The organism is Novilysobacter erysipheiresistens, from assembly GCF_036663935.1.
In the GTDB taxonomy this organism is placed as follows: Bacteria; Pseudomonadota; Gammaproteobacteria; order Xanthomonadales; family Xanthomonadaceae; genus Novilysobacter; species Novilysobacter erysipheiresistens.
Genome location: NZ_JAXGFP010000005.1, coordinates 1 through 57,258, shown reverse-complemented (window position 1 = coordinate 57,258; position 57,258 = coordinate 1). Strand labels below are relative to the sequence as shown.

General features: G+C 69.4%; 46 protein-coding genes, 1 pseudogene and 1 riboswitch (1 of these 48 only partly in view). Of the genes and pseudogenes, 19 read left to right on the top strand and 28 right to left on the bottom strand.

Translation table 11 applies throughout. The features are described 5' to 3' along the window. A protein-coding gene (locus SNE34_RS10220; RefSeq protein WP_332616906.1) for a glycosyltransferase crosses the window boundary here: on the top strand, positions 1-320 show its final stretch. The gene continues 820 nt to the left of window position 1, outside the view; the window shows 320 of its 1,140 coding nt (coding positions 821-1,140); the start codon falls outside the window, past its left edge; it ends in the stop codon at positions 318-320. After that, positions 301-1,650, top strand: a complete 1,350-nt coding sequence (locus SNE34_RS10215) for an O-antigen ligase family protein (protein WP_332616904.1) — start codon at positions 301-303, stop codon at positions 1,648-1,650. The genes SNE34_RS10220 and SNE34_RS10215 overlap by 20 nt, the downstream gene beginning before the upstream one ends. 6 nt (positions 1,651-1,656) lie before the next feature. On the opposite strand, the gene lpxL is transcribed toward SNE34_RS10215, so the two are convergent. After that, positions 1,657-2,577 carry an LpxL/LpxP family Kdo(2)-lipid IV(A) lauroyl/palmitoleoyl acyltransferase gene (gene lpxL, locus SNE34_RS10210; RefSeq protein ID WP_332616902.1) on the bottom strand — a complete coding sequence of 307 codons (921 nt, stop codon included), beginning with the start codon at positions 2,575-2,577 and terminating at the stop codon, positions 1,657-1,659. 92 nt (positions 2,578-2,669) lie between these two features. Between lpxL and waaA the strand changes: the two genes are divergently transcribed. Beyond that, complete coding sequence (gene waaA, locus SNE34_RS10205) at positions 2,670-4,025, top strand: lipid IV(A) 3-deoxy-D-manno-octulosonic acid transferase (RefSeq protein ID WP_332616901.1); 1,356 nt, start codon at positions 2,670-2,672, stop codon at positions 4,023-4,025. Positions 4,026-4,153: 128 nt separating this feature from the next. On the opposite strand, the gene SNE34_RS10200 is transcribed toward waaA, so the two are convergent. From SNE34_RS10200 to SNE34_RS10190, 3 genes are all read right to left on the bottom strand, one after another. Then, positions 4,154-5,578, bottom strand: coding sequence for a TolC family outer membrane protein (locus SNE34_RS10200; protein WP_332616900.1), 1,425 nt, complete (start codon positions 5,576-5,578; stop codon positions 4,154-4,156). Positions 5,579-5,597: 19 nt separating this feature from the next. After that, positions 5,598-6,254, bottom strand: coding sequence for a protein-L-isoaspartate O-methyltransferase family protein (locus tag SNE34_RS10195; RefSeq protein WP_332616899.1), 657 nt, complete (start codon positions 6,252-6,254; stop codon positions 5,598-5,600). Between the two features lie 137 nt (positions 6,255-6,391). Then, the gene (locus SNE34_RS10190) at positions 6,392-7,108 is read right to left on the bottom strand and encodes a TetR/AcrR family transcriptional regulator (RefSeq protein WP_332616898.1); all 717 of its coding nucleotides are present in this window, start codon (positions 7,106-7,108) and stop codon (positions 6,392-6,394) included. A gap of 74 nt (positions 7,109-7,182) precedes the next feature. Here SNE34_RS10190 and SNE34_RS10185 point away from each other — a divergent pair, with 74 nt between their 5' ends. Beyond that, positions 7,183-8,358 (top strand): efflux RND transporter periplasmic adaptor subunit, encoded by a 1,176-nt coding sequence (locus SNE34_RS10185; RefSeq protein ID WP_332616897.1) that lies wholly within the window; start codon positions 7,183-7,185, stop codon positions 8,356-8,358. Positions 8,359-8,361: 3 nt separating this feature from the next. Further along, positions 8,362-11,520: an efflux RND transporter permease subunit gene (locus SNE34_RS10180; protein WP_332616896.1), complete on the top strand. Its 3,159-nt coding sequence runs from the start codon at positions 8,362-8,364 to the stop codon at positions 11,518-11,520. A 9-nt stretch (positions 11,521-11,529) separates the two neighbouring features. Here SNE34_RS10180 and SNE34_RS10175 read toward each other — a convergent pair whose 3' ends face one another. The 15 genes from SNE34_RS10175 to SNE34_RS10105 form a co-directional block, all read right to left on the bottom strand. Continuing rightward, positions 11,530-12,195, bottom strand: a complete 666-nt coding sequence (locus SNE34_RS10175; RefSeq protein WP_332616895.1) for a hypothetical protein — start codon at positions 12,193-12,195, stop codon at positions 11,530-11,532. Between the two features lie 35 nt (positions 12,196-12,230). After that, a complete protein-coding gene (thrC, locus tag SNE34_RS10170; RefSeq protein WP_332616894.1) occupies positions 12,231-13,529 on the bottom strand; it encodes a threonine synthase in 1,299 nt (432 codons plus the stop codon). After that, the gene (locus SNE34_RS10165) at positions 13,526-14,494 is read right to left on the bottom strand and encodes a homoserine kinase (RefSeq protein ID WP_332617301.1); all 969 of its coding nucleotides are present in this window, start codon (positions 14,492-14,494) and stop codon (positions 13,526-13,528) included. Before SNE34_RS10165 ends, thrC begins: the two co-directional genes overlap by 4 nt. 5 nt (positions 14,495-14,499) lie before the next feature. After that, entirely contained in the window at positions 14,500-17,001 is a 2,502-nt protein-coding gene (gene thrA / locus SNE34_RS10160; RefSeq protein ID WP_332616893.1) for a bifunctional aspartate kinase/homoserine dehydrogenase I, read from the bottom strand. Positions 17,002-17,335: 334 nt separating this feature from the next. Then, the gene (gene leuB, locus SNE34_RS10155; RefSeq protein ID WP_332616892.1) at positions 17,336-18,415 is read right to left on the bottom strand and encodes a 3-isopropylmalate dehydrogenase; all 1,080 of its coding nucleotides are present in this window, start codon (positions 18,413-18,415) and stop codon (positions 17,336-17,338) included. After that, positions 18,405-19,001, bottom strand: coding sequence for a 3-isopropylmalate dehydratase small subunit (gene leuD / locus SNE34_RS10150; protein WP_332616890.1), 597 nt, complete (start codon positions 18,999-19,001; stop codon positions 18,405-18,407). Before leuD ends, leuB begins: the two co-directional genes overlap by 11 nt. Beyond that, complete coding sequence (gene leuC / locus SNE34_RS10145; RefSeq protein WP_332616888.1) at positions 19,001-20,461, bottom strand: 3-isopropylmalate dehydratase large subunit; 1,461 nt, start codon at positions 20,459-20,461, stop codon at positions 19,001-19,003. Before leuC ends, leuD begins: the two co-directional genes overlap by 1 nt. A 30-nt stretch (positions 20,462-20,491) precedes the next feature. Further along, entirely contained in the window at positions 20,492-22,045 is a 1,554-nt protein-coding gene (locus SNE34_RS10140; RefSeq protein ID WP_332616887.1) for a 2-isopropylmalate synthase, read from the bottom strand. After that, on the bottom strand, positions 22,042-23,175 hold the full coding sequence (locus tag SNE34_RS10135; RefSeq protein WP_425604503.1) for a threonine dehydratase: 1,134 nt from the start codon (positions 23,173-23,175) through the stop codon (positions 22,042-22,044). Before SNE34_RS10135 ends, SNE34_RS10140 begins: the two co-directional genes overlap by 4 nt. Beyond that, positions 23,175-24,083, bottom strand: coding sequence for an aminotransferase class IV (locus SNE34_RS10130; RefSeq protein WP_332616886.1), 909 nt, complete (start codon positions 24,081-24,083; stop codon positions 23,175-23,177). Before SNE34_RS10130 ends, SNE34_RS10135 begins: the two co-directional genes overlap by 1 nt. Then, positions 24,074-24,310 carry an ACT domain-containing protein gene (locus SNE34_RS10125; protein WP_332616885.1) on the bottom strand — a complete coding sequence of 79 codons (237 nt, stop codon included), beginning with the start codon at positions 24,308-24,310 and terminating at the stop codon, positions 24,074-24,076. The genes SNE34_RS10130 and SNE34_RS10125 overlap by 10 nt, the downstream gene beginning before the upstream one ends. After that, on the bottom strand, positions 24,294-26,018 hold the full coding sequence (gene ilvG / locus SNE34_RS10120) for an acetolactate synthase 2 catalytic subunit (protein ID WP_332616884.1): 1,725 nt from the start codon (positions 26,016-26,018) through the stop codon (positions 24,294-24,296). The genes SNE34_RS10125 and ilvG overlap by 17 nt, the downstream gene beginning before the upstream one ends. Further along, entirely contained in the window at positions 26,018-27,022 is a 1,005-nt protein-coding gene (ilvC, locus tag SNE34_RS10115) for a ketol-acid reductoisomerase (protein WP_332616883.1), read from the bottom strand. The genes ilvG and ilvC overlap by 1 nt, the downstream gene beginning before the upstream one ends. A gap of 116 nt (positions 27,023-27,138) precedes the next feature. Continuing rightward, positions 27,139-28,893 (bottom strand): dihydroxy-acid dehydratase, encoded by a 1,755-nt coding sequence (gene ilvD / locus SNE34_RS10110; protein WP_332616882.1) that lies wholly within the window; start codon positions 28,891-28,893, stop codon positions 27,139-27,141. 117 nt (positions 28,894-29,010) lie between these two features. Then, on the bottom strand, positions 29,011-29,172 hold the full coding sequence (locus tag SNE34_RS10105) for a hypothetical protein (RefSeq protein ID WP_332616881.1): 162 nt from the start codon (positions 29,170-29,172) through the stop codon (positions 29,011-29,013). A gap of 147 nt (positions 29,173-29,319) precedes the next feature. Then, positions 29,320-29,417, top strand: a riboswitch (TPP riboswitch). A 54-nt stretch (positions 29,418-29,471) separates the two neighbouring features. Here SNE34_RS10105 and thiC point away from each other — a divergent pair. The 5 genes from thiC to SNE34_RS10080 all read left to right on the top strand — a co-directional run bounded on the left by thiC (position 29,472) and on the right by SNE34_RS10080 (position 38,628). After that, positions 29,472-31,349, top strand: coding sequence for a phosphomethylpyrimidine synthase ThiC (thiC, locus tag SNE34_RS10100; RefSeq protein WP_332616880.1), 1,878 nt, complete (start codon positions 29,472-29,474; stop codon positions 31,347-31,349). A 38-nt stretch (positions 31,350-31,387) separates the two neighbouring features. Then, positions 31,388-32,089 carry an ion channel gene (locus SNE34_RS10095; protein WP_332616879.1) on the top strand — a complete coding sequence of 234 codons (702 nt, stop codon included), beginning with the start codon at positions 31,388-31,390 and terminating at the stop codon, positions 32,087-32,089. Positions 32,090-32,221: 132 nt separating this feature from the next. Beyond that, a complete protein-coding gene (locus SNE34_RS10090) occupies positions 32,222-34,543 on the top strand; it encodes a winged helix-turn-helix domain-containing protein (protein ID WP_332616878.1) in 2,322 nt (773 codons plus the stop codon). A gap of 142 nt (positions 34,544-34,685) precedes the next feature. After that, the gene (locus SNE34_RS10085) at positions 34,686-35,660 is read left to right on the top strand and encodes a helix-turn-helix domain-containing protein (protein WP_332616877.1); all 975 of its coding nucleotides are present in this window, start codon (positions 34,686-34,688) and stop codon (positions 35,658-35,660) included. 64 nt (positions 35,661-35,724) lie between these two features. After that, complete coding sequence (locus SNE34_RS10080; protein WP_332616876.1) at positions 35,725-38,628, top strand: TonB-dependent receptor plug domain-containing protein; 2,904 nt, start codon at positions 35,725-35,727, stop codon at positions 38,626-38,628. Positions 38,629-38,770: 142 nt separating this feature from the next. Here SNE34_RS10080 and ppa read toward each other — a convergent pair whose 3' ends face one another. From ppa to SNE34_RS10065, 3 genes are all read right to left on the bottom strand, one after another. Then, a complete protein-coding gene (ppa, locus tag SNE34_RS10075) occupies positions 38,771-39,319 on the bottom strand; it encodes an inorganic diphosphatase (RefSeq protein WP_332616875.1) in 549 nt (182 codons plus the stop codon). A gap of 114 nt (positions 39,320-39,433) precedes the next feature. Further along, positions 39,434-40,981 carry a mechanosensitive ion channel gene (locus tag SNE34_RS10070; RefSeq protein ID WP_332616874.1) on the bottom strand — a complete coding sequence of 516 codons (1,548 nt, stop codon included), beginning with the start codon at positions 40,979-40,981 and terminating at the stop codon, positions 39,434-39,436. 186 nt (positions 40,982-41,167) lie between these two features. Then, positions 41,168-43,222, bottom strand: coding sequence for a sodium-translocating pyrophosphatase (locus tag SNE34_RS10065; RefSeq protein ID WP_332617300.1), 2,055 nt, complete (start codon positions 43,220-43,222; stop codon positions 41,168-41,170). A 187-nt stretch (positions 43,223-43,409) separates the two neighbouring features. Here SNE34_RS10065 and SNE34_RS10060 point away from each other — a divergent pair, with 187 nt between their 5' ends. Continuing rightward, positions 43,410-43,922, top strand: a complete 513-nt coding sequence (locus SNE34_RS10060) for a hypothetical protein (protein ID WP_332616873.1) — start codon at positions 43,410-43,412, stop codon at positions 43,920-43,922. Positions 43,923-43,938: 16 nt separating this feature from the next. Here SNE34_RS10060 and SNE34_RS10055 read toward each other — a convergent pair whose 3' ends face one another. Continuing rightward, positions 43,939-45,195, bottom strand: a complete 1,257-nt coding sequence (locus SNE34_RS10055; RefSeq protein ID WP_332616872.1) for a 6-phosphofructokinase — start codon at positions 45,193-45,195, stop codon at positions 43,939-43,941. 150 nt (positions 45,196-45,345) lie between these two features. Here SNE34_RS10055 and SNE34_RS10050 point away from each other — a divergent pair, with 150 nt between their 5' ends. From SNE34_RS10050 to SNE34_RS10040, 3 genes are all read left to right on the top strand, one after another. After that, positions 45,346-45,924: an adenylate kinase gene (locus SNE34_RS10050; RefSeq protein ID WP_332616871.1), complete on the top strand. Its 579-nt coding sequence runs from the start codon at positions 45,346-45,348 to the stop codon at positions 45,922-45,924. 136 nt (positions 45,925-46,060) lie between these two features. Next, positions 46,061-47,494, top strand: a complete 1,434-nt coding sequence (locus tag SNE34_RS10045) for a Mur ligase family protein (protein WP_332616870.1) — start codon at positions 46,061-46,063, stop codon at positions 47,492-47,494. Positions 47,495-47,550: 56 nt separating this feature from the next. Continuing rightward, positions 47,551-48,153 (top strand): LON peptidase substrate-binding domain-containing protein, encoded by a 603-nt coding sequence (locus tag SNE34_RS10040; protein WP_425604516.1) that lies wholly within the window; start codon positions 47,551-47,553, stop codon positions 48,151-48,153. Positions 48,154-48,199: 46 nt separating this feature from the next. On the opposite strand, the gene SNE34_RS10035 is transcribed toward SNE34_RS10040, so the two are convergent. Beyond that, the gene (locus SNE34_RS10035) at positions 48,200-50,194 is read right to left on the bottom strand and encodes a bifunctional DedA family/phosphatase PAP2 family protein (RefSeq protein ID WP_332616868.1); all 1,995 of its coding nucleotides are present in this window, start codon (positions 50,192-50,194) and stop codon (positions 48,200-48,202) included. Between the two features lie 87 nt (positions 50,195-50,281). On the opposite strand from SNE34_RS10035, the gene SNE34_RS10030 reads away from it, so the two are divergent. The 3 genes from SNE34_RS10030 to SNE34_RS10020 are packed head-to-tail and all read left to right on the top strand — an operon-like array spanning position 50,282 to position 52,247. Beyond that, complete coding sequence (locus SNE34_RS10030) at positions 50,282-50,953, top strand: protein kinase family protein (protein WP_332616867.1); 672 nt, start codon at positions 50,282-50,284, stop codon at positions 50,951-50,953. A gap of 26 nt (positions 50,954-50,979) precedes the next feature. Next, positions 50,980-51,798 carry an SDR family oxidoreductase gene (locus SNE34_RS10025; protein ID WP_332616866.1) on the top strand — a complete coding sequence of 273 codons (819 nt, stop codon included), beginning with the start codon at positions 50,980-50,982 and terminating at the stop codon, positions 51,796-51,798. 29 nt (positions 51,799-51,827) lie between these two features. Continuing rightward, the gene (locus tag SNE34_RS10020) at positions 51,828-52,247 is read left to right on the top strand and encodes a VOC family protein (protein ID WP_332616865.1); all 420 of its coding nucleotides are present in this window, start codon (positions 51,828-51,830) and stop codon (positions 52,245-52,247) included. 6 nt (positions 52,248-52,253) lie between these two features. On the opposite strand, the gene SNE34_RS10015 is transcribed toward SNE34_RS10020, so the two are convergent. Then, on the bottom strand, positions 52,254-53,126 hold the full coding sequence (locus SNE34_RS10015; protein ID WP_332616864.1) for an ion transporter: 873 nt from the start codon (positions 53,124-53,126) through the stop codon (positions 52,254-52,256). Positions 53,127-53,223: 97 nt separating this feature from the next. Between SNE34_RS10015 and SNE34_RS10010 the strand changes: the two genes are divergently transcribed. Further along, positions 53,224-54,444, top strand: a complete 1,221-nt coding sequence (locus SNE34_RS10010; protein ID WP_332616863.1) for an aspartate aminotransferase family protein — start codon at positions 53,224-53,226, stop codon at positions 54,442-54,444. A 19-nt stretch (positions 54,445-54,463) separates the two neighbouring features. Here the strand turns inward: SNE34_RS10010 and hemL are convergent, their stop codons facing one another. Next, positions 54,464-55,750 carry a glutamate-1-semialdehyde 2,1-aminomutase gene (gene hemL / locus SNE34_RS10005; RefSeq protein WP_332616862.1) on the bottom strand — a complete coding sequence of 429 codons (1,287 nt, stop codon included), beginning with the start codon at positions 55,748-55,750 and terminating at the stop codon, positions 54,464-54,466. Positions 55,751-55,761: 11 nt separating this feature from the next. After that, positions 55,762-56,409 (bottom strand): thiamine phosphate synthase, encoded by a 648-nt coding sequence (gene thiE / locus SNE34_RS10000; protein ID WP_332616861.1) that lies wholly within the window; start codon positions 56,407-56,409, stop codon positions 55,762-55,764. Positions 56,410-56,430: 21 nt separating this feature from the next. Between thiE and SNE34_RS09995 the strand changes: the two are divergent. Continuing rightward, positions 56,431-56,671: pseudogene (locus tag SNE34_RS09995) on the top strand (rubredoxin). 5 nt (positions 56,672-56,676) lie between these two features. Here the strand turns inward: SNE34_RS09995 and SNE34_RS09990 are convergent. Beyond that, positions 56,677-57,105 (bottom strand): DUF192 domain-containing protein, encoded by a 429-nt coding sequence (locus SNE34_RS09990; RefSeq protein WP_425604515.1) that lies wholly within the window; start codon positions 57,103-57,105, stop codon positions 56,677-56,679. Positions 57,106-57,258: the final 153 nt, after the last annotated feature.

Below are 57,258 nucleotides of genomic sequence, written 5' to 3'. Positions count from 1 at the left end.
CCGCCTGCGACCTGGTGCTGCAGCTATCGCGCAAGCCCGAGGCGTTCGGCCGCACCGTGGTGGAGGCGCTGTCGTGCGCGCGGCCGGTGCTGGGCTGGGCCCACGGCGGCGTCGGCGAACTGCTGCGCGAGCTGCAACCGGTCGGTGCGGTCGCGCCATTCGATCCCGACGCCCTGCACGCCGGTGCACGCGCGCTGCTCGCGCAGGCGTCGTCGGCAGCCGGTACGATGCCGGCTGTGTCGCCCTCCCTGTTGTCGAACTACACCCTGCGCGCGATGCAGCGTGCCACGCTGGCCGTCTATGCCGAACTCACCGACTGACACCCTCGCGTCCCATCCGACCACGCCGGCCATCGATCCGGTCCGCGGCTGGCGCTGGGCACCGGCGTGGATCCTCGCCTACGTCGGCTTGTGGCCGGCGCCGGGCTATGCCGAGGGCATCCTCGTGCTCGGCGCACTGGTGGCGATCGCCAAGCTGGTGGCCTCGCGCTTCCGCGGTGGCGGCGAGTTGCTGAGCCACCAGGCCTGGGCGCTGACCAGCGTCCTGTTCTTCGCCTATTGGCTGCCCGAAGCGGTGTCGGCGTTTGACGCGATCGACCCCGCGCGCGCCCTGCGCGAGGCCGCGGTCGACCTGCGCTACCTGCCGTTCCTGTGGCTGGCCGCGGCGGCGGTGGCGAACGACCGCGGCCGCCGCATCACCTTCGGCGGGTTGGCGATCATTCTGGGGATCTGGACGATCGACGCGCTGCTGCAGGCGCTCACCGGTACCAGTCCGCTGTTCTTCGGGATCGACTCGATCAAGCACGCCATCAGCGGCCACGGCATGTGCAGCGCCGAGGAGATGGCCGGGCTCGACCGCCTCAGTGGCGTGCTCGGGCCCTGCAACCTCAAGCTCGGCATCGTGATTGCGAGCCTGTCGCCGTTTGCGCTGTATGCCGCCGGCAAGCGCTTCGGCCGGATCGGCTGGCTGGTTGCGGCCGCCGCCGTGGGAGTGGTGGTCGTGCTGGCCGGTTCGCGCGCCTCATGGATCACCTATGCCCTGGTGCTGGTGTTGTCGGGCTGGCGGGTGCTGGGCTGGAAGAAGCTGCTTGGAGTGTTCGCGTTCGGCGCGGTGATGCTGGCGGTGTTGACTGCGGCCTCGCCCAACGTGCGCGATCGCATCACCCGCACCGCCCACGTACTCGCCGCCGACCAGGAGGGAGTCGACATGGCGCTCTCCGGGCGCACCCGGATCTGGGGCGCTGCGCTGTGCATGGGGGGGCACCATCCGGTCAACGGGATCGGTGCGCGTGGCTTCCGCGAAGCGTTCCCGGGTTGCGACCCGGAGCATGGCGAAGTCGCGCAGTGGGGCGACGGCCCGGCGCTGCACGCGCACCAAATTGTGCTGGAGATCTTCAGCGAGACCGGCGGCTTCGGCCTGTTGCTGTGGCTGGCCGGTACCGCGCTGGCCTGGCGCGCATGGCGGTTCGCCGATGCCGCCGCGCGCGAGTCGGCGCGGCCGGCGATGCTGGCGCTGGTGGTGACGGTGTTCCCGCTCAACACCCACCTGGCGTTCTACTCGACGTTCTGGGGCGGGCTGACCTTGCTGCTGGCCGCGTTGTATGCCGGCAGCCTGCTGGCCGGACGCGCAACCGAACCGCCGGCTGCCTGATCCGCGTCAGCGGTACGGCGATTCCATGCCCGGCGGGCGTCGCTTGAAGCGCCGGTGGATCCACAGGTACTGGCTCGGCGCCTCGCGCACCATCGCCTCGATTTCGGCGTTGACCCGGGTGCTGTCGAACGCCGGGTCGGCGGACGGGAAGTCGGCCAGCGGCGCACCGAGCCGCAACACGTAGTCGGCGCCCTCGCGGCGATGGAAGAACGGCACCACCGCGCAGCCCGACAAGCGCGCGAACTGGTGGGTCGCGGTGATCGTCGCCGCCGGCACCTCGAAGAACGGCGCGAACACCGTGTCCTTGCCGCGCATGTCCTGGTCCGGCGCATACCACAGGATGCCGCCGCGCTTGAGGTGGCGCATCGCTCCGCGCAGCTCGTCGTTGCCGAACATCGCGGTCGCGTAGCGCAGCCGTCCGCGCATGACCGCCCACTCCATCACCGGGCTGCGATGGCGGCGGTACATGCCGGCCAGCGGCAGGTGGTCGCACATCAGCCGCCCGCACATCTCCAAGGTCAGGAAGTGGCCGGACACGAGCAGCACGCCGCGGCCCTGGGCGCGGATCGCCTCGACGGCCTCGACGCCCTCGATCCGCACCGTGCGCCGCATCGGCGCCGCGCTGCCCCACCACGCGCGGGCGAATTCGAACAGGCCGATGCCGAAATCACGGAAGCTCGCGTGCAGCAACGCTTGGCGGTCGGCTTCGGCCATCTCCGGGAAGCACAGCGCGAGATTGATCCGCGCGGCGCGCCGGCGTGCGCCGGCCAACCGCAGCGCCAGCGCGCCGAGGCCGGCGCCGAGCCCGCGTTGCAATGCCCACGGCAGCCGGGCTGCCAGCCACATCAGGCCGAGCGCGAACCACGTCGGCCAATGGCGTGGCCCCAGCGGCGGGCGGGGAAGATCGGGGGCGGACGCAGTCGGCATGCCGCTGATTCTATCGTTGCCGCGCCATGCGATCGCCTTGCCGGTCGCGGCGAACGCCCCGTCGCTGCATATCGTTCGCTATCCTTGGCACGATGCGGACAGACCTGATCGAGCGCCTGTTGCGCGGCCTGTACTCGGCCGCGCTGTACCTGCTGGTGCCGATCACGGTCTATCACCTGATCTGGCGCGGCTTCCGCCAGCCGGCATATTTCCAACGCTGGCGCGAGCGCTACGCGCGCTACCACGGCCCGCCGCATGCACGGACGCTGTGGCTGCATGCGGTGTCGGTCGGCGAGGTCAATGCGGCGGTGCCGCTGGTCAATGCGTTGCGACGCGGCCGCCCGGACCTGCGGCTGCTGGTCACCACCATCACCCCGACCGGCTCGGAGCGCGTGCGCGCGCTGTGGGGCCACGATATCGAGCACGTCTACCTGCCCTACGACCTGCCCGGCGCGGTCGGCCGCTTCCTCGACCATTACCGGCCGCACGCGGCGCTGATCATGGAAACCGAGTTGTGGCCGAACCTGCTGTTCGGCTGTCGCGACCGTGGCGTGCCGACGCTGATCCTCAACGCGCGGCTGTCGGAACGCTCGCTGCGCGGCTACCGGGTGCTGGCGCCGCTGGTCGGCCGCGCGCTGCGCACGGTGCGCACGGTCGCGGCGCAGTCGCTGGCCGATGCGGTGCGCTTCGTACGGCTGGGGGCGCGCGCCGAACAGGTGGTCGAGACCGGCAACCTCAAGTTCGACGTCGCCGTGCCGGAGGCGCTGGAGGCCGTCGCCGGAGAGTTCCGCGGCCATAGCGGTGCGCGCCCGGTGTGGATCGCCGCCAGCACCCACGAGGACGAGGAGGCCGCGGTCATCGGCATCCATCGCCACCTGCGGGCGCGCTTCCCCGACCTGCTGCTTTTGTGGGCGCCGCGCCACCCCGAGCGGTTCCGGGTGGTCGTCGGCCACGCGCGCGCGGCCGGCTGGACGGTGTCGACGCGTTCGCGTGGCCGCTGGCCGGGTGCCGGCGACGCAGTGTTCGTGGTCGATACCCTGGGCGAGTTGATGAGTTTCTACGCCTGCGCCGATGTCGCCTTCGTCGGCGGCAGCCTGCAACCGGTCGGCGGCCACAACCTGCTGGAGCCGGCGGCGGGCGGCACCCCGATCGTGACCGGGCCGCACCTGCACAACTTCGAAGAGATCTCGCGGCGGCTGGACGAGGCCGGGGCGCTGAAGGTCGGTGCCGACGCCGCAGCGGTCGAGGCCGAACTGGCGCGACTACTGGCCGACCCGGTCGCGCGTGCGGCAATGGCCGACGCCGGCCGCAAACTGGTCGAAACCGGTCGCGGCGCGCTGGCGCAGACGATGGTGTTGCTGCAGCCGGTGTTGCCGCCGGTGGCTGGTGCCCGGCCGGCACGGCCGTCACCGGATGCGAGTGCTCTCGGGAGCAAGAGCGCGTTGTAGGAGCGGCTTTAGCCGCGATCGGTGGTCGGCGCGGGCGAACGATTCCAGATCGCGGCTGAAACCGCTCCTACAGAACAGCAGGCAGCGGCGAACCGAGGACGCGGAGGCGACGGTCCCCCGCGCCGCGCTTACTGCTGGATGTCCGACTGCACCTGGGCGTCGGCGTTGACAGTCAGCAGGCGGTTGATGTCCTGCACGTCCTCGATCGCCAGGGTGCCGGCCGCCTGTTCCAGCAGCAGTCGGCTCTGCAGGTAGTTGTAGCGGGCCAGGGCGTAGGCCTGCTGCGCGGTGAACAGGTTGTTCTGGTTGTTCAACACGTCGAGCACGGTGCGGGTACCGACTTCCAGGCCGACCTGCGAGGCGTCGTACGCGGCCTGCGCGGAGACCAGCGCCAGCCGGCGGGCTTCGACCTCGCTGATGCCGGCGACCAGGGTCTGGTAGGCATTGCGGGTGTTGCGCTCGAGCGCGCGCCGCTGCTGCTCCAGCTCGTCGGTGGCGATGTCGCGCTGGGCGATCGCCTGGCGCACCTGCGACTGTGTCCGGCCGCCGGAGAAGATCGGCACGCTCAGGGTGATGCCGACTTCCGGGCCGCGGCTTTCGCTCTCGATCGGGAAGGTCTGGCTGAAGCCGCTGGCGCTGAAGGTGGTATCGCCCCACTGTTTGCCGTCGGCATAACCGCCGCTGAGGTACAGCGTGGGCAGATGACCGGCCTGCGCAGTGCGGACGTCGGCCTGGCGTGACTGGACCTGCAACTGCTTGGCCTGCAGCGCCGGGTTGTTGTCGAACGCGGTCTGCACCCAGGCGTCTGCGCCTTCGCTGACCGGCAGCTGCGGCTGGAAGTCCGCCGGCAGGCCCTGCAGGTTGGCGACCGGCCGCCCGGTGATCTCGGCCAGCGCCTGGTAGGCGTCGGCGACTCGGGTACGGGCGAGGATAGTGTTGGCGCGCGCGCTGTCGTACTGGGCGCGGGCCTCGTGGACGTCGGTGATCGGCGCCAGGCCGACTTCCAGCCGCTTGGAGGCGAAGTCGAACTGCTTCTGCAGCGCCGCCTCGGCGGCCTCGGCGGCAGCCAGCGTTTCCAACTGGATCAGCACGTTGAAGTAGGCAGCCGAGGTGCGGGTGATCAGGTTGTCGCCGGCGGCTTCGAGCTGGAAGTCGCTGGCCCGGCTCAACGCGTTCTGGCTGCGCAGGGTGGTGAAGCGCGACATGTCGAACAGCATCTGGGTGGCGTCGACACCGAGCCGGCGCGAGGTCACCTCGGTATTGGAGTTGCCGCTGAACTGGACGAACTCGCCGGTGTTGGGATCGCGGACGTTCTCGGTCGCCGGGCCCTTGCTGCGCGAGCGGCTGATCGAGGCGCTGCCATCGATCTGCGGCAGCATCGCCGCGCGTGCCTGCACCGCGCCCTCCCGGGTGAACAACCGGCCCGATTCGGCGGCGGCGAATTGCGGGTCGCCGGCGCGGGCCAGCTCGTAGGTCTGCAACAGGTCTTCCGCGGCGGCGGTGGCCGGCAGCAGGGCGAAGGCGAGGGCGAGAACGAGGCGGCGGCGAATCATGCTGTGTCCTTGGGTTGGTTCAGAACTCGAAGACGGGCTGGGGAGCCGCGCCGGCGAGATAGGGGAGGTCAGTCTCGAACAGTGATTCGATGCGCGGCTGGCCGGCATCGTTGTGCAGCAGTACCGCTTCCATCGCCGGCGAGCGGCCACGGACGACGAACATGCGCCCGCCCGGTTGCAGCCATTCGACAAACTTCGCCGGAATGGCATCGACCGCGGCGGTCACGCAGATCGCGCTGAAGCGGCGATCGGTGTCGTAGGCGAACGCATCGGCGTGGAGCACGTCGACATTGCCCAGCCGGTGGCCATGCAGGTTGGCGCGGGCGGTGTCGGCGAGGTCGGCGTGTTGTTCCAGGCTGATCACGTCGCGGGCCAGCCGCGCCAGGCAGGCGGTCAAGTAGCCGCTGCCGGTGCCGATCTCGAGCACGTGGTCGCCCGGGTTCAGCGCCAGCGCCTGCAGGGTGCGGCCTTCGACCACCGGCTTCATCATGTGCTCGCCGTGGGCCAGCGGCAGGGCGATGTCGGTGTAGGCCAGGGCGCGGTGCGCGGCGGGAACGAAGTCCTCGCGCGGCAACGTCGCCAGCACGTCGAGCACGCGCGGATCGAGCACGTCCCAGGGCCGGACTTGCTGCTCGACCATCAGTTCACGGGCCTTGGCGTAATCGATCGTGCTCATTTCGGTAAGGTCTCAGTCTCGCGGTTGACCGCCCATTGTACCGGCGCGATTGCGGGGCTGGCGGGGGTGGCGCGACCGGCACAGGATCGCCGTTGTCGGCGCGCGCACCTGAGTGCCAGAAGTAACCGCGACCGCGGTCACGGGCGTTCGATGACCTTTGTGGGCGCGTGTCCGCCGGCACTCGCATAGCCGCGCATGAACAGGTCGACCGCGGCGCCCAGGTGGGCCTCGATCTGCGCCGGCGTCGCCTCGCAGCAACCAAACACCAGCATCGCGTGCGGCTCGCCCTTGAGCAGGGCGAAGAACTGTGCGGCGGCGCGGTGAAGGGCGTCGGCGTCACCGGCGTCGATGGCCAACTCGCCGCTGGCGACCCGACGCTGCAGCAAGGCGACGAACGAGCCGTGCACACGCTGCGGACCGGCTTCCCAGAACAGCTGCGACAGCGCGCTGCCGGCGAGCTGCGGGGTGCACAGCATCCGATGGCCGGCGACCGCCTCGGGGCTGGAGATCATCGCGTAGAACGCCCGCGCGATCGCCAGCAGGCGTTCGCGCAGCGGGGTGGCGGGCGACGGCTCGAACAGCGCCGGCGGCAGCTGGGTCTCGCAATGCGACTTCACCGCCGCGCCGAACAGGGTTTCCTTGTCGCCGAAGTGGCTGTAAACGGTGAGCTTGGAAACCCCGGCCTCGGCCGCGATCTGGTCCATGCTGGCGCCGTCGAAACCGAGCCGGGTAAACATCTGCTTGGCGGCCTCGAGGATCGCCGCGCGCTTGCCCAGGTCCTTCGGGCGCCCGGGTCCGGCGGTCCGGGACGGGGCGGGAGGCTTGGCGGCGGGGCGGTCACGGGAAGGTCGCACAGTCATCATTCAATACTAGACTAATCGGTTTGTTATTTATACAGTACCGCTTGGTCCATTAATTGAGCCGCAACATGCGCAGCCGTGTCCGCAACGCCCGCTCCGCGCCGCCCCGGTTGATGCCGGCATTGATGATTGTCGTCAGCCTGCTGGCGGCCTGCGCGGGCGACGAGGCCGCGGTCGAATCCGCCCGCCCGGTGCTGGTGACCCGGCCGCAGGCCGCGGCCGATGGCTTCACCTCGCTGGCCGGCGAGATCCGCGCCCGCGAGGAAAGCCCGCTGTCGTTCCGGGTCGGCGGCAAGCTGGTCGAGCGCCAGGTCGATGTCGGCGACCACGTCAAGCAGGGCCAGGTGCTGGCGACGCTGGATGCCGGCGACCTGCAGGCCCGCGCCCGTGCAGCCCGTGCGCAGCTGGCGGCGGCCGAAGCCGAACTCGGCCGCGCCCGCGCCGACCGCGCCCGGTTCGCGACCCTGGCCGAACAGCAACTGGTCAGCCGCTCGACGATGGACGCGCAGAACGCCGCCGCGATCGCGGCCGAAGGCCAGGTCAAGGCCGCGCGCGCCGAGCTTGAAGTGGCCGGCAACCAGGCGGCCTACAGCCAGTTGCTGGCGCCGGCCGACGGCGTGATCGCGGCGCGCCAAGCCGAGGCCGGGCAGGTGGTCGGCGTCGGCCAGCCGGTCTTCACTCTCGCCGTCGACGGCCGTCGCGAGGTGGAGTTCGCGGTGCCCGAAGGCGCGATCGACACCATCAAGCCGGGCCAGGCGGTGGTGGTCGAACTGTGGTCCGAGCCCGGCAAGCGCTGGCCCGGCACCGTGCGCGAGATCGCGCCGGTGGCCGATGCGGCGTCGCGCACGTTCGCCGCGCGCGCGACGATCGATGCGCCGGCCGGAACGCTGGATCTCGGCCAGAGTGCGCGCGTCTATTTCACGGGTAGCGACGATGCCGCGCTCAGCGTGCCGCTGTCGGCGCTGCAACGCGTCGGCGAGGATGCCGTCGCGGTGTTCGTGGTCGACCCCGCGAGCTCGACCCTGAAACTGCAGCCGATCCGGATCGGCCCCTACGGCAGCGAGCGCGCCCCGGTGCTCGACGGCCTCGCGCCCGATGCCTGGGTGGTCGCCGCCGGCGGCCACCTGTTGCGCGAGGGCCTAGAAGTCGTCCCGGTCGACCGCGACAACCGCCCCGTCACTGCCGAACCCGACAAGCCCGCCACGCCCGCCGCCGCGCCGGCGACCACTGCCGACGAAGGCTGAACCATGCGCTTCAATCTTTCCGAAGCGGCGCTGCGCCATCGCAGCCTGGTGGTCTACGCGATGCTGGTGCTGGCGATCGCCGGCGCGCTGTCGTACTTCAAGCTCGGCCGCAGCGAGGACCCGGAATTCACCTTCAAGGTGATGGTGATCCACACCCTGTGGCCGGGCGCGACCGCCGAGCAGGTCGGGCGCCAGGTTACCGACCGGATCGAGCAGAAGCTCATGGAAACCGGCGAATACGACTTCATACGTTCGTACTCGCGGCCGGGCGAGTCGCAGGTTATCTTCGCCGCGAACGACGCGATGCGTTCCGACGAGATCCCCGAGCTGTTTTACCAGGTGCGCAAGAAAGTCGGCGACCTGCGCCCGGAGTTGCCGCGCGACATCGTCGGGCCGTTCTTCAACGACGAGTTCGGCGACACTTTCGGCAACATCTATGCGTTGACCGGCGAAGGCTTCGACTACGCGGTAATGAAGGACTACGCCGAGCGCGTGCAATTGGCGCTGCAACAGGTGCCCGACGTCGGCAAGATCGAGCTGTTCGGGGTGCAGGACGAGAAGATCTGGATCGAGCTGTCCAACACCAAGCTGGCGACGCTCGGGGTGCCCGCCTCGGCGGTCAAGGACGCACTGGACCAGCAGAACGCGATGGTGCCGGCGGGCTTCTTCGAGACTCCGAGCAGCCGGGTGCCGCTGCGGATCAGCGGACAGTTCAAGACCGTCGAGCAAATCCGCGATTTCCCGATCCGGGTCGGCGACCGCACGTTCCGGCTCGGTGACGTCGCCGAAGTCCATCGCGGCTTCGCCGATCCACCGGGGCCGGGCATGCGCTTCATGGGCGAGAACGCGATCGGCATCGGCGTGTCGATGCGCGACGGTGGCGACATCCTCGAGCTCGGCGAAACCCTGGAAGCGACCTTCGCCGAACTGCAGCAGACCCTGCCGGCCGGGATGACCCTGGGCAAGGTGTCCGACCAGCCGGCCGCGGTCGAGGAATCGGTCAACGAGTTCGTCAAGGTGCTGACCGAGGCGGTGGTGATCGTGCTGCTGGTCAGCTTTCTGTCGCTGGGCCTGCGCACCGGCCTGGTGGTGGCGCTGTCGATCCCGCTGGTGCTGGCGATGACCTTCACTGTGATGCAACTGTTCGGGGTCGGCCTGCACAAGATTTCCCTCGGCGCGCTGGTGCTGTCGCTGGGGCTGCTGGTCGATGACGCGATCATCGCGGTCGAGATGATGGCGATCAAGATGGAGCAGGGCTTCGACCGCCTGCGCGCGGCGGCGTTCGCGTGGGACTCCACCGCGTTTCCGATGCTGACCGGCACCTTGATCACCGCGGCCGGGTTCCTGCCGATCGCGACCGCGGCGTCGAGCACCGGCGAATACACCCGCTCGCTGTTCCAGGTGGTGACGATCGCGCTGCTGGTGTCGTGGGTCGCGGCGGTGGTGTTCATCCCCTACCTCGGCGACAAGCTGCTGCCCGACCATGGCCATTCGGCGAAGTTGAAGCCCGGTTCGCTGGCCGCGCGCTGGCATGCACAGCGGCAGCACTGGGCCGATCGCTGGCCGGCGTTCGCCGACCTGCTCGCGCCGGCGCCACACGACGGCCACACCCACGACCCGTACGGCACTCGCTTCTACCAGCGCTTCCGCGGCTGGCTGGTGTGGTGCGTGCGCCGGCGCTGGCTGGTGATCGGACTCACTATCGCCGGCTTCGTCGCCTCCCTGATGTTGTTCCGCTTCGTGCCGCAGCAGTTCTTCCCCGACTCGGTGCGGCCGGAGCTGATGGTTGACATGGAGCTGGCCGAAGGCAGCTCGCTGAAGGCGACCAAGGCCCAGGTGATGCGGCTGGAGAAGCTGCTGGCGCAGCGCGACGACCTGGTCAACTACACCGCCTACGTCGGCACCGGCTCGCCGCGTTTCTACCTGCCGCTGGACCAGCAGTTGCCGGCCGCCAACTTCGCCCAGTTCGTGTTGATGCCCGAGGACATAGAGGCGCGCGAGGCGGTGCGCAGTTGGATGATCGAGGAAATCGTGCCGCAGTTCCCCGAACTGCAACTGCGCGTGACCCGGCTCGAGAACGGCCCGCCGGTCGGCTACCCGGTGCAGTTCCGGGTCTCCGGCGAGCACATCGATCAGGTCCGCGAGATCGCCTATGCGGTGCGCGAGAAGATCCGCGAGAACGGCCACGTCGCCAACGTCAACCTCGATTGGGACGAGCCGGGCAAGGTCGTGCGCCTGCAGGTCGACCAGACGCGCGCGCGCGCGCTCGGGATCAGTTCGGCGCAGCTGGCGCAGGTGCTGGGTGGCTCGCTGTCGGGCAACCCGGTCAGCGTCTATCGGGAAGGCGACGAGCTGATCGAGATGATGCTGCGCGGCGCCGACGACGAGCGCGTGCGGCTCGACCAGCTCGGCAGCCTGATGGTGCCGACGGCGAGCGGCCAGAGCGTGCCGCTGAGCCAGATCGCCACGCTTGAGTATGGCTTCGAGGAAGGCATCATCTGGCACCGCGACCGCAAGCCGACGATGACCGTGCGCGCCGACATCTACGACGGCACCCAGCCGGCGACGGTGATGGCGCAGATCTCGCCGACGTTGGACGACATCCGCGCCGGCCTGCCGTTCGGCTACTCGGTCGAGATCGGCGGCAGCGTGGAGGACTCGTCGCGTGGCCAGGCCTCGATCGCCGCCGGCGTGCCGCTGTTCCTGCTGGTGGTGTTCACCCTGCTGATGCTGCAGCTGCGCAGCTTCTCGCGCAGCATCATGGTGCTGCTGACCGCGCCGCTGGGGTTGATCGGGGTGACCTTGTTCCTGCTGGTGTTCCGGGTGCCGTTCGGGTTCGTGGCGATGCTCGGCACGATCGCGCTGGCCGGCATGATCATGCGCAACTCGGTGATCCTGGTCGACCAGATCGAGCAGGACCGTGGCGACGGCCGCGAGACCTGGGAGGCGATCGTCGAGGCCACCGTGCGCCGCTTCCGGCCGATCGTGCTGACCGCGCTGGCGGCGATCCTGGCGATGATCCCCTTGTCCCGGAGTGCGTTCTTCGGGCCGATGGCGGTGGCGATCATGGGCGGCCTGCTGGTCGCCACGGTGCTGACCCTGTTCTTCCTGCCGGCGCTGTACGCGGCGTGGTTCCGGGTCAAGGTGCCGATGGGAACGTAGGCGCCCAATCTACCCGTTGGCGCCCCATGGCGCCGGCGGTGTTGCCACAGGTTTGGTCAGGTCGAACTGCACCCGGAACAGCCGGCCGCCGGGCCGTGCCAGTTCGTAGACGAACACCTCGTCTGGCTCGATCTCCATCGCCCAGGTGTTGCGATTGGATACCGTCATGTCGGCCGCGGTGAACATCGCGACGGACTCCGCATCGACCGGGAATTCCTGTCGTGTCGTGGTGCCGGCGCCGCTGGTGTCGCCGCCGTACATCGTGATCGCGTCGTCGCTGCCGTCCGCGTGGCGATGGTCGTGCTTGAGGCGCAGGCCGCCATCGGTGCGGGTCAGCACCCAGGTGCGCGAGCGGTCGTCGCCGACATGGAACGGGATGCGGATCTCCTCGTTGCGGCATTCGCGCACGTGCATCACCAGCGCTTTGTCGGCGAATGGATCGGCACCGGTCGGCGTCGGGACGTCGGCGACCACCGTGCCGGCAAACGCCTGGCCGCACAGTGCGGCGAGGTTGGTCATGAAGGCATCGGCCGGGGTGTTCCTGGCTGCGGTTTGGGTTGCCTCGATGTCGGCAGGCGTCTCGACCGATGCGGCGGGCGCGCGGGAGCCGCTGTCGCACGCGGCAATCGCGAGGACAACAGCGGCGAGAACTGGCAGACGCAGGTTGTTGTTCATTCGCGCACGGTAGCCGCCCGCGGCAGCCCGGGCAATCAGGCTCCGGCACCTCGCAACAGGTGGTCACGGAGCGCCGCGTAGTCCGCCGCCAACGGCTGAGCATGTGCCGGATGCGCCAGCGCCGCGGTCAATGCCGCCGGCGGTTCAACTGCATGCCCGACCAGCGGCTCGACGACGCTTTCGAACTTGGCCGGGTGCGCGGTGGCGACCACGGCCCAGGCGCCCGTGTCGCCGGCGGCGCGCAATCGCTCCAGCACCCGCAGGCCGACCGCGGTGTGCGGGCACGGCACCACGCCGTGGCGCCGCGGCGCATTCGCGATCGTGTCGCGGATCGCGGCGTCATCGACCCGGAGCGCGCGCAATCCGGAGCGCAGTTCGGCGTCGTCCGGGTGCCACCATCGCAGCCGTTCGAAGTTGCTAGGCGCGCCCACGTCCATCGCATTGGCGAGCGTCGCTTCGGTCGCGCGCGGCGCGTAGTCCTCGCCGTCGAGGTAGCGCGGCAGTGTGTCGTTGGCGTTGCAGGCCAGCACGATCTCGCCGACCGGCAGGCCCATGCTTCGCGCCAGCCAGCATGCAAGCGCGTTGCCGAGGTTTCCGGTCGGCACGATGAAGTTCAGCGGCATGCCGTGGCGCGCGTGGAAGTCGAGCGCCGCGTGTGCGTAATACGCGATCTGTGGCAGCAGGCGCCCCAGGCTGATGCTGTTGGCCGAGGTCAGGGTCACCTTCTCGCGCAAGGACGCATCGACCAGCGCCTGTTTCACCAGCCGCTGGCAATCGTCGAAGCTGCCGTCCACGCGCATTGCCTGCACGTTGTTGCTGAAGCTGCCCAGCACGTGCGCCTGCCGCGGCGACACGCGGCCGTCGGGGTACAGCACCAGGACGCGGAAGCCGGGGCGGCGGTGGAAGGCGGCGGCGACCGCGGCACCGGTGTCGCCGGAGGTGGCGACCAGGACGGTGGTGGTCGGCTGCGAGGGCTCGCGCAAGCGCGACAGCGTTTCGGCGAGGAAGCGCGCGGCGTAGTCCTTGAACGCCGCGGTCGGGCCGTGGAACAGTTCCAACAGGTAGTCGTCGGGCGCGTTCAGTGCGCGCAGTGGTGCCGGGAAGTCGAACGCGGTAGTGCACAACTGCGACAGGTGCTCGCGCAAGCCCGAGCCGGCGAAGTACGGCGACAGTACCTGTTCGGCGGTCTGCGCCAGCGTCGCCTTGGGGTGAGTCATGTCGACGACCGGGATGCGTTCGGGCACATACAGGCCACCGTCGGGGGCGAGGCCGGCGGCGATCGCGACCTCCAGCGACACCGGTGCGATGCCGCCGCGAGTGCTGACGTAGTTCATCCGATCACCTCCGCGCGCGGACCGTTGACCGGCGACACCCAGGCCGTGCTGTGCAGGTCCACTTGCGCGAACGCCGCCTGCATCGCCTGCGCCGCGCCCTCCGCGCGGTCGCGCTCGGCGAACCAGCCGAATACCGTGGGCCCGGCGCCGGAGATGCTTGCGCCGAGGGCACCGTGCGCGAGTGCGGCGTCGCGCACCGCGGCAAATCCGGGAATCAGCGGTGCCCGGCGTGGCTGGACCAGCACGTCGCGCAAACCTTCGGCGATCAGCGCGTGGTCGCCGCGGGCGAGGCCGGTGAGGAACAGCGCCAGGTGCTCGCTCTGCCGCACGAAGTCGGCCAGCGGATACGGCGCCGCCAGCGCCTCGCGCGCGCGCCGGGTTTCAAGCACGAAGTCCGGATGCACCGCCGCGCAGAACAGCGGTGGCGCGGTGAGCGCGATCATCCGCGTCGGCGTCGCCAGCACCACGCCGCCCAACAGCATCGGCGCGACGTTGTCGCCGTGCATACTGCCGCTGGCGACCGCTTCGCCGACCAGCGCCAGCGGGTACAACGCCTCGCGCGACAGCGGCGCATCCAACACCGCGTTGGCCGCGACCAGCGCCGCCACGCACGAGGCCGCCGAACCGCCGAGGCCGGAGCCGAGCGCGATGCCCTTGTGCAGGTGCAACTCGAAACCGTGCTCGATGCCGTGGCGCTCGCGCAGCTCGATCAGCGCACGGCCAGCGGTGTTGCGCTCGGCTTGCAGCGGCAGTTGTGCAGAACCACCGACATCGCCGTCGATCGCGACGATGCGCACCTCCGGCGCGTCGATCCGGCGCACCGTGGCGCGGTCGCCGGGGCCGTCGATGGTATGGCCGAGCAGGTCGAAGCCGACCCCGATGTTGCCGACGCTGGCCGGCGCGAACGCGGTCGCCTGCAGGCGGCGTTCAGCGCCGGGGCGGGCTTGGTCGATGCGGCCGTCGATATCGTTCAAAGTCGGGCTCCCAGTGATTGCGCGATCATCAGCACGTCGCCGAATACGCCTGCGGCGGTGACCTCCGGACCCGCGCCAGGTCCCTGCACCACCAGCGGATTATCCGCGTAGCGGCGGGTGCGGAACTGCACCAGGTTGTCGGTCAGTCGCCCGTGCAGGCTGGCGTGGCCGGGCTCGGGGGCGACCAGTCCGACCCGCGCGCCGGCATCATCGAGACAGGCGAGGTGGCGCAGCATGCGGCCCTCAGCCTGCGCCGCCTGCAGCCGCGCCCGCAGCGGCGCATCCAGTTCGTCGGCGCGGGCGAGGAACGCCTCGCGATCGAGTTCACGCAACGCCGGCGGCACCAGGTTGTCGATCGCCACGTCGTCCAGCGACAACTCGCGGCCGGCCTCGCGGGCAAGTATCACCAGCTTGCGGGCGACGTCGATGCCCGACAGGTCGTCGCGCGGGTCCGGCTCGGTGTAGCCCAGCGCATGGGCCTCGCGCAGCAGGTGCGAGAACGGCTGGCTGCCGTCGAAGCGGTTGAACAGCCATGCCAGCGTGCCCGACAGGATCCCCTCGATGCCGATCAGCGCATCGCCGGTGTCGAGCTGGTTGCGCAGGGTCTGGATCACCGGCAGGCCGGCGCCGACCGTGGCCTCGTAGCGGAACTGGCCGCCGCCGCGGGTCGCCGCGCGGATCGCGCGGTAGCGTGCCAATGGGCCGGAACCGGCGTGCTTGCTCGGCGTGACGACGTGGATGCCGGCGGCGAGCCATTGCGGGTAGTGCGCGGCAATCGCGTCGTTGCCGCTGCAGTCGATGATCAACGCATGCGGCAGGTGCTCGGCCTGCACGTGGCTGACGAAGTGGGAAAGGTCGAGCGGTTCGCCGTCATCGAGTCCGGCGACGGCCGTCTCCGGGGAAATCGTTCGCGCCGCCAGCGTCATCCGCCGGCTGTCGGCCACCGCGCGCAGGCGCAGGTCGAGGCCGCCGTGGCCGGCGTAGCGTGGCAGCATCGCGGCGAACTGCGCGAGCAGCGCGCGGCCGACATTGCCCGGGCCGATCAATCCGACCGATAGCGTTTGTCGCGACAGCCAGAACGCCGAGTGCGCCGCACGCAGGCCGCGCACCGCGTCGTCGGCGGCGACCGCGACCGAGATATTGCGCTCGCTCGCGCCTTGCGCGATCGCCCGGATGTTGACCCGGGCCCGGGCGAGCCCGTCGAACAGTCGCGCCGCCACGCCGACGCCGCCGACCATGCCGTCGCCGACCGCGGCCAGCACGCAGATGTCGGGAGTCACGGCGACGCCGTGTACTTGGCCCGCGGCGATCGCCTTGGCGAATGCGGCCTGCACCGCGACACGCGCGCGTTCGGCCTGGTCGGCGCGCACGACGCAGCAGATCGAATGCTCCGACGAGCCCTGCGAGATCATCGTCACCGACACCCCGGCCTCGCGCAGCGCCGCGAACATCCGTTCGGCGGTGCCGGGTACGCCCATCAGGCCGGCGCCGCTGAGTTCGAGCAGGGCCAGCTGTTCGACCAGGCTCAGGCCCTTGACCGGCGACGCCGCGGCGCCGGATGCGGCGCTGATCAGGGTGCCGGGCGCGCCCGGGTCGCTGGTGTTGCGGATGCGGATCGGCAGGCCCGCCTGGATCGCCGGCGCCATGGTCTGCGGGTGCAGCACCGTGGCGCCGAAGTAGGCCATCTCGCAGGCTTCGGCGTAGGACATCGATTCCAGACACACCGCGTCCGGCACCCGTCGCGGATCGGCGCTGAGCACGCCGTCGACATCGGTCCAGATGGTCAGTTCGATGGCGTTGAACAACACCGCGAAGATCGACCCCGAATAGTCGCTGCCATTGCGACCGAGGGTGGTCGCGCGGCCGTCGCCATCGGCGGCAATGAAGCCGGTGACCACGACGTTGCCGGCCGGACGATCCGCGCGCCACGCGGCGAGGTTGCCGCGGCTGCGCGACCAGTCGACCGCGACGCCGAGTTCGCCGGATTGGACCTGCAGCACATCGCGGGCGTCGAGCCGGGCCCAGCCGCCAGCGTCGCCGCCGAGCGCGACCTGCAACAATCGTGACGACCAGACTTCGCCGAGCCCTTGCACCGCGGCGAGGCGGGCCGCGTCGGCATCGGCGAAGGCGCCCAGTTCGGTATGCAGGTCGGCGAAGGCGTGCTGCAGCCAGTCGGCCACGCCATGCAGATGCTGCGGATCGAGTACGGCGGCCGCGGCCAGGTGCTGCCGGCGCAGGTCGTTCCAATCGTCGTGCCACGGTCGTCCGCTCGCAGCCAGGCCGGCCAGTGACGTCAGAGCATCGGTGACTCCCTGCATCGCCGAGGCGACGACGATCAGCGGCACCGTATCGGTCCCGCTGGCGAGCAGGGCCGCAACCCGGCGAATGCGCACGGCATCGGCGAGGCTGCTGCCGCCGAACTTGTGCGCGCGATAGCGGACCTGCGATGGACTGACGGGTGGCGTCGCGGCGCCGGCGAGTGGGAGGTTGGAAGGCATTGCAGGCTCCTGGAAGAGCCCCGCTGCGGTCAGGATGCCAGCACTGCGCACCCGGGTCGGGTGCGGAGCGTGGTGTGGGTTCAGTTCAGTCCGACACGCGCATCCGCCCCCCACCGAATGGTGGTGGTGCGGATGGTGGTCGTGGTGGTCACCGCAGCCGCCGCCGTCAAGGCGATGCAGTGATTCGGGCGGCTGGCGTGGATGAATGGCATGGGTGATTGGATATCCGTTGTTCTGCGTAGTGTCAACACCTTGTAGGAGCGACGTGAGTCGCGAACGCGCAGCCATCGAGTTGCTTGCAATGTCGCGACTCGCGTCGCTCCTGCAAAAGTCGCTAGTCGCGCATGCGGACCGGGCAACCCTCGGCTTGGAGTTGCGCGAGCACCGCGTCGGTGACGGCCTCGGTGCCCAACGTGCCCCCGAGGTCGGCAGTGAACACGTGCGCATCCAGCGCCCGCGACACCGCCTGTTCCACCGCGGCGGCTTCGTCCTCCAGCCGCAGCGAATGGCGCAGCAGCATGGCGACACTGAGGATCGCCGCGTACGGATTGGCGATGCCGCGGCCGGCGATGTCCGGCGCCGAGCCGTGGATCGGTTCGTACAGGCCGACACCGCCATCGCCGAGCGAGGCCGATGGCAGCAGGCCGAGCGATCCGGCCAGCAGCGCCGCCTCGTCGGTGAGTATGTCGCCGAACATGTTCTCGGTGACGATCACGTCGAACTCGCGTGGTCGCGCCAGCAGGTGCATCGCCATCGAGTCGACCAGCTGGTGTTCCAGTTGCACGTCGGCGAACTCCTCGGCATGGACGCGGGTCGCGACCTCGCGCCACAGTCGCGAGGTCTCCAGCACGTTGGCCTTGTCGACCGAGACCACCTTGCCGCGACGCGCGCGGGCCAGCTTGCAGGCGCGGCGGATCACCCGTTCGACCTCGGCCACGCTGTATTCGCACAGGTCGCTGGCCGCGGTCGCGCTGCGTTGCTTGTCGCCGAAGTAGATGCCGCCGGTCAGCTCGCGCACCACCAGCAGGTCGACCCCGACAAGCAGGTGCGGCTTGATCGGCGAGGCGTCCAGCGCGGCCGGGTGCGGCTTGACCGGGCGCAGGTTGGCGTACAGGCCTAGCTCCTTGCGCAACGCCAGCAATCCTTGTTCGGGGCGTACCGTGGCCTGCAGGTTTGCCCGCTGCGGTCCGCCGACCGCACCGAGAAGTACCGCGTCGGCGCGACGGCAGGCAGCGAGCGTGTCCGCCGGCAGCGGTTCGCCGCAGGCATCGATCGCGGCGCCGCCGATCAGGTGCGGGTGGATCGCGAACGTATGGCCGTGGTGGGCGCCGACTTCGGCCAGCACCCGGGTCGCGGCGCGGGTGACTTCCGGGCCGACGCCGTCACCGGGCAGGACGACGATTTCAGCACGCATGGTGGGTATTCCTTTCGGCAGTGTTTTCGTAGCGGTCGATGGCGGGAGCCTGCTTGAGCAGGTAGCCGAGCTGGTCGACGCCATCGAGCAGGCAGGCCTGGGCGAAGCCGTCGAGCGGAAATTCGACGCGGCGGCCGTCGGGCAGGGTGACCTCGCGCGTGGCGACATCGATCCGCAAGGTGATGCCGGGACGAGCGAGCAGTTCGTCGACAATGGCCTCGTCCAGCACGATCGGCAGCAGCCCGTTCTTCAACGCGTTGCTGCGGAAGATGTCGGCGATCTGCATGCTGATGACCGCGCGCACGCCGAGGTCGAGCAGCGCCCATGGCGCATGCTCGCGCGATGAGCCGCAACCGAAGTTGCGACCGGCGACGAGGATCTGCGCGCCGGTGCTGGCAGGGTCGTTGAACGGGAATTCCGGGTTCGGGCTGCCGTCCGCATGCACGCGCCAGTCGGCGAATGCATGCCGGCCGAGGCCGTCGCGCCCGGTGGTGGTGAGGAAGCGCGCCGGCATGATCTGGTCGGTGTCGATGTTGCGCTCGCGCAGCACCACGGTGGACGAGGCCAGTTTGGTGAAAGCCTGCATCAGATCGTCTCCATGGCGACGGCCGGCTTGTGTCGGTGTCCGTGCGCGGGCGCAACGGCGGGAAGGTCGCGCGGGTCGGCGATCGCGCCGGCAATCGCGCACGCCGCCGCGGTCAGCGGCGAAGCCAGCACCGTGCGTGCGCCCTTGCCCTGGCGGCCCTCGAAATTGCGGTTGCTGGTCGACACCGCTAGCTGGCCGTGGCCGACCAGGTCGCCGTTCATCGCGATGCACATCGAGCACCCCGGTTCGCGCCATTCCGCGCCGGCCGCTCGCACGACCACGTCGATGCCCTCGGCCTCGGCCTCGCGCTTGACCCGGGCCGAGCCGGGCACCACCAGCATCCGCACGCGCGGATGCACGCGGCGGCCGCGCAACACCGTGGCCGCCTGGCGCAGGTCGCCCAGGCGCGAGTTGGTGCAGCTGCCGACGAACACCACGTCGACCGGTTGGCCGAGCATCGTGGCTTGATCGGCAAAGCCCATGTAGGCGCGCGCCTTGGCGTCGTCGTCGCCGCTTCCGATCGGCAGGCGTGCATCGATCGCGGTGACCTGGCCGGGGTGGGTGCCCCAGGTGACGGTCGGCGCGATCTCGCTGGCGTCGATATGCACCTCGCGATCGAAACGCGCCCCGGGGTCGCTCGCCAAGCCACGCCAACGTTCGACCGCGCGGGCGAACGCGTCACCGTGCGGCGCCCGCGCGGTGTGTGCGAGATAGTCGAAGGTGACCGCGTCCGGCGCGATCAGCCCGGCGCGCGCACCGGCCTCGATCGACATGTTGCAGACGGTCATTCGTTCGTCCATCGACAGCGCGTGAATGGTGCTGCCGCGGTACTCGATCACGTGGCCGGTGCCACCGTTGACGCCGATCACGCCGATCACGTGCAGGATCAGGTCCTTGGCGGTGACCCCGGGCGCGAGCGCACCATCGATGGTGATCGCCAGCGTCTTCGGCTTGCGTTGCAGCAGGCACTGGGTCGCCAGCACGTGGCCGACCTCGCTGGTGCCGATGCCGAACGCCAGCGCCCCGAACGCGCCGTGGGTGGCGGTGTGGCTGTCGCCGCAGACGATGGTCATGCCGGGCTGGGTCAGGCCGAGTTCCGGGCCGATCACGTGGACGATGCCGCGATGGGCGCTGTCGAAGTCGAACAGTTCGATGCCGTGGCGCGCGGCATTGCCGCGCAGGGTCTCGACCTGCGCTTCGGCCTCGGCATTGGCATAGGGCAGGCGACCATCGGCGTCGGCCGGCAGGGTCGGGGTGGCATGGTCGAGCGTGCCCTTGGTGCGGTCAGGGCGGCGCACGGCCAGGCCGCGCGCGTCGAGTTCGGCGAACGCTTGCGGCGAGGTGACCTCGTGGATCAGGTGCAGGTCGACATACAGCACCGCCGGTGCGGCCTCGGTTTCGGCGCGCACCAGGTGCGCGTCCCACAGCTTGTCGAACAGGGTTCTGGGGGGAGTGGTCATGGGCTTTGATGGTCGCGGTGGGGAAGGGGTTCAGGCGGTGGCGGCGATCGGCTGCGGGCGACGCGAACGCAGCACCCGGTTGGCGATCTCCAGCCATGCCAGCGCGCTGGCTTCGAGGATGTCGGTGCTGGTGCCGGAGCCGGTCAACTCGGCGCCGTCGACACGGGCGGTGACGCTGGCCTGGCCCTGGGCGTCGTCGCCGGTGGTGACGCTGGAGACCTGGTAGCCGGCGACATCGAGTTCGATCCCGGTCGCGCGGGCCAGCGCTGCGAACAGCGCATGCACCGGGCCGTCGCCGACCGCGGCCTCGTTGAGCAGCGCGCCGTCGGGGGCGACCAGCTGCACGCTCGCGGTCGGTACGCTGTCGTCGGCGACGCCGGTGCTGACGTGGGCGCGGGCCAGCCGGTGGCCGCGCGGGGCCTCGGAATCGCTGCCGAGCAGCAGCGACTCGAGGTCGGCGTCGAACACTTCGCGTTTCTTCTCGGCCAGCGCCTTGAAGCCGGCGAACACCGCGTTGAGCTGTGCCTCACCGACCGCGAAGCCGAGCGTGCGCAGGCGGTCGGCCAGCGCCGCGCGGCCGCTGTGGCGACCCAGCACCATCTGCGACTGGCTCCAGCCGACATCCTCGGGACGCATGATCTCGTAGGTGCCGCGGTGCTTGAGCATGCCGTGCTGGTGGATGCCGGCCTCGTGCGCAAACGCGTTGTGGCCGACGATCGCCTTGTTGCGTTGGACGCCCATGCCGGTGATCCGCGACAGCAACCGCGAGGTCGCGACCAGTCGGCGGCTGTCGATGCCGGTGTGCGCGTTGAAGTAGTTGCGGCGCACGTTGAGCGCCATCACCAGTTCTTCCAGTGCGCAGTTGCCGGCACGCTCGCCGATGCCGTTGATGGTGCACTCGACCTGGCGCGCGCCGCCCTCGATCGCGGCGAGGCTGTTGGCGACGGCGAGACCGAGGTCGTTGTGGCAGTGCGCGCTGAGCACCGCGCGGTCGGGATCGCGCAGGTGCGTTCGCAGGTACGCGAACAGCGCGCGGATCTCCGCCGGGGTGGTGTAGCCGACGGTGTCGGGCACGTTGATGGTGCGCGCGCCGGCCGCGATCGCGGCGTCGAACACCTCGATCAGGAATTCCGGCTCGGTTCGCAGCGCGTCCTCGGCCGAGAACTCGACGTCGTCGGCGTGGCTGCGGGCCAGTTCCACCCCCGCCACCGCGCGTTCCAGCACCTGTGCCTTGTCGAGCCCGAGCTTGTGCTCGCGGTGCAGCGGGCTGGTCGAGATGAATACGTGGATGCGTGGCGCGGCGGCGCCCTCGAGCGCGCGCGCGCAGGCCTCGATGTCACCCGGGTGGCAGCGTGCAAGCGCGGCGATGCCGGCGCCGCGGACTTCTCGTGCGATCACGCGGGTGGCATCGAGGTCGGCCGCGGAACTGGCCGGGAACCCCGCCTCGATCATGTCGACCCCGAGCTCGGCGAGAGCGTGGGCGAAGCGCAGCTTCTGCGTTGCGTTCATGCTGCAGCCCGGCGATTGCTCGCCGTCGCGCAGGCTGGTGTCGAAGATGCGCACGCGCGCGGTCGGATCGTTCATGCGATCAACTCCTGGTCGGGCGCGTGCATGGCAACGGCCACGCGCGGGGAAGGGGTGGCTGCCGGGACGCGGAAGATCGTGGTGATGGCCGGCTCCAGCGGTGGCGCCGACAACTCGCGCTGGCGACGCCGCGGCCGCCGCGGCGCGCGCGGACGTACCTCCGCCAGCAGTTGCGCGAGCACGCCGGCATCGAGGTTGCCGCCCGACACCACCGCGCACTTGCGTTTGCCGGCGATCCGGCGGCCGGCGGCGAGCGCGAGTGCGCCGGCGCCTTCGGCGATGACGTGTTCTTCCAGCGCCAGACGTACCAGGGTTTCGCGCAGTTCGGCCTCGCGTACCACCACGATGTCGTCGAGCAGGTCTTCGAGCACGCGTTGGGTGAGATGGCCGGGTTCCTTGACGCGCACGCCGTCGGCCAGCGTCGCCGCCGGTTCGCGCAAGCTGCGGTCGCCGTGCAGCGCGCGCCGCATCGAATCCACGCCTTCGACCTGCGCGCCGATCACGCGCACGCGCCGGTTCGCGTTCGGCGCCGACAGGCATGCCCATTTCAGCGCCAGCGCGACCCCGGCGGCGAGGCCGCCGCCGCCGATCGGCACCAGCACCGTGTCCGGCGCCAGCGCCGCCAGTTCCAGGCCGACCGTGCCTTGCCCGGCAATCACGTCGGCGTCGTCGAACGCCGACAGCAGGCGGTAGCCGTTGCGCGCCGCCAGTTCTGCCGCGAACGCCTTGGACTCGTCGAAGCTGTCGCCGTGCAGGCGGATCGTCGCGCCCCAGTGGGCGACGCCGGCGACCTTGGTCTGCGGCGCGTTGCGCGGCATCACCGTGATCGCGTGGACGCCGAGCCGGTAGGCGGCCCAAGCCAGGCCTTGGGCGTGGTTGCCGGCGGAGGCGGCGATCACCGGACGGGTGTCGCCGCGTTCGCGCGCCGCCAACAACGCGTTGAGCGCGCCGCGGACCTTGTAGGAGCCGGTGCGCTGCAGGTTCTCCAGCTTGAGCCAGCAACCGAAGCGCTCGGCATGGTGCAGCGGCGTCGGCGCCAGGTAGCGGTGCAGGCGCGCCTGCGCGGCCAGCACGTCGGCGGCGCCGACGCTGCTGCCAGGGTTGCGGGCGGTGGCCACGTCGCCGTCCATCAGACTGACGTCAGCCAGGCGCCGTGGCCCGGCTCCTCGCCGCGCACCACGCGCGCGTACAGCGCCGCCAACTCGCGAGTGACCGGGTTGTCGCCGAATTCGCGGCGGTCCAGCGCCTTGATCGCGGTGACCTCGGCGGCGGTGCCGCAGACGAACACCTCGTCGGCCTCCAGCAGTCCGCCGAGGGTGACCGGTCGCGATCGCGCCCCGGACAACGTGATCATGGTGTCGCGGGTGATCCCCGGCAGCGCGTCGCGGTGTTCGACTGCCGTGACCCAGCCGCCGCGCACCATGAACACGTTGGCGCCGGTGCACTCGACGACGAAACCGTCCTCATCGACGAACAACGCCTCGTCGAAGCCGCGCGCCTTGGCTTCGCGCTTGGCCAGGATCGAGTTGACATAGCCGCCGCACAGCTTCAGCGGGGGCAGCGACGAGGCCGGGTTGCGACGCCACGGCGACACGGTCAGGCGCGTGTGGTTGCCGCCGAGGTGGACCACGTTCGGCATCGTCGCGACCATCAGGTGCTGGCTCAACGCCGCCACGTCCAGGCCGATCGAACCGGTGCCGAGCCACGCCAGCGGGCGGATGTAGGCATCGCGGTGACCGTTGGCGCGCAGCGTCTGCAGCGTCGCCTTGGTCGCCTGCGACACGTCAAGGTCGATGCCGAGCAACTCGGCGCCCTTGCGCATGCGCTCGAGGTGCTCGTGCAGGCGGAACACCGCCGCGCCGTCGCGCGTGGCGTAGCTGCGGATGCCCTCGAACACGCCGGTGCCGTAGTGCATCGCGTGGGTGGTCAGCGGCGCCTGCAGTGCGTCGGTGCGTACCAGCGCGCCGTCGAACCACAGCATCGGCGCGTGGGTTTGCGGGCGCGTGGTGGCCGGCGCCGACGCTGCGATCACCGACATGGTGAGACCTCCACCGACAAACAGTCGTAGAGCTTGGCGAGCTGGCTGCGCAGGTTGTCGTGGTCACGCTCGCCCTCGACGGTCAGGCGCAGATGCCAGCGGTCGCCGTCGGCCTGTGTTTCGCCGTCGACCGCGAGCGGGCGGAAGCCGCGGCGTTCAGCCGCGCCGAGCACCCGCGTGAGCGCGCCTTCGGCGTGGCGCAGGGTGAGATCAAGCTGGTAGCGCATGGCGGGAGTCCTCGGCGGTGGGGGTGGCGGCGGAGGTGGCGTCGAGCATTTCCGCGTTGTTGCGGTTGGGCGGCACCAGCGGCCAGACGTTGGCGGCCTGGTCGATGGCGACGTGCAGCAGTGCCGGGCCGGGCGCGGCGAGCAGGTGCCGCAGGGCATCCTCGACCGCATCGGCGCGATCGACATGCAGCGCCTGGACCCCGAACGCGGCGGCAATCGCGCCGAAGTCGGGGTTGTCGGACAGGTCGACCTCGGAATAGCGCCGGTCGAAGAACAGTTCCTGCCATTGCCGGACCATGCCCAGCGCCTGGTTGTCGAGCAGCACGATCTTCACCGGCAGGCCGTAGCGGCGCAGCGTCGCCAGCTCCTGCACGTTCATCAGGAACGAGCCGTCGCCGCTGACGCACACCACCTGCGCGCCGGGCTGCTGCAGTTGCGCGCCGATCGCCGCCGGCAGGCCGAAGCCCATCGCGCCGAGCGCGCCGCTGGTGAGGTGCTTGCGCGGATCGTCGAAACGCCAGTGCTGGGCGACCCACATCTGGTGCTGGCCGACATCGCAGCTGACGATCGCGGCCGGTGCCAATTCCGATAGCCGCTTCAGCAGCGCCGGTGCGTACACCGTGTCGCCGGGGGCGTCGTAGCGCGCGGCGTGTTCGCGTGCGCGCTGTTGGCAGGTCGCGCGCCAGTCGCGGCGCGCGGCGCCGTGGCGGCCGTGCAGGTGGGCCGCGCAGGGCAGGGTCAGCGTGGTCAGGGTGTGGCGGATGTCGCCGCACACGCCGACATGGGCGTGGCGCAGCTTGCCGATCTCGCAGGCGTCCAGGTCCAGGTGCACGACCCGGGCGTTCGGCGCGAACTCGGCGAGCTTGCCGGTGGCGCGGTCATCGAAACGCGCGCCGACCACGATCAGCAGGTCGGCCTCCTGCACCGCCAGGTTGGCGGCGCGGCTGCCGTGCATGCCGAGCATGCCGAGGTTCAACGGATGCGTCGCCGCCAACGCGCCGAGCCCGCGCAGGGTCAGCACGGTCGGGATCTGGGTGGCATCGACGAAGGTGCGGAACGCCGCCACCGCGTCGCCGAGGGCGATGCCGCCGCCGCCGTAGATGACCGGCTGGCTGGCCTGCGACAGCAGCGCCAGCGCGGCGTGCAGCCACGCATACGTCGGTGGCGCGACCGCGTCGACCGGCAGCGGCGCGTGCGCCGGCAAGTGCGCGGCATCGCCGACCTGCACGTCCTTGGGCAGGTCGATCAGCACCGGGCCGGGGCGGCCGGAGCGGGCGATCCGGAAAGCCTCGGCGAGCATCCGCGGCAGATCGTCGACCCGCCGCACCAGGAAGCTGTGCTTGACGATCGGCAGGGTCATCCCGAACACGTCCAGCTCCTGGAACGCATCGGTGCCCATCAGCGCGGTCGGCGCCTGCCCGGTGATGACCACCATCGGCACCGAGTCGAGCATGGCATCGGCGATGCCGGTGACCAGGTTCGACGCGCCGGGACCGGAGGTCGCCACGCACACGCCGACGCGCCCGCTGGCCCGCGCATAGCCGTTGGCCGCGAACGCGGCGCCCTGCTCGTGGCGGACCAGCACGTGCTTCAGGCCCGAGCCGTACAGGGCATCGTAGAACGGCATGATCGCGCCGCCCGGATAGCCGAACAGCGTGTCGACGCCTTCGGCGGCGAGGGCCTGCACCAGCCAGCGGGCGGCATTCATCACGCGGCGGCCTCGGCCGGTTCTGCCGCCGGTGCAGGCTGCGGCGACGCCGACAGCCACTTCATGTTCGCGCGCAGGCGCTGGCCGACCTGTTCGATCGGATGGTCGAGGTCGGCCTGCTTCAGCGCCTTGTAGTTGGCGTTGCCGGCGGCGTACTCGGCGATCCACTGGCGCGCGAACGTGCCGTCCTGGATCTCGGCGAGCACCTTGCGCATCTGCGCGCGGGTGTTGTCGTCGACCACGTAGTTGCCGCGGGTCAGCGCGCCGTACTGCGCGGTCTCGCTGATGAATTCGTGCATGCGGGTGACGCCGCCCTCGTAGAACAGGTCGACGATCAGCTTCAGCTCGTGCAGGCACTCGTAGTAGGCGACCTCCGGCTGGTAGCCGGCCTCGACCAGGGTTTCCCAGCCGGCCTGCACCAGCTTGGTGGCGCCGCCGCACAGCACCGCCTGCTCGCCGAACAGGTCGGTCTCGGTTTCTTCCTTGAACGTGGTCTTGATCGCGTTCTGGCGCGCGCCGCCGATGCCGGCGCAGTAGGCCAGCGCGAGCTGCCCGGCGTTGCCGCTGCTGTCCTGGTGGACCGCGTACACCGCCGGCACGCCGCGGCCGATCTCGTACTCGCGCCGCACCAGCGCGCCCGGGCCCTTCGGCGCGACCAGCACCACGTCGAGGTCGGCGCGCGGCGCGATCTGCTGGTAGTGGACATTGAAGCCGTGCGCGAACAGCAGGCAGGCGCCCTGCGCGATGTTGGGTTCGATGACCTCGCCGTACAACTGCGGCTGGACCATGTCGGGGGTGAGCACGGCGACGATCTGCGCATCCCTGACTGCGTCGGCCGGGGGCTGGACGGCGAAGCCGTCGGCGCGGGCCTTGAGCTCGGTCGGGCCGCCGGGACGCAAGCCGACGGTGACCTCGAAGCCGGAGTCGCGGAGGTTCAGCGCATGCGCGCGGCCCTGGCTGCCGTAGCCGACGATGGTGATGCGGGGATTGGGGGTGCTGGTCATGGTGGTGGTTCTCGGTGGTTGGATGGATGGGTCGTTGTAGGAGCGGCTTCAGCCGCGATCTGGAATCGGTCGCCCGCGCCGGCTCACGATCGCGGCTGAAGCCGCTCCTACAGGGGTCAAGCGGGGATTGGTTCGCGCGTCGTGGTCGGCGACTTGGCGGTGTTGTCCACCAGCGTGCTGGCGATGCGGCGGCTGTCGTCGAGTGGGCCGGGCGTGGTGACCGCACCACGCGACGCCGATCCGACCAACTGCGCGTACTTGGCCAGCACGCCGGTGGCTACGCGCGCAGCGATGCGCACGGGCTCGCGCGCGACGAGGTCGGCATCGACATCGATGCGGCGGGTGGCGACATCGATGCGCACGCGATCGCCATCGCGCAGCCGCGCGATCGGACCACCACGCGCGGCCTCCGGGGCGACGTGGCCGACCATGAAGCCGTGGGTCGCGCCGCTGAAGCGGCCGTCGGTCAGCAGCGCGACATGGTTGCCGAGGCCCTGGCCGACCAGCGCCGCGGTCACCGCCAGCATCTCGCGCATGCCGGGGCCGCCGGCCGGGCCTTCGAAACGGATCACCACCACGTCGCCGGCGGCGATCCGCCGCGCCTGCACCGCCGCGAACGCGGCCTCCTCGGAGTCGAACACCCGCGCCGGGCCTTCGAACCGTTCGCGTCCATGGCCAGCGAGCTTGACGATGCAGCCCTCGGGGGCGAGGTCGCCGTACAGGATCGAATAGCCGCCGCGCGGCTTGATCGGGTCCGCAACCGGACGGATCACGTCCTGTGGTCCGGCTGCGGGAAGAGTGTCCAGCTCCGTGAAGAAGGAGCGCCCGGTGACGGTCGGGATGTCCGCGATCAAGCCGGCGACGCGCAACTCGCGCGCGACCAGCGCGGTGCCGCCAGCGGCGAACAATTCCGCCGCGGTATGGCGCCCGCCCGGCTTGAGGTCGGCGATCACCGGCGTGCAGGCGGCCGCCGCCTCGAACTCGTCGAGCGCGAAAGCGATACCGGCCTCGTGCGCGATCGCCAGCAGGTGCAGCACCGCGTTGGTCGAGCCGGCGGTGGCGGAAACCGCGCGTGCGGCATTGCGCAACGCAGCCGACGACAGCAGTGCGCGTGGCAACGGACCGCCGTCGCGCAGGCGCTGCATCACCAGTTCGCCGCAGGCGCGCGCGGCGGCCGGCTTGTCGGGGTGGATCGCCGGAATGTCGTTGAGCTGCAATGGCGACAGCCCGAGGAAGGTCAGCACCATCGCCATCGTGTTGGCGGTGAACTGGCCGCCGCAGGCGCCGGCGCCGGGGCAGGCGTGCGACTCGATGCGCTGCAGCTCGGCATCGTCGATGCGGCCGGCCGAATGCGCGCCGACCGCCTCGAACACGTCTTGCACGGTCAGCGCCCGGGCGCTGCCATCCGTGCCCGTGCCCGTGCATTGGCCCGGCATGATCGTGCCGCCGTAGAGGATCACCGTCGGGATGTCGAGCCGCGCCGCCGCCATCGCCGCCGCCGGCAAGGTCTTGTCGCAGCCGACCAGCAGCACCATCGCGTCGAGGCAGTGGCCCGACACGGCCAGCTCGATCGAATCGGCAATCGTCTCGCGCGACGCCAGCGACGCACGCATGCCCTCGCTGCCCATCGCGATGCCGTCGGTGACCGCGATGGTGTTGAACTCGACCGCGGTGCCGCCGCCGGCCTGCACGCCGGCGCGCACGTGGCCGGCGAGGTCGCGCAGGGTCAGGTTGCACGGCGACACGTCGGTCCAGGTGTGGACCACGCCGACAAAGGGCTTGGCGATGGCGGCGTCATCCAGCCCGGTGGCACGCAGCATCGCGCGGGCGGGGGCATGGGCGGGGCCGTGCTTGATGGCGTGGCTTTTCACGAAGGGGTTCCTTGCGGGCTTTCCAGCGATTCCCGGAAAGCGGAAAACAAAAAACCCCGCGCCTTTTCAGGGCGCGGGGTTCAGGTTCTTGTTACCTGGGTTTGTGTGACCGACTAGCTACACATACCCGAACCCCGCGCCGAGTTGGACGGTAATAAGGGTAATAAGTACGAGTACGGAGGCGACAACGGGTGCGAGGTCGAGCGCGACACGCAGCGAAACCGACACGCCGGCGGGCGTGGCCTGGTTCGTCTGCGGGAAGTTGTTGCGCTGCGTCATGGGCCGAGAGGAACACGGTCTTTTTGCGCCTGTCAAGTGGTTTCGGCGAAACCCAGCCGCGGCAATGCCATTCGCCACCGTCCGGGTGCAACCACCGTGCCGAAATTGCGCGCAACTGGCCCCGTGGCCGCGCCCATGCTCCAATGCGCGCTGAAGCGGGGGTACCGGCGCGTTGGCCGGTTGAGACAGTCCCTTCGAACCTGATGCGGTTGAGACCGCCGTAGGGAAGCTTCGCCGGACCGGCCCTGCCGTTGGTCCGTGCGCCGCCGCTTCGTCCACGCCGCCACAGGACGAACGCCATGAATGCCATCCCCTCCGAACTCCAGCAGCAGGCCGAGCAGCTCTCGGCCGACGTCGTCCGCCCGATCCCCGGCTCGCGCAAGATCCATGTCGAAGGCTCGCGTCCCGACATCCGGGTGCCGATGCGCGAAATCACCCTGGCGCCGACCTCGACCCTGTTCGGTGGCGAGGACAACGCGCCGCTGGCGGTGTACGACTGCTCCGGCGCCTACACCGATCCCGATGCGACGATCGATCTTGCGCGCGGCCTGAGCCCCCTGCGCGCCAGTTGGATCGCCGAGCGCGGCGACACCGAGGTACTCGCCGGGCTGTCATCGGAATTCGGCCGCAAGCGCGAGCACGACCCGAAGCTCGACGCCGTGCGCTTTGGCAGCCGCCTGCAGCCGCGCCGTGCGCTCAATGGTGCCAACGTCACCCAGATGCACTACGCCCGCCGCGGCATCGTCACCCCGGAGATGGAGTTCATCGCGATCCGCGAGAACCAGCGCATCGAAGCGATCACCGAGGCGCACCTGCTCAGGCAGCACCCGGGGCACAGCTTCGGCGCCAACATCCAGAAGCTGATCACCCCCGAGTTCGTCCGCGACGAGGTCGCCCGCGGCCGCGCGATCATCCCCAACAACATCAACCACCCGGAAAGCGAGCCGATGATCATCGGCCGCAACTTCCTGACCAAGGTCAACGCCAACATCGGCAACAGCGCCGTGAGTTCGGGGATCGCCGAGGAAGTCGAGAAGCTGGTCTGGTCGATGCGCTGGGGCGCCGACACCGTCATGGACCTGTCGACCGGCAAGCACATCCACGAGACCCGCGAGTGGATCATCCGCAACTCGCCGGTACCGATCGGCACCGTGCCGATCTACCAGGCGCTGGAGAAGGTCGACGGCCGCGCCGAGGAGCTGACCTGGGAGATCTTCCGCGACACCTTGATCGAGCAGGCGGAGCAGGGCGTGGACTACTTCACGATCCACGCCGGCGTGCTGCTGCGCTACGTGCCGCTGACCGCCAAGCGCGTCACCGGCATCGTCTCGCGCGGCGGCTCGATCATGGCCAAGTGGTGCCTGGCGCACCACCGCGAGAGCTTCCTCTACGAGCACTTCGAGGACATCTGCGAAATCATGAAGGCCTACGACGTCGCCTTCAGCCTCGGCGACGGCCTGCGTCCCGGCTCGATCGCCGACGCCAACGACGCGGCCCAGTTCGGCGAACTGGAAACCCTCGGCGAACTGACCAAGATCGCATGGAAGCACGACGTCCAGACGATGATCGAAGGTCCCGGCCACGTGCCGATGCAGCTGATCAAGGAGAACATGGACAAGCAGCTGGAGGTCTGCGGCGAGGCGCCGTTCTACACTCTCGGCCCGCTGACCACCGACATCGCCCCGGGCTACGACCACATCACGTCCGCGATCGGCGCGGCGATGATCGGCTGGTACGGCTGCGCGATGCTCTGCTACGTGACCCCGAAGGAGCACCTCGGCCTGCCCAACAAGAACGATGTGCGCGAAGGCCTGATGGCCTACAAGATCGCCGCGCACGCGGCCGACCTGGCCAAGGGCCATCCGGGAGCCCAGGCGCGCGACAACGCGCTGAGCAAGGCGCGTTTCGAGTTCCGCTGGGAGGACCAGTTCAACCTCGGCCTCGACCCCGAGCGCGCGTCCGAATACCACGACGAAACCCTGCCGAAGGACGCCCACAAGTCGGCGCACTTCTGCTCGATGTGCGGCCCGCACTTCTGTTCGATGAAGATCACCCAGGACGTTCGCGACTACGCCGCCGAACACGGGGTCGACGAGCAGGTCGCGCTGGCCGAGGGCATGGCGGAAAAGGCCTCGGAATTCCGCGCCGCCGGCGCCGAGGTCTACCGCAAGGCCTAGCCTCCCGTTGGCGGCGGTTCTGCGGCAAACTCGCGCCCATGCCCATGAGCTATCACGGTTTCCTCTACCGCCGGTGGGAGTTCCTCGCCCGGCGGCACCCTTCGGCGGTGCTGCTCGCGGCGCAGCTGGCCAGCCTGCTGTTGTACCCGGTGTTCGACGGACGCCACAGCGGCCGCGCGTTGTTCGGCGCGTTCGGCGTGCTGTTCCCGCTGCTGGCGGTGTGGGTGGTGTCGCGCAGCCCGGCGGTCAAGTGGGTGGCGTGGCTGGTCGCGGTGCCGTCGATCCTGGCCTCGGTGGCCTCGATCACGCTGGGCAACGACACCCTGCTGATCGTGTCGTCGACGCTGGAGGCGGTGTTGTACTTCTATGCCGCCGGCGGGCTGATCGCCTACATGATGAGCGACCACGTGGTCAGCGCCGACGAGTTGTTCGCCGCCGGCGCGACCTTCACCCTGATCGCCTGGGGGTTCGCGTTCGCGTTCCTGGTCTGCCAGATGCTGGACCCGGGCAGCTTCGTCAACTCGCTGGACCCGGAGTCGCCGCGCCGGCCGTGGATCGAGTTGCTGTTCCTGAGTTTCACCAACCTGTCGGCCACCGGCCTGGCCGACGTGGTGCCGGTCAGCTCGATGGCGCGGGTGCTGGTGATGCTGGAGCAGTTCGCCGGCGTCGGCTACCTGGCCATCGTGGTATCGCGGCTGATCGGCCTGACGCTGGCGCGCGCACGCGAGGTCGGACACTAGCGCCGACCCGCGTCCGCGGTAAAATCCGGAGCTGCGGGCCGGCGTGCCTGCCAATCCTCGAGAACCCTGCCGGTGCCACGACCTTCCGGCACATGACCGCGCGCGCTGCGCGGCCCATCCTTGTCCGGATACATGTCCAGTTCGCTTGATCCCCTGCCGTCGGAGCGTTTGCGCGTAGGCCAATGCATGGTCGACGTGGCGCTGCGCGAGATCCGCGCGCCCGACGCCCGGAGACCGACACGGGTCACGCCCAAGTCGATGGGCGTGCTGCGGATGCTGGTCGACAATGCCGGCAAGGTGGTCAGTCGCGATGCATTGCTGGCCGGGGTCTGGCCCGACACCCTGCCGAGCAACGATGTCGTCACCCAGGCGGTGACCCAGTTGCGCAAGGCCTTCGGCGAAGCGCGCGACAATCCGCAATACATCGAGACGATCGCCAAGGGCGGCTACCGGTTGCTGGCCGAAGTGGAATGGCTGTCGCCGGCAACCGCCACCGATGGCGTCGTCGCGGCGCCGGCCCGGCACTTGTCGAACCAGGACATGCCCGTCGCGACCGAACCGGTCGCACCGCAGCCGCGCCCGGTGTTCCTTCCTTCCGCGTCGCGCCTGCGCGGCGGATGGGGCGCGATCCTCGGCGCGGTGGCGGTGGCCGCGGTGCTCGCCGGGGTCCTGGCCTGGTGGTCGGTGGCGCGCAATCCGGCGCCCCGCCTGGCACAACCGCCCGCAGAGGCCGCCAGCGGCCGCGCCTTCGGGCTCGAGTCGCGCCTGATCACCTCGTCGCCGGGGTTCGAGGTGGCACCCAGCCTCAGTCCGGACGCATCGATGGTGGCTTACGTGGCGGTGCCGCCCGGCCAGCGCAACATCGCGGTCATGGTCCAGGCCACGACCCCGACCACGCCGCGCCAGCTGACCCGGCCGACCGGGCAGGCCGAGGATTTCAGCCCGGCCTGGTCGCCCGACGGCCGCGAGATCGCATTCCTGCGGCGGATACCCGACCAGAGTTGCGAGATCCGCATCGTCAGCGCCAGCGGCGGCGCCGAGCGCGTCGTCGGCCAGTGCGACCACCACCACCTGCCGAGTTTCGACTGGACCCCCGACGGCAGCGGGCTGATCTTCGGCAGCCACGGGGTGTACCACGACCGCCCCGGCCTGCACCTGCTCGACCTCGCCAGCGGCGAACTGCGCGCGCTGGAATACCGGGCGAGCCCGGAGAACCACGACTTCGCCCCGCGCTATTCCCCCGACGGGCGCTGGATCGTGTTCGTTCGCAACATGCCGGTCGGCGATTTCTGGCGACTGCCGGCCACCGGCGGCACCGCCGAGCGCCTGACCTACCTGGACGCGCAGATCCTCGGCTGGGACTGGAGCCCGAGCGGGCGGGCGCTGATCTACTCGCACCATCACGACAACGCCAGCCGGCTGTACCGGCTCGACCTGGAGACGGGGGCGCGGGTCGAGTTGGGGCTCAAGGATGGCGAGGAGCCGGCGACCGCCGACGACGTCCCGGCGCTGGCCTACGTCCAGCGCAGCACCCGTTTCAGCATCTACCGCTTCGACCTCGATGACGACGGCGAGCCTGGCGAGCGCTTGTTTACCTCGTCCGGCCGCGACCGCCTGCCCGCGATCGCTCCCGACGGCCGGCAACTGGCCTTCATCTCGGACCGTTCCGGCGAACATCGCCTGTGGTGGGCCGATGTCGACCGCCCCGAGTCGCTGCGCCTGCTGGACGGCTTGCTGCCCGAATCGCGTTACCTGCCGCGCTGGTCGGCCGACAGCCAGCGCCTGCTGGTGGTCGGGCGCGGGGTCGGTCCGGACGCCCGCACCCGGGGCGCGCACGGGGTGTACGAACTGACCCCCGCCAGTGGCCGCGTCCAGCGCCTGGCGTTGCCGCTGGACGAACCGCTGCAGGCGGTCTACGTACCCGATCCGGCGGGGGGCGGCGAACGGGTGCTGGTGGTCGTCGCCGACCCGCGGGGACGGCTGCGCGCGGACCTGTTCGACCGCGGTGATGATGGCTGGAAGCGCATCGGCGCCCTCGAAGATGCCTCCCGGGTCGAAGTCGACATCCGCCGCGGGCGGGTGCTGTTCGCGCGGCCGGGCCAAGCCGGGCTGTGGCAGGCCAACCTGCAGCTCGATCCGGCCAGCCTGCGCCAGGTCCATCCCGCGTGGCCGACCCCGTCGCGCTACCGCTCCTGGACCGCGGCGCCCGCCGGCGGGATCTACGGCATCGAGCGCACCGCCCGGTGCTCGGCACAGTTGGAGGTGTACGCCGGCCCGGTCGCGCCGCCGCCGCGCTGCCTGGATCCGAATCGCCGGGCGGCCACCTACGGACTCAGCCTCGACCCGCGCTCAAACCGGCTGTACGTCACACTTGTGGAATACGACAACAGCGACATCGGTTTCGCCACCTACCAACCACCTGCCGAAAAGCTGTGGCCGGGTGTCGCCAAGTGATTGACCCGGCTGGAAAAAGTTCCTTCGTAATTCCTTCGGAACAGCTTTCGGGGCGATTTCGGGCAACTCTCCGCGAACTTTCCTGACTCCGGCCGACCGATCCGGCAAACCCATGGGCCAACTCCTGGCAAATGGGTAGGCAATGGACAAGACACTCTGGGCCGATCGCGGCCAACTGTTGCAGCTTGACGCGCCCGAGACGGGCGGTCCGTCGACGCTTGCGTCGGCCGGTTGCATCGCCGTTTCACGACTGGGCAGCGTGCAGTTGTCCGCCCAGGTGTTCACGGTCTGGGTGCAATTGCGCGGCAGCTCGTGGGTCGAGGCGCGCGAGGGCAAGTTCCGCCTTCGCCGCGGCGACTGGATGGCACTGGAGCGCGACTCCCGGCCGCAGGTCCAGGCCGACCGCCACGGCCTCTGCATCGGCCTCAGCCTCGATGCCGACGCCCTGAAGGCGGCCGCACGCCTGGCCGACCTCAACCTGCATGCCGGCCGCGGCACCCTCGATCGGCGCGACACCCGGATCATGCTGCGCCTGTGGCGCGGTGCCGCCCGGCGCCTGGCCACCCTCAACGGCGCCGATGGCGTCGCCGAGGTCACCGCGCTGCGACCCTTGCTGCTGCAGCTGGCGGCGATCCAGAGCGACCTGTCGGCGCGGGTCGCGCGCTGCCCGGGGCGTTCACGGTTGCGCAAGCGCCAGGTATTCAGCCGCCTGCAGCGTGCCCGCCTGTACCTGGAAGGCAATTGCGACCGGGTGGTGCGGATCAGTGAGCTGGCCGAACTGACCAGCTTCTCGAGCTGGTACTTCTCCAAGACCTTCCACAGCGTGTACGACGAGAGCCCGCAAGCGGCCTCGGCGCGGATGCGGCTGGAGCGCGCGGCCGACCTGCTGGACAACAGCGAAATGATGATCGGCGAGGTCGCGGCCGCGTCCGGCTTCGACAACTGCTGCAGCTTCGCGCGCGCCTTCCGTGTCCGCTACGGCATGTCCGCGACGGGTTACCGCAACGCCGCCCGCAAGCGGGCGCTGGCGCCTGCCGCGACGTCGCTGCGGTCGGCAAATACCCGCTCGCGACCCGATTCGGCAAAGCCAGCCGGCTTCGACCGCAAAGCGGCGTAGCCCGGCGCGCCGTAGCTTGGGACGGCGTTTTAACGCGCTCATAACGATATCTGGAGAGAGATAGATGACAACCCGCAATTTGCGCCCCGCGCTGCGGCTCGGCTTGCTGCCGGCCGGTATTGCCGTCGCGCTTGTGCCGGTCCTTGCCGGCGCGCAGGAAGCCGCCCCCGCGCAAGACCCGACCACCCTTGACCGTATCGAAGTCACCGGTTCGCGCATCCGCCAGGTCGACCTGGAAACCGCCGCACCGGTGTTGCTGATCAACCGCGAGGACATCGAGCAGCAGGGCTTCAACTCCGTTGCCGACATCCTGCAGAACATCAGTGCCGCTGGTTCCCCGGCGATCAGCCGCACCTCGCCGCTGTCCTCGGGTGAGGCCGTCGGCGGCAGCTACATCGACCTGCGCAACCTCGGTGCCAACCGCACCCTGATCCTGGTCAACGGCAAGCGCCTTGGCATCACCAACGGTGGCCTGCAGGACGTCGCCTCGATCCCGGCCGCGATGGTCGAGCGGATCGAAGTGCTGAAGGACGGCGCCTCGACCATCTACGGTTCCGACGCGATCGCCGGCGTGATCAACATCATCACCCGCCAGAACTTCGACGGCGCCGAAGCCAACGCCTACATCGGCCAGTACGACCAGGGCGACGGCACCCGCGAGCAGTACAGCTTCGTGATGGGCAGCACCGGCGAGAAGGGCTCGGTCACCGTCGGTGTCGAGTTCACCGAGGAAGACCCGGTGTGGGCCGGCGACCGCTGGTTCAGCCGCAACCGCTTCCCGACCGGCGAGAAGTCCGAACCGCGCCCGGGTGGCCTGTCCTCGATCAGCCAGTACGGCACCCTGTACGTTCCGACGCCGACCGCGGCCAACCCGAACGCCACCACCGCCTACACCCTGATCCGCGACGGCCAGGATCGCGATGCCCGCGATTTCGCCAACTACCGCTTGTACGATCCGGCCCTCGACAGCACCAACCCGTCGCTGGCCTCGACCGTGTACTCCGGCGTCAAGCGCAAGTCGATGTTCTTCAACGGTGTCTATGACATCTCCGACGACATCCGCTTCGAAAGCGACGTGCTGTACACCGACCGCGAGTCGTTCGCGCAGAACGCCGGCTACCCGTACCGTTCCAACGCGTTCGGCACCCCGATGTCGGCCGACAGCTACTACAACCCGCTGGACGAGGAAGTCACCTTCTGGCGTCGTGGCTGGGAAGTGCCGCGCGAGGTCCAGAACAACCTGACCACCTTCCGCTTCACCGGTGAGTTCGCCGGTGCGTTCCAGATCGCCGACAGGTACTGGGACTGGGATGTCGGCTACCTGTACAACCAGAACAAGGGCACCCAGATCAGCACCGGCAACTTCAGCCTGGCTGCCGTCGCGGGCGCGGTCGGTCCGTCGTTCCTCAACAGCCAGGGCGTGGTCCAGTGCGGCACCGCCGCCGACCCGATCCCGCTGGGCTTCGGTCCGGGCGCGTGCACCCCATGGAACCCGCTGGTTCCGGACGGCGTGACCGGCCAGGGCGGCCTCGCCGACCCGGCTGTGCAGGCGTACCTGTACCTGCCGGGCCAGGCGCTGTCGGAAACCACCACCAAGTCCTACTACGCCAACCTCGCCGGCTCGCTGTTCAGCCTGCCCGCGGGTGACGTCGGCGTCGCGGTCGGCATCGAGCACCGCGCCGAAGACGGCTTCTTCTCGCCCGACGCACTGGCCCAGACCGGCACCTCGACCGACCTGGCCTCCGGCCCGACCGGCGGCGGCTACTCGCTGGACGAAGCCTACGTCGAGTTCCTGGTGCCGATCCTCGCCGACATGCCGTTCGCGCAGGAGCTGAGCGTCAGCCTCGCCAGCCGCTACTCGGACTACGACACCTTCGGCGACACCACCAACAGCAAGTTCGGCTTCACCTGGAAGCCGCTTGACTCGGTGCTGCTCCGTGGTACCTGGTCGGAAGGCTTCCGCGCCCCGACCGTGTCCGACCTGTACGGCGGCGTCGGCCAGAGCTTCGAGGACTACACCGACCCGTGCGACACCGTGTTCGGCGCAGTGGGCGGCAGCGCCCAGTGCCTGGAAGACGTGCCTGCCGGCTATCGCCAGCCGGCCAGCGATCCGGACGGCATCGCCGACGGTCCGGGCACCCAGACCCCGATTCCGTTCCTGTCGGGTTCCAACCCGGACCTGACCCCGGAGACCTCGGAGTCGCAGACCCTCGGCGTGGTGTGGAGCCCCGGCTTCGCCGAAGGCCTGAACCTGTCGCTGGACTGGTTCAACATCCGCATCGAGAACACCATCGTCTCCGACTCGCCGACCGCGATCCTCGACGACTGCTACATCCGCGGCATCGACTCGCGTTGCGATGCGCTGGGTTCGGATGCGTTCGTGCGTGACCCGGTCACCGGCGAACTCACCTCGCTGGCGTTCGGCGGCCGCAACGCCGGCTTCATCGAGACCGAAGGCTTCGACTTCGACCTCAACTACCGGATGCAGACCGCCTACGGCAACTTCGGACTGGCCTGGTTGAACACCTACGTCAGCAAGAACGAGCTGAAGACGGACAACCTGGAAGGCGTGCCGCAGCAGCAGAACGGCTTCGGTGGCAACTTCCGCCTGCGCTCCAACGCCAGCCTGGCGTGGGACATGGGTGACTTCGGTGCGACCTGGTCGACCCGTTACTACTCCGGCGTCAAGGAGAACTGCTACTTCGACGACCGTTGCAGCCTGCCGGACTACGCCGCGCCGGATACCCTGGGCACCAACGTTCCGATGAACGAGCTGGGTTCGACCACCTTCCACGACGTCCAGGTCCGCTGGAACGCCCCGTGGAATGCCACCGTCTCGCTCGGCGCGAACAACGTGTTCGAGAAGTACGGTTCCCCGAACTACGACCAGCCGAACTCCGGCTACTCGTACTACGGTGGTTTCGACATCGGTCGCTTCGTCTACATGAAGTACCAGCAGCGCTTCTGATCGTTCCTCGATCGGTAACAGGAGGCGGCCCCGGAAACGGGGCCGTTTTCTTTTGGGCGCCCCGCAAGCAGGCAGAACATGCGGGCACAAAAAAGCCGCCCGCAGGCGGCTTCTTCGCATTGCCGGGCGCGCCGCCGGCGGGTCAGAAATTCGGCTTGTCCGCCGTGGCCTCGAAGCGCTTGATCGACTCGACCAGGATCGTCTTGGCCTCGTCGGCGCCGCCCCAGCCGTCGAGCTTGACCCACTTGCCCTTCTCCAGGTCCTTGTAGTGCTCGAAGAAGTGGCCGATCCGCTCGCACCAGTGCGGGCTGACCTTGCCGATGTCGTCGATGTGGGCGTAGCCGGCGAACACCTTGTCGACCGGCACCGCCAGGATCTTCTCGTCGCTGCCGGCCTCGTCGGACATCTTCAGCACCCCGACCGGGCGGCAACGGATCACCGAGCCGGGGATCAGCGGCAGCGGCAGGATCACCAGCACGTCGGCCGGGTCGCCATCGCCACACAGGGTGTGCGGGACGTAGCCGTAGTTGCACGGGTAGCGCATCGGCGTGGACAGGATGCGGTCGACGAAGATCGCGCCGGAGTCCTTGTCGACTTCGTACTTGACCGGCTCGGCGTCCTTGGGGATTTCGATGATGACGTTGATCTCATCCGGCGGGTTCTTGCCGGTGGCGACGAGGTCCAGGCCCATGCGGGTGCTCCAAATCAGTGCGGGGAGGGCGCGTTCGCCAGTCGGCGACGCAGAGCCGCGCAGTTTACCGGCCCGGCTGCTGCGCTGCAGCAACCGGGCCTCCCTCCCGGACCTCTACGGCTGCGGCGGCCGCTTCAGGTACTGGCTGGCCCAGCGGTTGGCGACCTGGCCCGCCGCATCACGACCACCCAGTCCGAACGCCAGCGCCGCCGCTACCGCGACCGCACCGAGCACCAGCCCGAACGCCAGGTTGACGATGTCGTCGGCCACGCCCATCGCGCGCAGGCCCATCGCGATCACCAGGCCGAGGATCGCGACGCGCGCGATCCGGGCCATGCCTCGGCCGTCGGTGCTGGCCCGCTCGATCGCCCTGGCGGCGACGTCGGCCAGCCAGTAGCCGACCACGAAGATCACCAACCCAAGCAGAATGTCGGCGCCGAAGGTGATGAACTGCTCCAGCAGGCTGTGCACGCCGCCGAAGCCGAGCAGGGCGGCGGCCTCAACCGTGGCGAACAGCATGATGAAGAACAGCGCGACCTTGCCGGCCAGGTCGGACAGGGTTGGCGCGGGTTCGACGGATGGCGAGGTGCCAACCCCGCGCGATGTATCGGTGGGGATGACGGTGCCGTCGGGGGCGATCGTGGCGTCGGTGCTGGTCGCTGCGGTCGCGCCGAACGCATGGCCCAGGCCAATCCGTTCGGGCAGCCGGTCGAAGCCGAGGTTGGCCAGCAGCCGCGCCACCAGCCCGGCGACGAAGCGGCCGATGAACCACGCCAGGATCAGGATCGCGGCGGCGGCGAGCACGTTCGGCACCGCCTGCAGGAACACGTCCAGCATCCGCGTCAGCGGTCGCGAGATCGCCTCGATCCGCAGCGCGTCCAGAGCCGCAATCAAGGTCGGCACGATCACCAGGATGAAGGCGAGGGTGCCGCCGAGCTGCGACAGCTTGATGCCCCGGGTGTTCTCGTTGCCCTCGACGAACCGGTCGATCCCGGTCGCCGCCAGCAGGTTGGTGACGATGCCGCGAACCACCTTGGCGATGACCCAGCCGATCACCCCGATGATCGCCGCGGCCAGCAGGTTGGGCAGCATGCCCAGCAGGTCGGTCATCATGTTCGACAGCGGCGCCATCAATCCTTCGATCTGCAGCACGCCGACGATCGCCGGCAGGAACAGCAGCAGCACCAGCCAGTAGGCGACATTGCCGAGCGTCTGCGACATCGGCTGGGTATCGGCCTTCTCCGACAGCTTCTCGTCGAGCTGGCTGGCCGCCAGCGCCTTGTTGACCACCACCCGGGCGATCGTCGCCACCAGCCAGGCGACCAGCGCCAGCACCGCGGCCGGGATGATCGTGGAAGCGAACGACGACAACGGTCCGGACACACCGTCGACGTTCATGACGCTGAGCGCGCCGATCAACGCGACCAGCAGGATCGCCCAGAACACGATGCGGCCGGCGATGCGTTCGATGTCGACGCTCGATTTGGTATGCGCCGAAAGTCGCTGGTTGGCGTTCAACGCATCCAGCCCCTTGCGGGTCAGCGCGCTGGCGACCAGGGCGACGATCCAGCCGACCAGCAGGATCGCCAGCCCGCCGAGGATGCTCGGCAGGTATGGCCCGAACGAGTTCTGCACGGAATCTTGCCAGTTGGCGGCTTGCATTCGATCTCCCTCCCTGAGAGACGCGCGACGGATAGTGCGCGTAGGTGTGGTCAGTCGTGCGCCGCGAACGCGGCCACCCGACCATGCCAAACCGGGGGTGAACAGAGCGTCGGCGCTCGATTCAGCAAGATGAAGACAAAAAAGGCGGCCCGAAGGCCGCCTCGAATCGATCGCGCGTTGACGGTACTAAAGCAACGGCACCATCAGCAGCGCCACGATGTTGATGATCTTGATCAACGGGTTGATCGCCGGGCCGGCGGTGTCCTTGTACGGGTCGCCGACGGTGTCGCCGGTGACCGCGGCCTTGTGCGCCTCGCTGCCCTTGCCGCCGTTGTGGCCGTCCTCGATGTACTTCTTGGCGTTGTCCCACGCACCGCCGCCGGTGGTCATCGAGATCGCGACGAACAGGCCGGTGACAATGGTGCCGATCAGTAGGCCGCCGAGCGCCTTCGGTCCCAGCAGCAGGCCGACCACCACCGGCACCGCGACCGGCAGCAACGACGGGATCACCATCTCCTTGATCGCCGACTTGGTCAGCATGTCGACCGCGCGCGAGTAGTCCGGCTTGCCGGTGCCTTCCATGATCCCCGGAATCTCGCGGAACTGCCGGCGCACTTCCTCGACCACCGCGCCGGCCGCGCGGCCGACCGCTTCCATCGCCATCGCGCCGAACAGGTACGGGATCAGGCCGCCGATCAGCAGGCCGATGATCACCATGTGGTCGGACAGGTCGAACGTCATCGCCTCGTACGGCACGCCGGCCGCCAGTGCCTCGGCGGCGCCGCGGGTGTCGAGGTTGTGGGTGTAGTCGGCGAACAGGACGAGTGCTGCAAGAGCAGCAGAACCGATCGCATAGCCCTTGGTCACCGCCTTGGTGGTGTTGCCGACTGCATCCAGGGGGTCGGTGATGTTGCGGATTTCCGGCGGCAGTTCGGCCATCTCGGCGATGCCGCCGGCGTTGTCGGTGATCGGACCGTAGGCGTCGAGCGCGACGATCATGCCGGCCATCGACAGCATCGCCGTGGCCGCGATCGCGATGCCGTACAGGCCGCCCAGCTCGAACGCACCCCAGATCGCCGCGCACACCGCGATCACCGGCAGCGCGGTCGACTTCATCGACACCCCGAGCCCGGCGATGATGTTGGTGCCGTGGCCGGTGGTCGAGGCCTGCGCGATGTGCTGCACCGGCTTGAACTGGGTGCCGGTGTAGTACTCGGTGATCCACACGATCAGCCCGGTCAGGACCAGTCCGACCAGCGCGCAACCGTAGAGGTTGATCGCGCCGTGTGCGTTGTCGGCCATCAGCCCGGTGGTGATCGGATAGAACGCGATCGCCGCCAGCACCGCCGAGACGATCACGCCCTTGTACAGCGCGCCCATGATCGAGCCGCCGGCCTTCACCTTGACGAACATCGCGCCGATGATCGAGGCGATGATCGACACCCCGCCGAGCACCAGCGGGTACAGCACCGCGTTGGCACCGGCCTCGGCGACCATCAGGCCGCCCAGCAGCATCGTCGCGATGATCGTGACCGCGTAGGTCTCGAACAGGTCGGCGGCCATGCCGGCGCAATCGCCGACGTTGTCGCCGACGTTGTCGGCAATCACGGCGGGGTTGCGCGGGTCGTCCTCGGGGATGCCGGCCTCGACCTTGCCGACCAGGTCGGCGCCGACGTCGGCACCCTTGGTGAAGATGCCGCCACCGAGACGGGCGAAGATCGAGATCAGCGATGCGCCGAACGCGAGCCCGACCAGCGCATGCAGCGCCGCCTCGCCGACGATTCCCATCGAGTCCAGCAGCCACCAGTAGCCGGCGACGCCGAGCAGGCCGAGCCCGACCACCAGCATCCCGGTGATCGCGCCGCCGCGGAACGCCACGTCCATCGCCGGGCCGATGCCCTTGCGCGCGGCCTCGGCGGTGCGCACGTTGGCGCGGACCGAAACGTTCATGCCGATGTAGCCGGCTGCGCCCGACAGCACCGCGCCGAGGGCGAAACCAATCGCCGTCGGCCAGTTGAGGAAGAAGCCGATGACCAGGAACAGCACCACCCCGGCGATGCCGATCGTGGTGTATTGCCGGTTGAGGTAGGCGCGCGCGCCTTCCTGGATCGCGCCGGCGATCTCCTGCATGCGTTCGTTGCCGGCGGGCTGCGCGCTGATCCAGCGCGCCGAGATGATCCCGTACAGGATCGCGATGACGGCGCACACCAGCGCCAAGGTCAAACCGTACTGCTCCAGCATGAACCCCTCCCCTTCAGAAGTGGACAACATGGAATTTCGGATTGCGCACCTTCGTTGTGACTGCGGGGCGGTGGACCGGCCGACAGCCTGCCGACTATGGCATAGGTCGGCGCCGGGTTTCCGTGTCGACCGGCGGTTCAGCCAAGGCGTGCCAGCCTGCGCCGCATGTTTCCAGCCGGAGCGCCCCATGCGCCTGACGCCGCTGTTGCCCCTGATGTTCGTCGTCGCCGTCATGCCGGCGATGGCCGCCGAACCGAAGCCGGAGATCGACCGCGCCAAGGCGACCCCGCAGGCGGTCGGTGCCGCCCACACCCTGCGTTCGATCCCCGAGGCCTGCGCCCGGATCGAAGGCATGTTCACCGGCCAGTCCGCCGACCCGTACAAGTTCGCGGTGGTCCGCACCAGCCCGAACTGCCAGCCGCGCGCACGCTTTGTCGATGCCGCCAAGGCCGGGCCGTCGGTGGCGAAAGGCTGGATCTTCAACGACCTGATCCGGGTGCCGAACGCGTCCTGCCCTGCGCAGCAGGCGGTGGTGAAGGTCTGGCGCAAGCCGGGTGCGAACGGAAGCCCGGAACTCGATGCACAGGGCCGTGCGCGAATCTACCTGGGTGACTCCAAGGAAGCGGCACAGGCCGACACACTCGCCGCGATCCCGATGTTCGCCGCGTCGATGGCGGTGGAGGGCAAGGCCTGCGAGTGAGTCGATCGAGAGTCGATCACCCCGCCCAATTCCCCAGCTTGCGCCGCACCCCCACGTTCTTCAGCGCCACGTACTTCGGCAAGCCATCGCGCCCGTACGGCGGTGGCGCCTCGCCGCGGATCAGCGGCTCCAGGTGGAGCCGCGCCTTGTCGGTGATGCCATACCCGTCGCGCCGGATGAACCCGGCCGGCATGGTCTTCTCATGGTTGGCGACCTTCGACAGTGGCGCCGCCTCGATCTTCCAGCGATACGGCGCATCCGAGGTCCGCACGATCACCGGCATCACCGAGTTCATTCCCTTCAGCGCGAACTCGACCGCCGCCTTGCCGACCGCCTGCGCCTGCTCCAAGTCAGTCTTCGACGCGATGTGGCGCGCCGAGCGCTGCAGGTAGTCGGGCAGGGTCCAATGGACCTTGTAACCGAGCGCATCCTTGACCCGCCCGGCCAAGTGCGAGGCGACCCCACCGAGTTGGGTATGCCCGAACGAATCCTTGCCGCCACCGGCATCGGCGACGAAGCGGCCGTCGGCGGTGCGGATGCCCTCGCTGGCGACCACCACGCAATAGCCGACACGCTCGACCGTCGCCTTCACCCGCTTGAAGAAATCGGCCTCGTCATACGGCCGCTCCGGAAACAGGATCAGGTGCGGCGCCTCGTCCGCGCCGTTGCCGGCGAGCCCCGCCGATGCCGCCAGCCAGCCCGCGTGCCGGCCCATTGCTTCGTACACGAACACCTTGGTCGAGGTATCGGCCATCGCCGCCACGTCCAGCGCCGCTTCGCGCACCGACACCGCGGTGTACTTGGCGGCCGAGCCGAAGCCCGGGCAGCAGTCGGTCACGGCGAGGTCGTTGTCGATCGTCTTGGGCACGCCGATGCAGGTCAGCGGGTAGTCGAACTCGGCGGCCAGCTTCGACACTTTCAACGCGGTATCGGCCGAATCATTGCCGCCGTTGTAGAGGAACCAGCGCACGTCATGGGCCTTGAACACCTCGAGCAGCCGCTCGTACTTCGCCCGGTCCTCGTCCAGCGACTTCAGCTTGACCCGGCACGAGCCGAACGCACCGCCGGGGGTGTGGGCCAGCGCCTGGATCGTCGCCGGCGACTCCTTCGAAGTGTCGATCAGCTCCTCGCGCAGGGCGCCGAGGATGCCGTTGCGGGCCGCCAGCACCTTCACCTTTTTCGCGCGGGCGGTCTGGATCACCGCCGCGGCGGTGGCGTTGATGACGGCGGTGACGCCGCCGGACTGGGCATAGAGCAGGGTTCCCGAGGCCATGGGGCTTCCAGTGTGAGGGCCGGGGGAGGGGCGGGATGCGCTAAACTGGACGCCGTTTGCCCCGGCAGGTGGACAGGTCGCTGCGAGTGTAGCGCCGGCCCCGTGAGGCGCAGGTTTCAGCATTCAACACGCATTTCCAGGAGCGACACGATGCGATTGGTACTTCTTGGCGCGCCCGGCTCGGGCAAGGGCACGCAGGCGGCGCGGCTCAAGGAGCACCTGCAGGTGCCGCACATCTCCACCGGCGACCTGCTGCGCGCCGAAGTCGCGGCCGGAAGCAAGCTCGGGCTGGAAGCGAAGGAAATCATGGCCCGTGGTGAACTGGTCAGCGACGCGATCCTGCTGGGGATGCTGGAGGACCGGTTCTCGCGCGACGACACCCGCGGCGGCTTCATCCTCGACGGCTACCCGCGCAACCTCGCCCAGGCCGACGCGCTGAACGCGCTGCTGGAACGGATCGGCCAGCCGATGGACGCCGCGGTGCAACTGGAGGTGCCGACCGAACTGCTGGTCGAGCGCATCGCCGGCCGCGCCGCCGCCGAGGGCCGTGCCGACGACAGCCCCGAATCCGTCCGCACCCGGCTGCAGGTCTACAACGACCAGACCGCACCGGTGGTCGACTTCTTCCGCCAGCGCGGCAAGCTCAGCGTGGTCGACGGTGTCGGCGAACTGGACGAAGTGTTCACCCGCATCGTCGAGGCGCTGGCGCCGGTTCCAGCGGTCGGCTGATCGGCGACGTGGGCTCTTCGTAGGAGCGGCTTCAGCCGCGATCTGAAATCGGTCGAGCGGACCAGGCATCCGATCGCGGCTGAAGCCGCTCCTACAGGGTGACCGTCGTCGACCACCAGCTTGGACCACCATCGCGATGAAACTCCACATCCTCGGCATCGCCGGCACCTTCATGGGCGGTATCGCCGCGCTCGCGCGCGAACTCGGCCACGAGGTCGAGGGCAGCGACCAGGCGGTCTATCCGCCGATGTCGACCCAGCTCGAAACCCTCGGCATCGCCCTGAGGCAGGGCTATGTGCCGACCAACATCTCGCCCGATTGCGACGAGATCGTGGTCGGCAACGCGCTGTCGCGCGGCAATCCGGCGGTCGAGCAGGTTCTCGACGACGGTCGCAACTACATTTCCGGCGCCCAATGGCTGGCCGGGAACGTGCTGCCCGGACGCGACACCCTCGCGGTCGCCGGCACCCACGGCAAGACCACCACCAGCACCATCCTGACCTACCTGCTGCAGGCGGCCGGGCGCGAACCGGGCTTCCTGATCGGCGGCGTGGCCGAGGATTTCGGGGTGTCGGCGCGGGTCGGTGATGGCCGCGACTTCGTGGTCGAGGCCGATGAGTACGACACCGCGTTCTTCGACAAGCGCAGCAAGTTCGTCCACTACCGGCCGCTGGTGGCGATCCTCAACAACCTCGAGTTCGACCACGCCGACATCTTTCCCGACGTCGCCGCGATCCAGCGCCAGTTTCACCACCTGGTGCGAACCGTGCCGCGGCGCGGCCGGCTGATCGTCAACGGCGAGGACGCGCGCCTGGCCGAGGTGCTGGCGATGGGCTGCTGGACGCCGGTCGAGACGTTCGGACTCGACCCGAGCCTGTTTCCCAAGGCCGCCCTGCACGAAACCCACGGTGACCGCGCCGATCAAAACACCGCCGCGAGCGCCGCCTTCAACTGGACGGCACGACTGCTAGCCGAGGACGGCAGTGCATTCGTGGTCGTCCACGACGGCGTCGAACTCGGCGAGGTCCATTGGCCGCTGCTCGGCCGCCACAACGTGATGAATGCGCTGGCCGCGCTGGCGACCGTCAACGCGGTCGGTGGCGACGTCGCCGCGATCCTGCCCTCGCTGGCCCGGTTCCGCAGCGTCAAGCGGCGCATGGAGGTGATCGGGCGCGCGCGCGGCATCACCGTCTACGACGACTTCGCCCACCATCCGACCGCGATCGCGACCACCCTGGCCGGCCTGCGCGCCAGTGTCGGCGACGCGCGGCGGATCATCGTTGCGATGGAGCCGCGCAGCAATTCGATGCGGCTGGGCGCGCACGCCGATGCGCTGGCGCCGTCGCTGGACGGCGCCGACGTGGTGGTGTTCCTGCACCGCCCGGAACTGGCGTGGGACGCAGGCAAGGTGGTCGTCGGCCTGCGTGGAGATGGCATCGCGGCGGCCGACGTCGACGCGCTGATCGCGGCGCTGCGCGAGCGGGTCGGCGACGGCGACCATGTGGTGTTCATGTCCAATGGCGGCTTCGACGGCGCGCCGCGGCGGTTCCTCGCCGCCTTGCAGGACTGAGCCGCCCCCGCGCCGGGTTCCGGCACCGTTCCGGAACCACGCTGGCCTGCGTTAGGCTGTCGCCGATGCCGAGTGAATCGTTGCCCCCGTCGTTGTCGCTGTTTCCGTTGCCGACCGTGCTGCTGCCCGGCGCCTCGCTCGGCCTGCGCGTGTTCGAACCGCGCTATCTCGACCTGGTTCGCGAATGTGGTCGCAACGACTGCGGTTTCGGCATCTGCCTGGTCATTGACGACGCGCCCGGCACCGAGACCGCTTCAGCGGCGGCCTACGGCACCGAAGCGTTGATCGAGGACTTCGACACTGGCGATGACGGCCTGCTGACCCTGCGCGTGCGCGGCGCGCGACGCTTCCGCGCGCACAAGGTCCGTGTGCGCGACAACGGCCTGCAGGTCGCCGACATCGAATGGTGCGACGCCGATCCGATCGAGCCGGTGCGGCCCGAACACGGTTTGCTGGCGACCCTGCTGCAGACCGTGCTCGACCGGGTAGGTGGGGAGCACGCGAAGGCCGCCGACGCGCGGATCGACGATGCCGCCTGGGTCGGCTGGCGCCTGGCCGAGATGCTGCCGCTGGAGGATGCCCAGCGCCAACAGTTGCTGCAGATCGACGATCCGCACGAGCGCATGGACCACTTGTTGTCGCTGATGCCTGACACCTGACACCTGGTACTGGACGCGACGGCGCGACACCCGCCTCGACGCAGCGCTAGCGCCGGGTGTCGGTGCGTACGCGCAGCACCGGCACGCCGCTGTCGGGGTGCGGCATCTCGATCGTGTTGAACCGGCCCAGCGCTGCCTGCACCGCGGCATGGGCGGCACCGTCATGGGCAAGCGGCCGCCAAAGCACGGCCGCCCCGAGCGGCTTGTTTACATGCAGGGTCTGGGTGGTGCCGAGCCACAACGGGGTGCCGTCGGCCAGTGCGACCGGCGCCGGCCATAGCCGCAGGGCGTATTGCTCGCCGTCACGGGCACCTTCGCGGAGCATCAACAAGGCCTCGGCGTGGGCGTCCAGGGTCGCGGGCAACACCACCTGCTCGCGTTGGGGGGTGTCGTCGTCGAGCAGGGTGATCGTCGCCAGCCAGTCGGCTTGCGGTTGCGTGCGCCAGCCATTGGCCTCCAGCGCCTGTTGCAGCGGCGCCAATGGTCCGGCGACCTGCAGGTCGAGCGGCCAACGCTGGCGCTCGTCGCCCTCGTTGCGCCGCGCCGGCAGGGTCGCCCAGTCCTGCTGCCACCAGTCGGCGGTGGCGATCACTTCGGTTGGCGGCTGCGCGCTGAACTTCGCCAACATGTCGTCGGCTGCACGGGGCGCGTGCCATAGCGCGGCGGCGACGAAGCTGCCATAGAACAACATCGCCAACGGCCGCATCCAGAATGAGCGGGCCACGTGGCTGCGGTAGGCGATGCCGAGTACCAGCACCCACGCCAGTCCGAACAGGGTGCCGCCGACCAGGTCGCTGGCCCAGTGCGCGCCCAGGTACAGCCGTGCGAATCCGACCACGGTGGTCACCACGCCGGCCAGCAGGTACGGCCAGACCCGCTTGCGACCCGGCAACTCGCGCGCGATCAGCACCGCGAAGAAGCCGAACACGATCGTCGTCATCGTCACCGCGACCGACGGGAAACCGAACCCGGCCGGCGCGGTCGGCGGCCGCGGCATCACGATGGCGGCCTCCAGCAATGCGGTCAGCACCAGCCCGAACACCACCGCCGCGATCCAGTGCGCCGCCGCCATCCAGCGCCGCCGCCACAACAGGTACGCCAGCGCGATCGCCGCCGCCGACCCGAGCACCTCGCCGTCGCCGAGGCTGGCCAGGCCCGCCATCAGGCGGTCGGCCAGCGGATTGCGCAGGGTCCACATCAACTCGTGCAGGTGGTGGTCGAGCGCGAGCGGGCCGCCGCTGGCCAGCAGCATCGCCAGCAGGGTGAACCAGATCCAGCTGATCGCCAGCAGGCAGGCGGCGAGCATCGCCAGCGACGCCGACTCCGGCCGGTTCGGATCGATCAACGCGCCGGCGTAGCGCCCCAGCCTTGGATGCGAGCGCGTCCAGCGCAGCGCCTGCGCGAGCAGATGATCGGCGTGGGCGGCGAACCAGCGCCAGGTGTAGAGCACCGCGGCCCACACCAGCGCCACCGCGACCGCCATCGTCCCCAGCGCCAGGGTCAGCCGGTCGGCAACCGCGGCGACCGCATCGTACGAGACCCCCAGCACCCAGCCGGGCGCGAGGAACAACGCCGCCCACGCCACGCAGGCGAACAGGCTGGTCAGGACATAGCGACGCAGCGGCATCCGCAACATGCCGGCGATCGCCGGGACGAACGGCCGCACCGCGCCGACGAAACGCGCGATCAGGATGCTCTTGACCCCGTTGCGACGGAACAGCGACTCGCTGCGGTTGAGCCATTGCGGATAGCGCGTGAACGGCCAGCGCTGACGCAACCGTGGTCCCCAGCGGTAGCCGACCCAGTAGCTCAGCGAGTCGCCCGCGAACGCGCCTGCGGCGGCGCAACCGAGCGCATACGGTCCATCGATATGGCCGAGCCCGACCAGCGCGCCGACCGCAAACAGCAGCGGCAACGCCGGCACCACGATTCCGGCGACCACCAGCGCATCGCAGAATGCGACCAGGAAGATCAGCGCACCGGCCGCGACGGGGTTGGCGCTGATCCATGCGGTCGCGCTGTCGAGCCAGGCCGGGTTCATTGCGCAATTATGGCAGCGCGTGATGAATTTGCCTTGCATCGCAAGCCGAATCGGCTGCGTCCGGCGGCGCTTGCGTAAACTGCGGCGATGCCCGCCCCCCCTTCCTCTTCCGCGCACGAAGTCGCCGCGCTCAAGGCCGACAGTTTTGGCCGCATCGCCCTGATGCGCGATGCCGACGGCTTGTTCGTGCGCCGCGACCTCGCCCACGTACCGCTGTGGCTGCGCCTGCCGGCCTGGTGGCTGGCCCGCCGCGAGGCGCGCGCGCTGTGCCGGGTCGACGGATTGCCTGCGACCCCGCAACTGCTGCGCTGGGACGGTCGTCGACTCGACCGCAGCTACATGGCAGGCGCTGCGATGTACCAGCGCCCGCCGCGTGGCGACCTCGACTACTTCCGCCAGGCGCGCCGGCTGCTGCAACAGCTGCATCGCCGCGGCCTCGCCCACAACGACCTGGCCAAGGAAGCCAACTGGCTGGTGCTCGAGGATGGTGCGCCGGCGATCATCGACTTCCAGCTCGCCACCCGCGGCGACTCGCGCGCGCGCTGGATGCGCCTGCTCGCGCGCGAGGACCTGCGCCACCTGCTCAAGCACAAACGCACGTACTGCCGCGAGCACCTGACCCCGGTCGAGCGACGCGTACTGAAACGCCACTCGTGGCTGCGCGACGCCTGGTTTGCGACCGGCAAGCCGATCTACCGTTTCGTCACCCGCAGGTTGTTGAAGTGGGAAGACAATGAGGGGCAGGGGCCGAAGCCCTGAGCCCTGAGCCCCACGCAGGAACCCCGATGACCACCCTCTCCGGCAAGACCCTCTTCATCACCGGCGCATCCCGCGGCATCGGTCGCGCGATCGCCCTGCGCGCCGCCCGAGACGGCGCCAATATCGCGATCGCCTCCAAGTCCGCGGTCGCCAACCCGAAGCTGCCCGGCACCATCCACTCGGTCGCCGCCGAGGTCGAGGCCGCCGGCGGCCAGGCATTGGCGCTCAAATGCGACATCCGCGACGAGGAGGCAGTCGGCGCCGCGGTCGCCGCGACCGCCGATGCGTTCGGCGGCATCGACATCCTGGTCAACAACGCCAGCGCGATCTGGCTGCGCGGTGCGCTCGACACACCGATGAAGCGCTTCGACCTGATGCAGCAGGTCAACGCGCGCGGCAGCTTCGTCTGCGCGCAGGCCTGCCTGCCGTGGCTGCTGCAGGCGCCGCACCCGCACATCCTCACCCTCGCGCCGCCGCCCAGCCTCGACCCGAAATGGTGGGCGCCGCACACCGGTTACACCCTGGCCAAGATGGGCATGAGCTTCGTAACCTTGGGGCTGGCCGCGGAGTTCGCCGGGCAGGGCGTCGCGATCAACGCGCTGTGGCCGCGCACGATCATCGCCACCGACGCGATCAACATGATTCCCGGCGTCGATGCGGCGCGTTGCCGGACCCCGCAGATCGTCGCCGATGCCGCCCACGCGATCCTCGTAGCCCCGGCCTCGGCGCGCACGGGCGCGTTCCTGATCGACGAGGACGTCCTGCGCGACGCCGGCGTCGACGATTTCAGCCAGTACGCCGTCGACCCCGGGCAATCTCTGCTGCCGGACCTGTTCCTCGACTGAACCCCGCACGCGATTCACGGAGACAACCGATGCGCTACCTCCACGCCATGGTCCGGGTCCGCGACCTCGACGCCTCGCTGAAATTCTTCCGCGACGGCCTCGGCCTGGTTGAAACCCGCCGCCGCGATTACCCCGACAGCCGTTTCACTCTGGTCTACCTCGGCGCGCCGGCCAACCCCGGGGCGGAGGTCGAGTTGACGTTCAACTACGACGACGAGGACTACGGCTCGGCGCGCAACTTCGGCCACCTCGCGTTCGAGGTCGACGACATCCACGCCACCTGCGCGCACCTGCAGGCGCAGGGCATCACCATCAACCGGCCGCCGCGCGATGGCCGCATGGCGTTCGTGCGCTCGCCCGACCTGATCTCGATCGAACTGCTGCAAAAGGGCGCCGCGCTGGCGCCCGCGGAGCCGTGGCTGTCGATGCCAAACACCGGAAGCTGGTAGCTGTGCCTAGCCCATCCGCTTGGGCAACAGATGGCCGCAGCCACGGCAATGCATGGCGTCGGGGTCATGGCCTTCCAGTCCGCATTCGGGGCACCCGCGATGATCGTGGTGTCCGTCGCCGTGCGTCGCCTCGCGGAGGCTGCTGGCCAGCTCCGCGGTGTAAATGCCGGTCGGCACCGCAATGATGCTGTAGCCGATCAGGATCAAGACCGAGGCGATGAACCGTCCGAGTGGCGTCGCCGGCGACAGATCCCCGTAACCGACGGTCGCCATCGTCACGATCGCCCAGTACATGCCGGTGGGAATCGTGCTGAAACCGTGTTCAGGGCCTTCGATCACGAACATCATCGCGCCGAATATCACAGCGATCGTCAACAGCGCACTGACGAACAGGAAGATCTTGCGCCGGCTGCGCCACAGCGCGGTCATCAACAGCCCGCCTTCCTCGACGTACTGGGTCAGCTTGAGTATCCGGAACAGTCGAAGTACGCGCAGGATCCGAACTACCAGCAGCGCCTGGCTGCCGGGGAACAGCAGCGACAGGTAGGTCGGCAGGATCGACAGCAGGTCGATGATGCCCCACAGGCTGAGCGCGTAACGCAGCGGCCGGCGCACCACCAGCAGGCGCATCACGTACTCGGCGGTGAACAACGCGGTGAAGCCCCATTCGATCGCGTACAGGACCCGCGCGTGGTCGATGTGCAGCCACGGATCGCTGTCGAGCATGATCACGATCACGCTGGCGAGGATCGCGACGATCAGCAACAGGTCGAAGTTGCGCGACGGCGGCGTGTCGTGGCGGTAGATGATGTCGAACCAGCGCCGACGCCAGCCGGTTTCGGTCGCGGGGTTGAGCTGCGGGGTGGAAAACAGGCGCATGGCGGACCTCTGCGGGCATTGTGCCGCACCCGTCCGGACGGGTCGCGGCAGCCTCGTATCGACGACAATAGGACTTTCCCCCGTCACGACGCGACCCATGACCACCACCGATTTCCAGGACCTCGTCGATCGCTATTACCTGCCGGTCTACCGGCCGCGAGGGATCGTGCTCGACCACGGGCTTGGTTCGCGGCTGTGGGATCGCGACGGTCGCGAGTATGTAGACTTCGGCGCCGGTATCGCGGTCAACGCGCTTGGCCACGCCCACCCCGCGCTGGTCGAGGCACTGACCGCGCAGGCCGGCAAGCTCTGGCACACCAGCAACGTGTTCGTCAGCGAACCGCCATTGCGACTGGCGCAGGCGCTGGTCGAGGCCGCCGGTTTCGCCGCGCGGGTGTTCTTCTGCAACTCCGGCGCCGAGGCCAACGAGGCGGCGATCAAGCTCGCGCGCCAATGGGCGACGTCACGCGGCCGCGAGCCGGAGCGCCGGGTGATTCTGAGTTTCCGCGGCAGCTTCCACGGTCGCACCCTTGCCGCGGTCACCGCGACTGCGCAACCGAAATACCACGCCGGATTCGAGCCGCTGCCGCCGGGTTTCCGCTACAGCGACTTCAATGACCTCGCCGCGGCCGAGGCGGCGATGGCCGCGGGTGATGTCTGCGCGGTGCTGGTCGAGCCCGTGCAGGGCGAGGGTGGGGTGACCCCGGCGAGCGAGGCGTTCCTGCACGGCCTGCGCGCGCTGTGCGATCACCACGACGCACTGCTGATGCTCGACGAGATCCAGTGCGGGATGGGCCGCACCGGCCAGCTGTTCGCATGCGACGGCTATGGCGTGCGCCCGGACGTGGTGACCCTGGCCAAGGCGCTCGGCGGCGGCTTTCCGATCGGCGCGATGCTGGTTGGCGGACGCGCCGCCGACGCACTGCAGTTCGGACAGCACGGCACCACTTTCGGCGGCAATCCGCTCGCCACCGCGGTTGCCGGCGCTGCGCTTCGCGAACTGTCGTCACCGGCGCTGCTGGCAAACGTCGAGCGGCAGTCGAAAGCCCTGCGCGACGGACTGGCCGCGCTCGAAGTGGAATTCCGGCTGTTCAGTGAAATCCGCGGTCGTGGTCTGATGCTCGGCGCGCAGTTGCGTCCGGAGCACGCCGGGCAGGCGGGCGCGATGGTCGATCGGGCCATCGAGTACGGGCTGCTGATGTTGCAGGCCGGCCCGGACGTGTTGCGCTTCGTGCCGGCGCTCAACATCCGCGATGCCGATGTCGCCGAAGGACTGGCGCGGTTGCGCGCGACGCTCGCGGGATTTGCCTCCGACTGACGAGCGTTGCGACGTCAGCTCAGGCGAGTTCGCGGAACGCCGCGCGCGCGGCTTCGACCGTCTGTGCGATCTCGGCCTCGCCATGCGCGCTCGACATGAACCCGGCCTCGAACGCCGACGGCGCCAGGTACACGCCACGCTCGAGCATCGCGTGGAAGAACCTGCCGAACTTCGTTGCGTCCGAGCCCATCGCATCGTCAAAGCTTTCGACCGGACCTTCGCGGAAATACAGCCCGAACATGCCGGGCGCTCGCGTTGTATGGAACGCCACACCGGATTCGCGCGCGGCGGCTTCCAGTCCGTCGCACAGCCCATGGGTGCTGGCCTCCAGTGTGTCGTGGAATCCCGGCGCCTGGATTAATTCCAGCGTCGCCAGGCCCGCCGCCATCGCCACCGGATTGCCGCTCAGCGTGCCGGCCTGGTAGATCGGCCCGCTTGGTGCCACCTGCGACATCAGGTCGCGGCGCCCGCCATAGGCGCCGACCGGCATGCCACCGCCGATGATCTTGCCGAACGTGCTGAGATCCGGGGTGATCCCGTAGCGCTGCTGGGCGCCGCCGAGCGCGACCCTGAAGCCGGTCATCACCTCGTCGAAGATCAGCAGCGCGCCGTGCTCCGTGCACAGATCGCGCAGGTGCTGCAGGTAGCCATCGCGCGGCAGGATGCAGTTGGCGTTGCCGACGATCGGCTCGATGATCAGCCCGGCGATCTCGCTGCCGATCTCGTCGAACAGCTTAGTGGCCGCATCGAAATCGTTGTACGGGATCGTCATCGTCAGATCGGCCAGCGTGCTCGGCACCCCGGGCGAGTTCGGCAGGCCGAGGGTCAGCGCGCCGCTGCCCGCCTTGACCAGAAAACTGTCGCCGTGGCCGTGGTAGCAGCCCTCGAACTTGACGATGCGCGAGCGCCCGGTCGCGCCGCGCGCCACGCGAATGGCCGAGAGCGTCGCCTCGGTGCCGGAGTTGACCATCCGCACCATCTCGCAGCTCGGCACGATCGAAGTGATCGCTTCGGCCATCGTGACTTCAAGCGCATTCGGAACGCCGAAGCTGAGGCCATCGCGCATGGTCGCGGCGACCGCATCGAGCACCTTGGGGTGCGCGTGGCCGGCGATCATCGGCCCCCACGAACCGACATAGTCGATGTAACGGTTGCCATCGACATCGAACAGGTATGCGCCTTCCGCGCGTGCGGCGAAGAACGGTTCGCCGCCGACCGACTTGAACGCGCGCACCGGCGAGTTGACGCCGCCCGGAAGCAACTCGGAAGCGCGGGCGAACAGGGCGTGGGAACGGTCGTGGTTCATGCGGGACTCGGTCAGTGGGACGGGGCGAAACAGGAAAGGTAGGCGCGGGTCGCCGAGGCGGGGTCGGGCGCGTCGAACACACCGCTGATCACCGCGAGCAGGTCGGCGCCGGCATCGACCAGCGAGCGGCCATTGTCCGGGGTGATTCCGCCGATCGCCACCCGCGGGACCCCGAGCGACGCGGCGTCGGCCAGTAGTGCCGGGCGTGCGACCCGTGCATGTGGCTTGGTCGGCGAGGGAAAGAACGCGCCGAACGCAACATAGCTGGCCCCCGCCGCAACGGCCTCGCGGGCCAGTTCGATCCGGTCGTAACACGAAGCGCCGATGATCGCGTCGGCGCCCAAGGCGGCGCGTGCGGCGGCGAGTTCGCCATCGTCCTCCCCCAGGTGCGCGCCATCGGCCCGGATCATCGCCGCCAGCCGCCAGTCGTCGTTGATGATAAACGGCACCCTGTAGCGCGCGCATAACGGCTGCAACAGCCGCGCCTGGCGCATGCGCAGGTCCGCATCGGCGCGCTTGTTGCGGTACTGCAGCCACGCCGCTCCGGCCCCAAGCACAGCTTTCACCCGCTCAAGCAGACGTTGGCTGTCGGCTTCGTCGGGGGTGATCGCGTACAAGCCGGAAGATGGCCAGGATCGGTTGGTGCGGAGCGGGTTCATGCAAGGCTTTCGTCGACGCGGGTGGGGTGGGACAATGCGGGTTCGCTCCGCAGCCGTCCATTATCCGCCCATGCCCGATACCGCCACGACCACCGAATTCCGCACCTGGATGTGCGTCGTCTGCGGCTTCATCTATGACGAGGCCAAGGGCTTGCCGGAAGAGGGCATCGAGCCGGGCACGCGTTGGGACGACGTGCCGGACACCTGGACCTGCCCGGACTGCGGCGTGACCAAGGACGATTTCGAGATGATGGAACTGTAGGACGCTCAGAGTGCCGGGATTGCCGGCGCCAGGCGCAGTTCCGCACCGTCTTCCAACCCTAGCTTCGCCGCCTCGCCGGCGTTGAGCTCCAGCACATATCGGGCCGGGCTTTCGCTGGGATACGAGGGGCAACCATCGCCCAGCGTGCACGGCGGAACATCGCGTTGTTGCGACACCAGCACGCGCTCGTCGTCGAAGTACAGGATATCGAGGGGGATTTTGGTGTTCTTCATCCAGTACGCCAGCGGTTGCTCGCGCTCGTGGATGAACAGCATCCCGCGGTCGGTCGCCATCCTGTCGCGGAACATCAGGCCGCGCGCGCGCTCCGCGTCGTCATCGGCAATCTCGACCGCATAACGCGCGCCGCCAACCTCCACCCACAGGTCGCTGCCGGATGCGCAACCGGCCAGCAGAAGCCCGCAACCGACGATCATGCCGCGGACGACGGATAAAAAGGCAGGCATCGACGCACTCCTCATGGTGGTGGTCTCGACCTTCGAACAGCGTCGTCGGCCCGTCAAGCCGGGCATCGCTGCCGCGTCCGAAAAAATTTTCATCCCACCCCTTCCCGGATCGGGAGCAGGTGT

Excerpts from the sequence above, each read along its gene's own strand:
- SNE34_RS10105 (WP_332616881.1), bottom strand. The coding sequence starts at position 29,172 with ATGACGCAGCGCAACAACTTCCCGCAGACGAACCAGGCCACGCCCGCC.
- SNE34_RS10130 (WP_332616886.1), bottom strand. The coding sequence starts at position 24,083 with ATGTCGGTGATCGCAGCGTCGGCGCCGGCCACCACGCGCCCGCAAACC.
- SNE34_RS10125 (WP_332616885.1), bottom strand. The coding sequence starts at position 24,310 with ATGCGCTACCAGCTTGATCTCACCCTGCGCCACGCCGAAGGCGCGCTC.
- SNE34_RS10215 (WP_332616904.1), top strand. The coding sequence starts at position 301 with ATGCCGAACTCACCGACTGACACCCTCGCGTCCCATCCGACCACGCCG.
- thiE (WP_332616861.1), bottom strand. The coding sequence starts at position 56,409 with ATGAACCCGCTCCGCACCAACCGATCCTGGCCATCTTCCGGCTTGTAC.
- thrC (WP_332616894.1), bottom strand. The coding sequence starts at position 13,529 with ATGAACTACGTCAGCACTCGCGGCGGCATCGCACCGGTGTCGCTGGAG.
- SNE34_RS10090 (WP_332616878.1), top strand. The coding sequence starts at position 32,222 with ATGTCCAGTTCGCTTGATCCCCTGCCGTCGGAGCGTTTGCGCGTAGGC.
- SNE34_RS10135 (WP_425604503.1), bottom strand. The coding sequence starts at position 23,175 with ATGGACGGCGACGTGGCCACCGCCCGCAACCCTGGCAGCAGCGTCGGC.
- leuD (WP_332616890.1), bottom strand. The coding sequence starts at position 19,001 with ATGCAGGCTTTCACCAAACTGGCCTCGTCCACCGTGGTGCTGCGCGAG.
- thrA (WP_332616893.1), bottom strand. The coding sequence starts at position 17,001 with ATGCCTTCCAACCTCCCACTCGCCGGCGCCGCGACGCCACCCGTCAGT.
- SNE34_RS10065 (WP_332617300.1), bottom strand. The coding sequence starts at position 43,222 with ATGCTGGAGCAGTACGGTTTGACCTTGGCGCTGGTGTGCGCCGTCATC.
- SNE34_RS10015 (WP_332616864.1), bottom strand. The coding sequence starts at position 53,126 with ATGCGCCTGTTTTCCACCCCGCAGCTCAACCCCGCGACCGAAACCGGC.
- SNE34_RS10045 (WP_332616870.1), top strand. The coding sequence starts at position 46,061 with ATGAAACTCCACATCCTCGGCATCGCCGGCACCTTCATGGGCGGTATC.
- SNE34_RS10195 (WP_332616899.1), bottom strand. The coding sequence starts at position 6,254 with ATGAGCACGATCGATTACGCCAAGGCCCGTGAACTGATGGTCGAGCAG.
- waaA (WP_332616901.1), top strand. The coding sequence starts at position 2,670 with ATGCGGACAGACCTGATCGAGCGCCTGTTGCGCGGCCTGTACTCGGCC.
- SNE34_RS10175 (WP_332616895.1), bottom strand. The coding sequence starts at position 12,195 with ATGAACAACAACCTGCGTCTGCCAGTTCTCGCCGCTGTTGTCCTCGCG.
- SNE34_RS09990 (WP_425604515.1), bottom strand. The coding sequence starts at position 57,105 with ATGATCGTCGGTTGCGGGCTTCTGCTGGCCGGTTGCGCATCCGGCAGC.
- ilvC (WP_332616883.1), bottom strand. The coding sequence starts at position 27,022 with ATGACCAGCACCCCCAATCCCCGCATCACCATCGTCGGCTACGGCAGC.
- SNE34_RS10050 (WP_332616871.1), top strand. The coding sequence starts at position 45,346 with ATGCGATTGGTACTTCTTGGCGCGCCCGGCTCGGGCAAGGGCACGCAG.
- hemL (WP_332616862.1), bottom strand. The coding sequence starts at position 55,750 with ATGAACCACGACCGTTCCCACGCCCTGTTCGCCCGCGCTTCCGAGTTG.
- leuB (WP_332616892.1), bottom strand. The coding sequence starts at position 18,415 with ATGCGTGCTGAAATCGTCGTCCTGCCCGGTGACGGCGTCGGCCCGGAA.
- SNE34_RS10020 (WP_332616865.1), top strand. The coding sequence starts at position 51,828 with ATGCGCTACCTCCACGCCATGGTCCGGGTCCGCGACCTCGACGCCTCG.
- SNE34_RS10010 (WP_332616863.1), top strand. The coding sequence starts at position 53,224 with ATGACCACCACCGATTTCCAGGACCTCGTCGATCGCTATTACCTGCCG.
- SNE34_RS10060 (WP_332616873.1), top strand. The coding sequence starts at position 43,410 with ATGCGCCTGACGCCGCTGTTGCCCCTGATGTTCGTCGTCGCCGTCATG.
- SNE34_RS10030 (WP_332616867.1), top strand. The coding sequence starts at position 50,282 with ATGCCCGCCCCCCCTTCCTCTTCCGCGCACGAAGTCGCCGCGCTCAAG.
- ppa (WP_332616875.1), bottom strand. The coding sequence starts at position 39,319 with ATGGGCCTGGACCTCGTCGCCACCGGCAAGAACCCGCCGGATGAGATC.
- SNE34_RS10035 (WP_332616868.1), bottom strand. The coding sequence starts at position 50,194 with ATGAACCCGGCCTGGCTCGACAGCGCGACCGCATGGATCAGCGCCAAC.
- SNE34_RS10085 (WP_332616877.1), top strand. The coding sequence starts at position 34,686 with ATGGACAAGACACTCTGGGCCGATCGCGGCCAACTGTTGCAGCTTGAC.
- ilvG (WP_332616884.1), bottom strand. The coding sequence starts at position 26,018 with ATGAATGCCGCCCGCTGGCTGGTGCAGGCCCTCGCCGCCGAAGGCGTC.
- SNE34_RS10140 (WP_332616887.1), bottom strand. The coding sequence starts at position 22,045 with ATGAACGATCCGACCGCGCGCGTGCGCATCTTCGACACCAGCCTGCGC.
- SNE34_RS10070 (WP_332616874.1), bottom strand. The coding sequence starts at position 40,981 with ATGCAAGCCGCCAACTGGCAAGATTCCGTGCAGAACTCGTTCGGGCCA.
- thiC (WP_332616880.1), top strand. The coding sequence starts at position 29,472 with ATGAATGCCATCCCCTCCGAACTCCAGCAGCAGGCCGAGCAGCTCTCG.
- SNE34_RS10200 (WP_332616900.1), bottom strand. The coding sequence starts at position 5,578 with ATGATTCGCCGCCGCCTCGTTCTCGCCCTCGCCTTCGCCCTGCTGCCG.
- lpxL (WP_332616902.1), bottom strand. The coding sequence starts at position 2,577 with ATGCCGACTGCGTCCGCCCCCGATCTTCCCCGCCCGCCGCTGGGGCCA.
- SNE34_RS10055 (WP_332616872.1), bottom strand. The coding sequence starts at position 45,195 with ATGGCCTCGGGAACCCTGCTCTATGCCCAGTCCGGCGGCGTCACCGCC.
- SNE34_RS10080 (WP_332616876.1), top strand. The coding sequence starts at position 35,725 with ATGACAACCCGCAATTTGCGCCCCGCGCTGCGGCTCGGCTTGCTGCCG.
- leuC (WP_332616888.1), bottom strand. The coding sequence starts at position 20,461 with ATGACCACTCCCCCCAGAACCCTGTTCGACAAGCTGTGGGACGCGCAC.
- SNE34_RS10185 (WP_332616897.1), top strand. The coding sequence starts at position 7,183 with ATGCGCAGCCGTGTCCGCAACGCCCGCTCCGCGCCGCCCCGGTTGATG.
- SNE34_RS10095 (WP_332616879.1), top strand. The coding sequence starts at position 31,388 with ATGCCCATGAGCTATCACGGTTTCCTCTACCGCCGGTGGGAGTTCCTC.
- SNE34_RS10180 (WP_332616896.1), top strand. The coding sequence starts at position 8,362 with ATGCGCTTCAATCTTTCCGAAGCGGCGCTGCGCCATCGCAGCCTGGTG.
- SNE34_RS10025 (WP_332616866.1), top strand. The coding sequence starts at position 50,980 with ATGACCACCCTCTCCGGCAAGACCCTCTTCATCACCGGCGCATCCCGC.